General features: G+C 59.4%; 54 protein-coding genes (1 of these 54 cut by a window edge). 31 read left to right on the forward strand and 23 right to left on the reverse strand.

Going from position 1 to position 57,130, the window contains the following annotated elements; all coding sequences use genetic code 11:
* Positions 1-174: 174 nt before the first annotated feature.
* Both MXF20_RS09310 and MXF20_RS09315 read right to left on the reverse strand, forming a co-directional pair.
* Positions 175-1,638, reverse strand: a complete 1,464-nt coding sequence (locus MXF20_RS09310; protein ID WP_325968985.1) for a M48 family metallopeptidase — start codon at positions 1,636-1,638, stop codon at positions 175-177.
* Positions 1,639-1,679: 41 nt separating this feature from the next.
* Entirely contained in the window at positions 1,680-1,970 is a 291-nt protein-coding gene (locus MXF20_RS09315; RefSeq protein WP_325968986.1) for a hypothetical protein, read from the reverse strand.
* 353 nt (positions 1,971-2,323) lie between these two features.
* On the opposite strand from MXF20_RS09315, the gene MXF20_RS09320 reads away from it, so the two are divergent.
* The 9 genes from MXF20_RS09320 to MXF20_RS09360 all read left to right on the forward strand — a co-directional run bounded on the left by MXF20_RS09320 (position 2,324) and on the right by MXF20_RS09360 (position 10,975).
* On the forward strand, positions 2,324-2,929 hold the full coding sequence (locus tag MXF20_RS09320) for a sulfur reduction protein DsrE (RefSeq protein WP_325968987.1): 606 nt from the start codon (positions 2,324-2,326) through the stop codon (positions 2,927-2,929).
* 27 nt (positions 2,930-2,956) lie between these two features.
* Complete coding sequence (locus MXF20_RS09325; protein WP_021506594.1) at positions 2,957-3,565, forward strand: DsrE family protein; 609 nt, start codon at positions 2,957-2,959, stop codon at positions 3,563-3,565.
* A 124-nt stretch (positions 3,566-3,689) separates the two neighbouring features.
* Positions 3,690-4,712 carry a substrate-binding domain-containing protein gene (locus tag MXF20_RS09330; protein WP_325968988.1) on the forward strand — a complete coding sequence of 341 codons (1,023 nt, stop codon included), beginning with the start codon at positions 3,690-3,692 and terminating at the stop codon, positions 4,710-4,712.
* Between the two features lie 10 nt (positions 4,713-4,722).
* Entirely contained in the window at positions 4,723-5,721 is a 999-nt protein-coding gene (locus MXF20_RS09335) for an ABC transporter substrate-binding protein (RefSeq protein ID WP_325969449.1), read from the forward strand.
* A complete protein-coding gene (locus MXF20_RS09340) occupies positions 5,721-6,578 on the forward strand; it encodes an ABC transporter permease (RefSeq protein ID WP_325968989.1) in 858 nt (285 codons plus the stop codon). Before MXF20_RS09335 ends, MXF20_RS09340 begins: the two co-directional genes overlap by 1 nt.
* Positions 6,575-7,387, forward strand: a complete 813-nt coding sequence (locus tag MXF20_RS09345; protein WP_325968991.1) for an ABC transporter permease — start codon at positions 6,575-6,577, stop codon at positions 7,385-7,387. Before MXF20_RS09340 ends, MXF20_RS09345 begins: the two co-directional genes overlap by 4 nt.
* Positions 7,384-8,370 (forward strand): ABC transporter ATP-binding protein, encoded by a 987-nt coding sequence (locus MXF20_RS09350; protein ID WP_262264877.1) that lies wholly within the window; start codon positions 7,384-7,386, stop codon positions 8,368-8,370. Before MXF20_RS09345 ends, MXF20_RS09350 begins: the two co-directional genes overlap by 4 nt.
* Positions 8,371-8,382: 12 nt before the next feature.
* Entirely contained in the window at positions 8,383-9,213 is an 831-nt protein-coding gene (locus MXF20_RS09355; RefSeq protein ID WP_325968992.1) for a phosphodiesterase, read from the forward strand.
* A gap of 166 nt (positions 9,214-9,379) precedes the next feature.
* Positions 9,380-10,975 (forward strand): sensor domain-containing diguanylate cyclase, encoded by a 1,596-nt coding sequence (locus tag MXF20_RS09360; protein ID WP_325968993.1) that lies wholly within the window; start codon positions 9,380-9,382, stop codon positions 10,973-10,975.
* A 57-nt stretch (positions 10,976-11,032) separates the two neighbouring features.
* On the opposite strand, the gene bcp is transcribed toward MXF20_RS09360, so the two are convergent.
* Positions 11,033-11,500 (reverse strand): thioredoxin-dependent thiol peroxidase, encoded by a 468-nt coding sequence (gene bcp / locus MXF20_RS09365; protein WP_325968995.1) that lies wholly within the window; start codon positions 11,498-11,500, stop codon positions 11,033-11,035.
* Between the two features lie 142 nt (positions 11,501-11,642).
* Entirely contained in the window at positions 11,643-12,209 is a 567-nt protein-coding gene (locus MXF20_RS09370; protein ID WP_059011708.1) for a glycine cleavage system transcriptional repressor, read from the reverse strand.
* Positions 12,210-12,352: 143 nt separating this feature from the next.
* Here MXF20_RS09370 and dapA point away from each other — a divergent pair, with 143 nt between their 5' ends.
* From dapA to ypfH, 6 genes are all read left to right on the forward strand, one after another.
* Positions 12,353-13,231: a 4-hydroxy-tetrahydrodipicolinate synthase gene (gene dapA, locus MXF20_RS09375; protein WP_021506604.1), complete on the forward strand. Its 879-nt coding sequence runs from the start codon at positions 12,353-12,355 to the stop codon at positions 13,229-13,231.
* 14 nt (positions 13,232-13,245) lie between these two features.
* The gene (gene bamC / locus MXF20_RS09380) at positions 13,246-14,277 is read left to right on the forward strand and encodes an outer membrane protein assembly factor BamC (RefSeq protein WP_325968996.1); all 1,032 of its coding nucleotides are present in this window, start codon (positions 13,246-13,248) and stop codon (positions 14,275-14,277) included.
* Positions 14,278-14,421: 144 nt separating this feature from the next.
* Positions 14,422-15,135: a phosphoribosylaminoimidazolesuccinocarboxamide synthase gene (gene purC / locus MXF20_RS09385; RefSeq protein ID WP_031279423.1), complete on the forward strand. Its 714-nt coding sequence runs from the start codon at positions 14,422-14,424 to the stop codon at positions 15,133-15,135.
* 186 nt (positions 15,136-15,321) lie between these two features.
* Positions 15,322-16,185, forward strand: coding sequence for a neutral zinc metallopeptidase (locus MXF20_RS09390; protein WP_325968998.1), 864 nt, complete (start codon positions 15,322-15,324; stop codon positions 16,183-16,185).
* Positions 16,185-18,161: a tRNA(Met) cytidine acetyltransferase TmcA gene (locus MXF20_RS09395; RefSeq protein ID WP_325969000.1), complete on the forward strand. Its 1,977-nt coding sequence runs from the start codon at positions 16,185-16,187 to the stop codon at positions 18,159-18,161. Before MXF20_RS09390 ends, MXF20_RS09395 begins: the two co-directional genes overlap by 1 nt.
* 73 nt (positions 18,162-18,234) lie before the next feature.
* Positions 18,235-18,930, forward strand: coding sequence for an esterase (ypfH, locus tag MXF20_RS09400; RefSeq protein ID WP_021508041.1), 696 nt, complete (start codon positions 18,235-18,237; stop codon positions 18,928-18,930).
* Positions 18,931-18,998: 68 nt separating this feature from the next.
* On the opposite strand, the gene MXF20_RS09405 is transcribed toward ypfH, so the two are convergent.
* Genes MXF20_RS09405 through MXF20_RS09415 form a run of 3 tightly spaced genes read right to left on the reverse strand, consistent with a single transcriptional unit; the run spans position 18,999 to position 20,708 of the window.
* The gene (locus MXF20_RS09405) at positions 18,999-19,187 is read right to left on the reverse strand and encodes a YpfN family protein (RefSeq protein WP_021508042.1); all 189 of its coding nucleotides are present in this window, start codon (positions 19,185-19,187) and stop codon (positions 18,999-19,001) included.
* A gap of 23 nt (positions 19,188-19,210) precedes the next feature.
* Positions 19,211-20,338, reverse strand: a complete 1,128-nt coding sequence (dapE, locus tag MXF20_RS09410) for a succinyl-diaminopimelate desuccinylase (protein ID WP_325969001.1) — start codon at positions 20,336-20,338, stop codon at positions 19,211-19,213.
* Between the two features lies 1 nt (position 20,339).
* Positions 20,340-20,708, reverse strand: a complete 369-nt coding sequence (locus tag MXF20_RS09415; protein ID WP_238561668.1) for an ArsC family reductase — start codon at positions 20,706-20,708, stop codon at positions 20,340-20,342.
* Between the two features lie 394 nt (positions 20,709-21,102).
* Between MXF20_RS09415 and ypfM the strand changes: the two genes are divergently transcribed.
* Entirely contained in the window at positions 21,103-21,162 is a 60-nt protein-coding gene (ypfM, locus tag MXF20_RS23425; RefSeq protein WP_104085366.1) for a protein YpfM, read from the forward strand.
* 108 nt (positions 21,163-21,270) lie between these two features.
* Here the strand turns inward: ypfM and acrD are convergent, their stop codons facing one another.
* The 3 genes from acrD to narQ all read right to left on the reverse strand — a co-directional run bounded on the left by acrD (position 21,271) and on the right by narQ (position 26,943).
* A complete protein-coding gene (gene acrD, locus MXF20_RS09420) occupies positions 21,271-24,387 on the reverse strand; it encodes a multidrug efflux RND transporter permease AcrD (RefSeq protein WP_325969003.1) in 3,117 nt (1,038 codons plus the stop codon).
* A gap of 193 nt (positions 24,388-24,580) precedes the next feature.
* A complete protein-coding gene (locus tag MXF20_RS09425; protein ID WP_325969004.1) occupies positions 24,581-25,213 on the reverse strand; it encodes a response regulator in 633 nt (210 codons plus the stop codon).
* A 41-nt stretch (positions 25,214-25,254) separates the two neighbouring features.
* Positions 25,255-26,943 (reverse strand): nitrate/nitrite two-component system sensor histidine kinase NarQ, encoded by a 1,689-nt coding sequence (gene narQ / locus MXF20_RS09430; RefSeq protein ID WP_325969005.1) that lies wholly within the window; start codon positions 26,941-26,943, stop codon positions 25,255-25,257.
* A 239-nt stretch (positions 26,944-27,182) separates the two neighbouring features.
* On the opposite strand from narQ, the gene MXF20_RS09435 reads away from it, so the two are divergent.
* From MXF20_RS09435 to nudK, 8 genes are all read left to right on the forward strand, one after another.
* Positions 27,183-27,455: a DUF1471 domain-containing protein gene (locus MXF20_RS09435; RefSeq protein WP_058770823.1), complete on the forward strand. Its 273-nt coding sequence runs from the start codon at positions 27,183-27,185 to the stop codon at positions 27,453-27,455.
* A 291-nt stretch (positions 27,456-27,746) separates the two neighbouring features.
* Complete coding sequence (gene ansP / locus MXF20_RS09440; RefSeq protein ID WP_325969006.1) at positions 27,747-29,249, forward strand: L-asparagine permease; 1,503 nt, start codon at positions 27,747-27,749, stop codon at positions 29,247-29,249.
* A 163-nt stretch (positions 29,250-29,412) separates the two neighbouring features.
* Positions 29,413-29,883 carry a ferredoxin-type protein NapF gene (gene napF / locus MXF20_RS09445; RefSeq protein ID WP_260640732.1) on the forward strand — a complete coding sequence of 157 codons (471 nt, stop codon included), beginning with the start codon at positions 29,413-29,415 and terminating at the stop codon, positions 29,881-29,883.
* A complete protein-coding gene (locus MXF20_RS09450; RefSeq protein WP_260640731.1) occupies positions 29,873-30,151 on the forward strand; it encodes a chaperone NapD in 279 nt (92 codons plus the stop codon). Before napF ends, MXF20_RS09450 begins: the two co-directional genes overlap by 11 nt.
* Positions 30,148-32,634, forward strand: coding sequence for a nitrate reductase catalytic subunit NapA (gene napA / locus MXF20_RS09455; protein WP_325969009.1), 2,487 nt, complete (start codon positions 30,148-30,150; stop codon positions 32,632-32,634). Before MXF20_RS09450 ends, napA begins: the two co-directional genes overlap by 4 nt.
* An 11-nt stretch (positions 32,635-32,645) precedes the next feature.
* Positions 32,646-33,077: a nitrate reductase cytochrome c-type subunit gene (gene napB, locus MXF20_RS09460; RefSeq protein ID WP_325969010.1), complete on the forward strand. Its 432-nt coding sequence runs from the start codon at positions 32,646-32,648 to the stop codon at positions 33,075-33,077.
* Positions 33,078-33,084: 7 nt separating this feature from the next.
* Complete coding sequence (napC, locus tag MXF20_RS09465; protein WP_058758337.1) at positions 33,085-33,669, forward strand: cytochrome c-type protein NapC; 585 nt, start codon at positions 33,085-33,087, stop codon at positions 33,667-33,669.
* 902 nt (positions 33,670-34,571) lie between these two features.
* Positions 34,572-35,162 (forward strand): GDP-mannose pyrophosphatase NudK, encoded by a 591-nt coding sequence (gene nudK, locus MXF20_RS09470; RefSeq protein ID WP_325969012.1) that lies wholly within the window; start codon positions 34,572-34,574, stop codon positions 35,160-35,162.
* Between the two features lie 59 nt (positions 35,163-35,221).
* Here the strand turns inward: nudK and rbsK are convergent, their stop codons facing one another.
* The 8 genes from rbsK to MXF20_RS09510 are packed head-to-tail and all read right to left on the reverse strand — an operon-like array spanning position 35,222 to position 43,160.
* Positions 35,222-36,196 (reverse strand): ribokinase, encoded by a 975-nt coding sequence (rbsK, locus tag MXF20_RS09475; RefSeq protein WP_325969013.1) that lies wholly within the window; start codon positions 36,194-36,196, stop codon positions 35,222-35,224.
* Positions 36,193-37,089 (reverse strand): allose kinase, encoded by an 897-nt coding sequence (gene alsK / locus MXF20_RS09480; RefSeq protein WP_325969015.1) that lies wholly within the window; start codon positions 37,087-37,089, stop codon positions 36,193-36,195. The genes rbsK and alsK overlap by 4 nt, the downstream gene beginning before the upstream one ends.
* Positions 37,086-37,778, reverse strand: coding sequence for a D-allulose 6-phosphate 3-epimerase (alsE, locus tag MXF20_RS09485; RefSeq protein ID WP_058758340.1), 693 nt, complete (start codon positions 37,776-37,778; stop codon positions 37,086-37,088). The genes alsK and alsE overlap by 4 nt, the downstream gene beginning before the upstream one ends.
* Positions 37,778-38,827: an ABC transporter permease gene (locus MXF20_RS09490; protein WP_325969017.1), complete on the reverse strand. Its 1,050-nt coding sequence runs from the start codon at positions 38,825-38,827 to the stop codon at positions 37,778-37,780. The genes alsE and MXF20_RS09490 overlap by 1 nt, the downstream gene beginning before the upstream one ends.
* A 17-nt stretch (positions 38,828-38,844) precedes the next feature.
* On the reverse strand, positions 38,845-39,834 hold the full coding sequence (locus tag MXF20_RS09495) for an ABC transporter permease (RefSeq protein ID WP_325969018.1): 990 nt from the start codon (positions 39,832-39,834) through the stop codon (positions 38,845-38,847).
* Entirely contained in the window at positions 39,827-41,332 is a 1,506-nt protein-coding gene (locus tag MXF20_RS09500; protein WP_325969019.1) for a sugar ABC transporter ATP-binding protein, read from the reverse strand. Before MXF20_RS09500 ends, MXF20_RS09495 begins: the two co-directional genes overlap by 8 nt.
* A 1-nt stretch (position 41,333) precedes the next feature.
* The gene (locus MXF20_RS09505; protein ID WP_058758342.1) at positions 41,334-42,317 is read right to left on the reverse strand and encodes a substrate-binding domain-containing protein; all 984 of its coding nucleotides are present in this window, start codon (positions 42,315-42,317) and stop codon (positions 41,334-41,336) included.
* Between the two features lie 12 nt (positions 42,318-42,329).
* The gene (locus MXF20_RS09510) at positions 42,330-43,160 is read right to left on the reverse strand and encodes a DeoR/GlpR family DNA-binding transcription regulator (RefSeq protein ID WP_325969020.1); all 831 of its coding nucleotides are present in this window, start codon (positions 43,158-43,160) and stop codon (positions 42,330-42,332) included.
* Positions 43,161-43,396: 236 nt separating this feature from the next.
* Between MXF20_RS09510 and MXF20_RS09515 the strand changes: the two genes are divergently transcribed.
* Both MXF20_RS09515 and MXF20_RS09520 read left to right on the forward strand, forming a co-directional pair.
* Entirely contained in the window at positions 43,397-43,669 is a 273-nt protein-coding gene (locus tag MXF20_RS09515) for a hypothetical protein (RefSeq protein WP_325969021.1), read from the forward strand.
* Positions 43,654-44,703 (forward strand): DUF1176 domain-containing protein, encoded by a 1,050-nt coding sequence (locus tag MXF20_RS09520; RefSeq protein WP_325969022.1) that lies wholly within the window; start codon positions 43,654-43,656, stop codon positions 44,701-44,703. The genes MXF20_RS09515 and MXF20_RS09520 overlap by 16 nt, the downstream gene beginning before the upstream one ends.
* 192 nt (positions 44,704-44,895) lie before the next feature.
* Here MXF20_RS09520 and ampH read toward each other — a convergent pair whose 3' ends face one another.
* The 3 genes from ampH to tal form a co-directional block, all read right to left on the reverse strand.
* Complete coding sequence (ampH, locus tag MXF20_RS09525; protein WP_325969024.1) at positions 44,896-46,065, reverse strand: D-alanyl-D-alanine-carboxypeptidase/endopeptidase AmpH; 1,170 nt, start codon at positions 46,063-46,065, stop codon at positions 44,896-44,898.
* Positions 46,066-46,209: 144 nt separating this feature from the next.
* On the reverse strand, positions 46,210-48,219 hold the full coding sequence (tkt, locus tag MXF20_RS09530) for a transketolase (RefSeq protein WP_150058735.1): 2,010 nt from the start codon (positions 48,217-48,219) through the stop codon (positions 46,210-46,212).
* Positions 48,220-48,288: 69 nt separating this feature from the next.
* Positions 48,289-49,239, reverse strand: a complete 951-nt coding sequence (tal, locus tag MXF20_RS09535) for a transaldolase (protein ID WP_325969026.1) — start codon at positions 49,237-49,239, stop codon at positions 48,289-48,291.
* Between the two features lie 352 nt (positions 49,240-49,591).
* On the opposite strand from tal, the gene maeB reads away from it, so the two are divergent.
* Positions 49,592-51,871, forward strand: a complete 2,280-nt coding sequence (gene maeB / locus MXF20_RS09540) for an NADP-dependent oxaloacetate-decarboxylating malate dehydrogenase (RefSeq protein ID WP_325969028.1) — start codon at positions 49,592-49,594, stop codon at positions 51,869-51,871.
* A 72-nt stretch (positions 51,872-51,943) separates the two neighbouring features.
* Here the strand turns inward: maeB and hemF are convergent, their stop codons facing one another.
* Entirely contained in the window at positions 51,944-52,864 is a 921-nt protein-coding gene (gene hemF, locus MXF20_RS09545) for an oxygen-dependent coproporphyrinogen oxidase (RefSeq protein WP_325969029.1), read from the reverse strand.
* A gap of 47 nt (positions 52,865-52,911) precedes the next feature.
* Complete coding sequence (amiA, locus tag MXF20_RS09550; RefSeq protein ID WP_325969030.1) at positions 52,912-53,769, reverse strand: N-acetylmuramoyl-L-alanine amidase AmiA; 858 nt, start codon at positions 53,767-53,769, stop codon at positions 52,912-52,914.
* Positions 53,770-53,978: 209 nt separating this feature from the next.
* Between amiA and MXF20_RS09555 the strand changes: the two genes are divergently transcribed.
* From MXF20_RS09555 to MXF20_RS09570, 4 genes are all read left to right on the forward strand, one after another.
* Positions 53,979-54,404 carry a GNAT family acetyltransferase gene (locus tag MXF20_RS09555; RefSeq protein WP_021508071.1) on the forward strand — a complete coding sequence of 142 codons (426 nt, stop codon included), beginning with the start codon at positions 53,979-53,981 and terminating at the stop codon, positions 54,402-54,404.
* A gap of 111 nt (positions 54,405-54,515) precedes the next feature.
* Positions 54,516-55,136, forward strand: coding sequence for an RpoE-regulated lipoprotein (locus tag MXF20_RS09560; RefSeq protein ID WP_325969031.1), 621 nt, complete (start codon positions 54,516-54,518; stop codon positions 55,134-55,136).
* Between the two features lie 98 nt (positions 55,137-55,234).
* Positions 55,235-56,137 carry a Dyp-type peroxidase gene (locus MXF20_RS09565; protein WP_325969032.1) on the forward strand — a complete coding sequence of 301 codons (903 nt, stop codon included), beginning with the start codon at positions 55,235-55,237 and terminating at the stop codon, positions 56,135-56,137.
* A 214-nt stretch (positions 56,138-56,351) separates the two neighbouring features.
* Positions 56,352-57,130, forward strand: the 5' portion of a protein-coding gene (locus MXF20_RS09570; protein WP_325969033.1) for a sulfate ABC transporter substrate-binding protein. The gene runs 238 nt beyond the window's last position; only the first 779 of its 1,017 coding nucleotides appear in the window; it begins with the start codon at positions 56,352-56,354; the stop codon falls past the right edge of the window.

The following is a 57,130-nucleotide window of genomic DNA, read 5'->3' on the forward strand; positions in this document are numbered from 1 at the left end:
TCTTCGACAGGCTCATCCTTGCGTATTATGACCGGGCAGAAAAGCGTATTATCCGGATCGACTGACCACAAAAAGTGTTACCTGTGTGCCCGGTCTGATCTGTTACCCATGTGCCCGGTCGTACCTTTATGCGCACCGAAATCCTGCCGGCCATCCACCCGCGTAACCGGCTATTTACCCTTTCTCATACTGCTTAAAACGCCGCTGTAACTCGCGGAACTGGTCGATACGCGCATCGTAACGCGCCTGCTTCAGGCTGCCGAGCGGCACCCGGGCGCTGGCGCTGCTCAGGGTGGTGATGGCCTGATCGAGCTGGCCGTTGAGCGCCAGACTTTCGGCCCGTGCCGAAAGCTCCTCATCGCGCAGCCCCTGTGCGGCGGAAGCCTGCGCCAGTAAATCCCATGCGTTGAGATCGTCAGGGTGCGCAAAGGTGTAGCGGTTGAGGATGCGGCTGGCGTTGGCCGGCTGCTTCGCCTCGACGTAGGCGTTCGCCAGGTTAAGCTGCAGCACCGGACTGGTCTGGCTGCCGCGGGCGGCGTTCAGCATGCTGATGGCCTGCTGCGGCTGGTTCAGACCGATGTCGATATCGGTCATGATATCAAGGAACCACAGGTTATCCGGCTGCTTCGCCAGCAGCGGCGCGATGATCTTTTTCGCGTTGGCAAAATCTTTCGCCTGCAGGAACTGCACCGCTTTGCCGTACTGCGCCGCCTGCTGTTCCCGCGTGTTGCCTTTGGCGTACTCATTCAGCAAATCATCAGTCAGCTGATTGCGGCCGGTGGCGTACATACCCAGCGCGCGCACCTTCGCCATGTAGAAATCCTGGGACGACTGCACCACCACCGGGCGCATCTGGTTGGCGCGGTTGCGCGCGTCGGCCAGGCGGCTATCGGGCAGCGGGTGCGTCAGCAAAATTTCCGGTGGTTTTGACGAGAAGCGGCTTTGATCGGCCAGCTTCTGCAGAAAGGCCGGCATCGCCTGCGGATCGAAACCGGCGCGCTGCAGTACCTGAATGCCGATGCGATCCGCTTCCTGCTCGTTGCCCTGGGTAAAGCTGATAATCCCCTGCTGCGTACCGGCCAGCGTACCGGTCAGCGCCGCCATCCCGGCCTGCGGACTGGCCAGCGCCAGCAGGATCGACCCCAGCGCGCCGACCCAGGTGAGCGGGGCGCTGCGCTTCTGCTCTTCCATAGCGCGCGCCAGATGGCGTTGCGTCACGTGCGAAATTTCGTGCGCCATCACTGACGCCAGCTGGCTTTCGTTATCGGTATAGCGAAACAGCGACGAGTGCAGCACCACGTTGCCGCCAAAGAAGGCGAAGGCGTTGAGCTCGTCATTCTGAATCAGGAAAAAATGAAACGGCGTGCGCACCGAATGGGCGTGCGCCACCAGCCGCTGGCCGAGTTCATTGATGTACTGATTGAGCAGCGGATCGTTGATCAGTGGCGCACTGGCGCGCAGCTGGCGCACGTAAAAGTCGCCAATCTGCAGCTCCTGATTAATGGAGAGCGTGGAACCTGCTGTGGTACCCATGTCGGGCAGATTGTCGCTCAGATCGGCGCGAACACCGACCGCAGGCGTAAGCAGCAGCGCAGGAATAAGGGCCGCCAGCACTGATTTTTTCAACCGGTTAAACATGCCTTGATCCTGTAAAAGTCTCCTGCCATTGGACAGGAAAGTCATGCCAATGTTCTGTGGCGGCGTTTCCTTTCCTGCCGCGGCTCTATCTTAACCACAGTGGCGACACAAGCAAATGCCGCCGTCACATTGACGTGAAGTGAAAAATGGGCTGTCTCGCGCGAAATTTGTAGCAAAAAATTGAATAGCGGAAAGGCAACGCGACAGGCGTAGCGACGGCATGAAATTAAAGTTACGTAAAGTTGCTCAAAATAATTGAATCTGGCATGGAATTTTCCAGGTTTACTCTGAAAAACAGGCGTCAAATCGCGCGCCTGGCCCGCTTTATCCATCAGCAATTTTTATCAAGCTGCTATGGCAGCGCATAAGCAGAACAGCATTGAATGGTCAGGTTTTGTTCACTGGTCAACCGGGCGTGCGTAAAAACCGCATCAGGCAGCATAAGACAGGATGAACGCAAAAGGGCACTTTTCGCGTCAGCGTTTCCGGCCAGTTATTTTTCAACCCGCCCGCACGGCTCAATCAACAGCCTTATTCAATCAGCTGGCGCGATGATTTCTGCTGGCAGCCAAACGCCGGACAGCCCGCCAGTACAGGCGTTTTGCCTGCCGCGCGCTGTGGTATAGATAAAGCACTTTTTCAAACGGACTGTGAATTAACGCGCAGTGCATGCCGGAGAGTTTCTATGCGTTCTGTTGTTTCCTATGCCCTGATTGCCATCGTGGGTGGGATGGTCGGTGCCGCGGTGATCAAAAGCGATGACCTGTATCAGCGTGTGGCGGGCCATTTTTCCGCTGAGCCTGCCGATCCGGACGGGTTCTGGAGCACGCCGGCGGTCGAAGGCTACGGCAAGATCCATTATGAAGCGGACGCCGCCTTCAAACCGGTGGTTGGGCTGAGCAACAAAGTGGTGTTTCAGCTGACCCGCAATGAAGGCGATATCAAACGGCCCAACCTCGGGCTGGAGCGCGTGGCGCGCGTGGTCAATCTGTATATCGCCGCTGGCGTACCGGCCGATCAGCTGCAGTTTGTGGTGTCCATGACCGGTGATGCCACGCCCGCCACGCTGGATAACGCGCATTTTAAGCAGTTTTATGGCGTCGATAACCCCAATCTTGCGCTGATTGGCGCGCTGAACACGCTGGGCGTCAAAGTCTCGGTGTGCGATCAGTCGGTGGCGTTCCATCACTATCCGCGCGACTGGATCGACCGGTCAGTAATTCATGCATTGTCCAGCCCGACCACGGTGTCGACGCTGGAAAATCAGGGCTATGCCTTTTTACAGATGTAATTGCGACTTTGGCTAAGGAGAAGTGTCATGCGTCCAGCATCCTATATTGTTATCGCCGCGCTGGCGGGCTTTGTCGGCGGGAATGTGCTGCAGCTACCGGAACTGGTGGATAAAGTCAGCGGGAAATTCGCTGACCAGAAAACCGAACCGGCGGATTTCTGGAGCACGCCGGCGATTGCCGGTTACGGTAAAATTCACTTTGTTAACACGCCGGATTACAACCCGGCCAACACGCCCGGGCTGAGCAATAAGATTGTGTTTCAGATCAACCGCAGCGAAGGGGATATCCATCAGCCGAACCTCGGCCTTGAGCGCGTGGCGCGCGTCACTAACCTTTATTACGCGGCGGGCGTGCCGCTCAACCAGCTCAACTTTGTGGTGTCGATCAACAGCGATGCGGTGCCAGCCGCACTCAATAACGATCAGTTCCGTAAAGCGTACGGCAGCGATAACCCTAACCTGAAGCTGATTGATGAGCTGAAGAAAGCCGGGGTGAAAGTCACCATTTGCGATCAGTCGGTGGCCTTCCACCAGCTGGAGCGCGACTGGATCGACACCCGCGTCACCCATACACTCTCCAGCGGCACCACCGTCGCCTCGCTGCAAAACGAAGGTTACGCCTTCCTGATGTTGTAATCCTGCCGGCAGCCGCGCAGGCTGCTGTCATCTTTTCGTCATCCCGTCGCGATATGGCTGTCACAGTTCGCCGTTAGTTTAGGCGCCAATGAGATCGTTCTCATTGGTACTTAACGAGGCGAACATGTCCGATTTACTCACGGTGGCAAAGCTGGCAGGCGTTTCGCGCGCCACGGCCGCGCGCGCCTTTTCCGATCCCCATCTGCTGCGGCGCGACACGCTGGAGAGAGTGCTGGCGGCCTCGGAGCAGCTCGGCTTTCGTCCTAACCACATCGCGCGCCAGCTGCGCACGCAGCACTCCACAACGTTTGGCGTGCTGCTGCCCTCGCTGCTTAACCCGATCTTTTCCTGTCAGCTGCAGGCGATGGAGCGCCAGGCGCGTGACGCCGGCTATGGCCTGCTGGTAGCCACCAGCGACTACCAGCCCGAGCGCGAAGCCGCCATCGTGGAACATATGCTGCGCCAGCGCGTGGCGGGTTTAGTCCTGACGGTGGCCGACGCGGATAACAGCGCGGTGCTCAGCACGCTGCAGGCGGCTGGCCTGCCGTTCGTGCTCGCGCATAACGTGCCGCAACACAGCAGCTGGCCGGCGGTGTGCGTGGATAATCGCCAGGCGATGCGCGAAGCCACGGAACAGCTGCTGGCGCTTGGCCATCGCCACATTGGCATGGTCGCCGGGCCGATGCTGCAGTCAGACCGGGCGCGCCTGCGCTATCACGGCTATTGCGACGCCATGCAGCGCGCGGGCCTGACGGCGCGGCCGGTGATAGAGATGGACAGCCATACCCAGTCAGATTTCACCCTGCTGGCACCCATGCTGGACGGTGCCAGCCCGCTCAGTGCCGTGATCTGTACCAACGACCTGCTGGCCATCAGCCTGATTGGCGCGGCGGCGCGCGCGGGCGTGCGCGTGCCACAGCAGCTGGCGGTGATGGGCTTTGACGGGATTGCGATGGGGGCACAAATGGCCCCGTCGCTGGCCAGCGTAGCGCAGCCCGCCGAACGGCTCGGCGCCTGCGCCATCGATATGTTGTTGCATAACGTCAGCCGCGGCACCCGCGTGCTGCCACATCAGTTGCGGAGCGGTGAAAGTGTTGCTGCCCCCGCGTTTATTGCCACCACCAGGGAACCTCATGATGTTGCATAAAAAAGTAAAAATGTATGCCGGAGCCATCGCACTGAGTGCCGGCGCGTTGTTCACCGGCCTGACGCAGGCGGCGGAAACCGCCATCTGCTACAACTGTCCGCCCGAGTGGGCCGACTGGGGCACGCAGCTCAAAGCGATTGCCAGAGACACCGGCATTCAGGTGCCGCAGGACAACAAAAACTCCGGTCAGGCGCTGGCGCAGCTGGTGGCCGAGCAGGGCAATCCGGTGGCCGACGTGGTCTATTACGGCGTCAGTTTCGGCATTCAGGCGGACAGCGCCGGCGTGGTCGCCAGTTACAAACCGGCGCACTGGGATGACATTCCAGCCGGCATGAAAGACAGCAACGGCAAATGGGTAGCGCTGCACTCGGGCACCATGGGCTTTATGGTCAACGTCGATGCGCTCGGAGGCGCGCCGGTGCCGCAATCGTGGGACGACCTGCTGAAGCCAGAATACAAAGGCATGATTGGCTATCTCGACCCGGCCAGCGCCTTTGTCGGTTACGTGGCGGCGGTGGCGGTGAACCAGGCGAAGGGCGGCAACATGCAGGACTTCACGCCGGCACTGAACTGGTTCAAAAAGCTGCAGGCGAATCAGCCCATCGTGCCTAAGCAAACCGCCTATGCGCGCCTGATTTCCGGCGAGATCCCGATTTTGCTCGACTATGACTTCAATGCTTACCGCGCCCGCTATAAAGATCACGCCAACGTGGCCTTTGTTATCCCGCAAGAGGGCACGGTAACGGTGCCGTACGTGATTAGCCTGGTGAAAAATGCACCGCACGCGGCGAACGGCAAAAAAGTGATCGACTATGTGCTGTCGGACAAAGGGCAGGCTATCTGGGCCAACGCATTCCTGCGTCCGGTGCGCACGGCGGCCATGAGCGCAGACGCGAAAAAGTACTTCCTGCCGGACAGCGACTATGCGCGTGCGCAAACCGTCGATTATCAGCAGATGGCGGCAGCGCAGAAAGCCTTCTCGGCGCGCTATCTGAGTGAGATTCGCTGATGGCGATGACCGACACCCTGGCGGCCTCGTGCCGCCGGACACCGCGTCGGACAGACAGTCGCTGGCTGTGGCTGACGCTGCCGGCGCTGCTGTTTTTCTGCGCCTTCTGGCTGCTGCCGTTTGCCCGGCTGTTGCAGATGGCGATGCAGAACGATCGCAGCACGCAGCACAGCGGCTACTGGACGGTGCTGACGCAGCCGCACTATCTGCTCAGCCTGCTGAATACCGTGCTGCTGTCGCTCGCCGTGACGCTGGTGACGCTGGTGATTGCCGCCATCGTCGGCTGCTTCCTGGCGCGTCAGCGCTTCGCCGGACGCAGCACGCTGCTGGCGCTGCTGACATTTCCGCTGGCCTTCCCCGGCGTGGTGGTGGGATTTCTGGTGGTGATGCTGGCAGGCCGTCAGGGACTGCTGGCGCAAATCAGCCTGGCGCTGTTCCACGAGCGCTGGATGCTGGCTTATTCGTTTACCGGCCTGTTTATTGGCTATCTCTATTTTTCACTGCCGCGCGCCATCATCACGCTGGTGGCGGCGAGTGAGAAGCTCGATCGTTCTCTTGAAGAGGCGGCGCGTTCGCTGGGTGCCAGTCAGTGGCGCATTACCTGGGATGTGATTGTGCCGGGGCTGCAGCCGGCGCTGCTCTCCAGCGGCGCGCTGTGCTTTGCCACCAGCATGGGCGCGTTTGGCACCGCGTTTACGCTGGGCACCGATCTGGCAGTGCTGCCGCTGACCATTTACGGCGAATTCACTAACTACGCCAATTTCGCTACCGCCGCCGCGCTGTCGGTGGTGATGGGCAGCGTTGCCTGGCTGGCGCTGATGCTGGCGCGCCGTCTGGCTCATCGGGAGGCCGCATGAGACGTCGCGGATTATTCAGCCTGCAGCTGCTGGTGACGGCGATCACCGCACTGTTCATGATTGTGCCGGTGCTGCTGTCGATGCTGGCCGGCGTGACTAACAACTATTTTATCGGCCTGCGCAGCGGCCTGACGCTGAAGTGGGTGACGCAGGTATGGCAGCTTTACGCCGACACCTTCTGGCTGTCGCTGCTGATTGCGCTAGCCTGCCTGCTGATCACGCTGCTGATCGGCGTGCCGGCGGCGTGGGGATTGTTAAAAGCGCCGGGACGCTGGGCGGCGCGCATCGAAGAGTGCCTGATGCTACCGGTCGCGCTGCCCGGCCTTGCCACCGCGCTGGGCATCATCCTGCTGTACGGTCAGTTCTCCGGCCTGCGCGATAGCTGGCTGTTCATTCTGATCGGTCACGTGTTGTTTACCTTGCCGTTTATGCTGCGCCCGGTGCTGGCGGTGATGCAGGCGGTGGAGATGCCGCGGCTGGAAGAGGCGGCGGCCAGTCTGGGTGCCAGCCTGTGGCAGCGCTTTTTTACCGTGGTGGTGCCCAACTGTCGCAACGGCATTCTCGCCGGGGCGTTTATGGTGATCACGCTGTCGGTGGGCGAGTTCAACATCACCTGGATGCTGCATACGCCGCTGACAAAAACGCTGCCGGTGGGGCTGGCAGACAGCTATGCCTCAATGCGGCTGGAAGTGGGATCGGCCTACACGCTGATCTTTATTTTGCTGATTCTGCCGCTGCTGCTGATGCTCAACGCGGTCAATCACTGGCTCAACCGTGCGCTCACGCGTGCTAATAAGGAGGCGGCATGAACCCTGCGGCCGTAACCGTGACGCTGCGCCACTGCGCGCGGCACTTCAATCATCAGCTGGCTCTGCATCCGCTCGACCTGACGGTACAGCCCGGCGAAACGCTGGTGCTGCTCGGTCCGTCCGGCTGCGGCAAAACCACCACGCTGCGCATCATCAGCGGCCTTGAACGCTGCGATGAGGGCGGCGAAGTGTGGTTTGACGATCGCAACGTGACAGCGCTGCCGATTGAGAAACGCAATGTGGGCATGGTGTTCCAGAACTACGCGCTGTTTCCCCATCTTAACGTGGCGCAGAACGTCGCCTACGGCCTGAAAGTGCAGGGCGTGGCGCGCGCTGAACGTGAGGCGCGCGTGCAGGAGATGCTGGCGCTGGTGGATCTCAGCGCGCTGGCGCAGCGCAGCATCGACAAGCTCTCCGGCGGCCAGAAGCAACGCGTGGCGCTGGCGCGAGCGCTGGCGGCACGACCGAAGGTGCTGCTATTTGATGAGCCACTGGCGGCGCTGGATGCGCGCCTGCGCGATCGGCTGCGGCTGGAGATTGGCGCACTGCTGAAACAGCTGGCGATCACCGCTGTGTACGTCACGCACGATCAGCAGGAAGCGATGGCGCTGGGCGACCGCATTGCGGTGATGGAGCAGGGACGTCTGGTGCAGATCGATACGCCGCAAAATATTTACCAGCGCCCGGCGTCACAGTTTGTCGCGGATTTTGTCGGCGCGATTAACTGCGTTGGAGTCGATGCGCGTGGCAATCCGCAGCATTTCTGCCGTCCGGAGGATGTGCTGCTGGCGGCGGACCAGCGCTACGCGCGCCCCGGTTTCATCCTCGGCACCACCTTTCTCGGCGCAGCGCAGCGGCTGAGCATTGATATCGGCCTGGCGGCACCGATCCAGGTTGATCGCCACGCGCGCGAAGCCTGGCACGCCGGCCAGTCGGTGAGCTGGACGCTGGCGCAGGATGCTGCGCTGCATTTTTCTGCCTGATAAGGAGCTGTTGTGTCTGACGCTATCACGCTGATTGCGCAAATCAGCGATTTACACATCAAGGCCCATGGCCGTTTGTCCTATAAAAAAGTCGATACGCACGCCGCGCTGCTGCGGGTGATCGACACGCTGAATCAGCTGGTGCCGCGACCGGATACGGTGGTGATTACCGGCGACCTGGTGGATTTTGGCACCGCAGAAGAGTATCAGACGCTGCGCGCAGCACTGCGCCATCTGCAACTGCCGTTCCTGCTAATGCCGGGCAACCATGACGATCGCCAGCAGCTGCGCGCGGCGTTTCCGGAACATCTCTACCTGCAGCACGGCGAGACGCTCAACTGGCAGATGCGGGTTAACCATCTGCAGCTGCTGGCGCTCGACTCCAGCGTGCCGCATCAGCCGTGGGGCGACATTGATGACGCACAGCTGCAATGGCTGGCGCAGCAGCTGGCGCGTGAACCTGATTTGCCGACGCTGGTGCTGCTGCATCATCCGCCGTTTCTGTGCGGCATTGGCCATATGGATCGGCAGCCGCTGCGCAATCCGGCGGCGCTGGCCGCTGTTGTGCGTCAGCATCCGCAGGTTGAACGGGTGCTGAGCGGGCACCTGCACCGCGCGGTACAGACGCGTTTTGCCGGCACGCTGGCGTGTGTCGCGCCCGGCGTGTCGCATCAGGTGGCGCTGGACCTGCGTGACAACGGTCCGGCGAACTTTGTGCTGGAGCCGCCTGGCTTTCTGCTGCACCGCTGGCATCCGCAGCAGGGCATGAGCACGCATCTGTGCGCGATCGGCGATTATCCCGGGCCATGGCCGTTTTATGATGCGCAGGGATTAATTGATTAGCACCAGTAATAGCACAATAAAAAAGCGTTCCTGAGGGTCTGCGTCGTAGTCAATTTGGCTCAGAGGTGTACAATTGTCTGTTACCTCACCAGGGTAAACACCTCCAATTATAACAAGATAGTCAGGCACGCTAACTTATGAAGCTACTCACCAGGGCGGTTGCGCCATGTTAACGCGCATCCGGCCAAAAACTGATCTGCGCACGCTGATTGCGCTGCTGGCGATCACCAGTATCGTCATTACACTGGCTAATACGCTGTACGCCACCTGGCGCGTACAGCGCATGGTGCTGATCGAAAGCACCCTTGAGGCCAATCGCGCGTATGCCACCAAACTGGCGGCCACCACCGAAGTGTTTTTTCAGCTGGCGCAGTCGCAGCTGCACTACAGCGCCAACCAGCTGGGCAAAGATTTTGATAACACTGAACTGCTGCAGCAGGAAGTAAACCGGCTGCGCGAGCAGACCAGCAGCTTTAACTCGGTAGCGATTGTTGACAGCAGCGGCGTGATTAAAGCTGTCTCGCCGGAATCGCTGATGCTGAAAGGCATGCAGCTCACCAGCCAGTCTTCACGCGAGGCGCTGGCGCAGCGCCAGCCGATGGTCAGCCGGCCCACCATTTCTGCGACGAACAACCTGCTGGTGTTTGTTTCCTGGCCGGTGTGGAGCCGCGATGGCCGCTATCTGGGCTACGTCGGCGGCACCATTTATTTAAAGAAAAAGAGCATCCTCAACGTGTTGCTCGGTGAGCAGTATTACCGCGATGGCACCCACGTTTACGTGCTGGATCGCGAAAACCGCGTGCTGTATCACCAGAATAACCAGCTGATTGGCAAAAGCGTGCCGGGCATCGTCAGTGAGCGTCAGCGTCAGGAGCACACCAACGGCGAAGTCCAGCTGACGGAAGAGGACACGGCGAAACTGGCGGGCTACGCTGTGGTGCCTACCACCGGCTGGATGGTGGTGGCGCTCAAGCCGACGGACGTGACGCTGGCACCGCTCTCCGGGCTGCTGCTGCAGGTGCTGAAAAATTCGGTGCCGTTTGCGCTGCTGACGCTGCTGGTGGCGGTGATTCTCGCACGGCTGATTGCGCTGCCGCTGTGGCAGCTGGCGCGCAAAGCCAGCCAGATGGATACCCAGAGCGTGTCCGGAGAGATTGGCGTGATTCGCGCCTGGTATTTTGAAGCGGCGCAGGTAAAGCGCGCGCTGCTTACCGGTATCGGTCTGGTGCAGGATAAAATCGGCCGGCTCAAGTCAGAGGTACAGAGCGATCCCATGACCGGCCTGCTCAACCGCCGCGGCCTGAGCGCGGTGCTCGACTATCTCGATACCATGCAACAGCCGTTTGCCGTGCTGGCGCTGGATATTGATCACTTCAAGCGAGTGAATGATAACTTCGGCCATGATGTCGGCGACGAGGTGATTAAACAGGTAGCGCGCACGCTGCGCCAGAGCGGGCGTCAGACCGACGTGGTGTGCCGCAACGGCGGCGAAGAGTTTCTGATGCTGCTGCCCGCCACCGCGCCGGATGAAGCGCGGGTGATTGCCGAACGCGTGCGTACCAGCATCGCCAGCAGCTGGATTGATCCGGTCGGGCAGATCACCATTTCGATTGGTATCGCCAGCTGGCAGCCGACGCATGGCAGTCAGGAACAGAGCCTGAAGCAGGCTGATGACGCGCTGTATCAGGCGAAAAACGCCGGACGTAACTGCGTGGTAATCGCCGGACAGGAGGCGCTGGCCAGCACGGTTTCGCGCTATTAGCTGGCATGCGTCAGAGCAGGATAAAACAGCGGGTGCCTGGCTGGCACCCGCGGGCAATCAGGCTGACTTCACGTAATCGAGTACGATATCGTGGTGGTTCGAGGTTTTAAAATCGTCGAACACTTTCTCCACTTTGCCATCGCCACCAATCAGGAAGCTGATGCGGTGAATGCCGTCGTAGGTTTTGCCCATAAAGGTTTTCTCACCCCAGACGCCAAACTGCTCGCATACCTGATGGTCTTCATCCGACAGCAGGGTGAAGTTGAGCAACTCTTTCTCGACAAAGCGAGACAGTTTTTCCGGCTTGTCGGTGCTGATGCCCAGCACTTCCACGCCCGCCTTCTTCAAATCATCCATGTTATCGCGCAGACCGCAGGCCTGCGTGGTGCAGCCCGGCGTCATGGCTTTCGGGTAGAAATAGACCAGAACGCGCTGTCCCTGGAAGTCGGCCAAATTTACTTGTTCGCCATCCTGATCGGGCAAGCTAAATTTCGGTGCGGTGTCACCGGCTTTCAGTGGATTCATCACAACTCTCCATTTTTTTCTTCATGCTGTGGGTAATACACCATCAGCGGCAAAAGCGCCAGGTGGAGTTTACCTCAGGGTTATTTCACTACACGGTATGCCAGCGCGGCAGAGTGTGTGGCGGAATAACCCGGAGCCTGATTCAAACGGCGCTGTGCGCGTCGTCGGTGACACTATAGAGGCGAATTGAACCTTGTGCATGCAGTTCTTCGCACAGCCGATGGAAAGCCTGCTCAAACGGCGCGCTGGCATGATTCGCCGGGCTGTGTGCGGTCATCTGAATATAGAGCACCGGCGGCGCGTCGTCCTGGGCGGGCGTAATGCGCGACACCAGCTCGGCGATGTTCATCTGATGTTTATCGAACAGATCGGTGAAGCGTTCGATGATGTGCGGCGAGTCCGGCACTTCTACCTGTACCCAGACGGTAGCAGGCATCGGCGGCGTGACGCGCGCGTTGGTGCGCTTCATTACGATTAGCAGTTCCAGCTCGGCCCCTTTCATCGGCAGGGTCGATTCAATCAGGGTAATGGCGTTCCAGCTGCCGGAGAGCAGCATAATAAAGGTGAACTCGTCGCCCAGCATCGCCAGGCGGCTGTCTTCAATATTGCAACCGCAGCTGCTGACGTGGCGGGTAATGGTATTGACGATACCCGGACGATCAACGCCCAGAGCGGTGATCACCAGATGGTGCGGCTGTGACTGCGGCAAAATGACGTTTCCTGTACGTTCGCTAATAACCATAAGGTAAACATAAAAAAAACTGCTGACAAGCGCGGTAATGGCGTGGCTCGCTTGCTTTTCTTTCGGCGGAAAACGTAACATGAGGCACTTGTTTGTCGAGGGGATAGCCCATGTTCACCGGAAGTATTGTTGCGCTCATTACGCCTTTGAATGAAAAAGGCGATGTCTGCCGCGCAAGTCTGAAAAAACTGATTGATTATCATGTCGCCAGCGGTACGGCGGCGATTGTTTCTGTTGGCACCACCGGCGAATCCGCGACCCTCAGCCATGAAGAGCATGGCGATGTGGTGATGCAAACCCTGGAGCTGGCCGATGGCCGCATTCCGGTTATTGCCGGAACCGGCGCGAATGCCACCGCCGAAGGGATCTCTCTGACAAAACGCTTCACCGGCACCGGCGTGGTCGGCTGCCTCACCGTGACCCCTTATTACAACCGTCCCACGCAGGAAGGTCTGTATCAGCACTTCAAAGCGATCGCCGAAAGCACCGATCTGCCACAGATGCTGTATAACGTCCCGTCACGCACCGGTTGCGACATGCTGCCGGAAACCGTTGCCCGCCTGGCTGAAATCAAAAATATTATCGGAATCAAAGAGGCCACCGGGAACTTATCGCGCATTTCGCAGATCCAACAGCTGGTTGGAGATGAGTTCATTATTGTCAGCGGTGATGACGCGACAGCGCTGGACTCCATGCAACTGGGCGGCAAGGGCGTTATTTCGGTCACGGCTAATATTGCAGCACGTGAAATGGTTGAACTCTGTGCGCTGGCACAAGAGGGCAAATTTGCCGAAGCGCGTCGCCTGAATCAGCGTCTGATGCACCTGCACCAGACGCTTTTCTGTGAACCGAATCCTATCCCGGTAAAATGGGCCGCGAAACAGCTAGGATTGATCGCCGATGACACGCTGCGCTTGCCGATGACGCCGCTGACCGAAGCCGGTCAGGCGAAAACCGCACAAGCGCTGATCCAGGCGGGTCTGCGATAATTTAGGGAGAATCAATGAGTTATTCAGTTAAGCGCTCGACGCTGGCAACCGTGGTGGGCCTCTCCACCCTGATGCTGCTAACAGCTTGTTCCAGCGATCAGCGTTATAAGCGCCAGGTCAGCGGTGATGAATCTTACCTGCAGGCGCCTGAACTGCATGATTTAAAAGCCCCGGCGGGCATGATTCTGCCGCTGCAGAACGGTGATTACGATGTGCCGCACAGCGTGGCGAAAGGCGCGCTGGGCAAAGAGCTCGACATCCGTCCACCGGCGCAGCCGCTGGCGCTGATGAACGGCACCCGCGCACAGTTCACCGGCAACACCGGCGTGCTGGCAGTGGAGAGCAGCCGTGGCTCCATCTGGTCGCAGGTGGTGAACGTGGTGCAGTCCTACAAATTCCCGATTGCCCAGCGTGATGATGCCGCACAGCAGCTCAGCACCGACTGGGTGCAGTGGAACCGTGCTGATGAAGATAACCAGTATCGCGGCCGTTACCAGATCAGCGTGCAGAACCAGGGCTATCAGCAGGTGTTGACCGTGCGTCTACTGGAACTGCAGCAGCAGGGCCAGACGGTGACCACGCCGGCGCAGGTTCAGCGCTACACCGGTCAGATGCTGAACGACATCAGCACCGGACTGGATAAGATGGATACCGCCAGCCAGGATGCGGCTGCCGGACGTGCCAGCGGACAGATTGACGTCCAGAGCGGCGCGGACGACACCGGTCTGCCACTGCTGGTGCTGCGCTCACCGTTTAACGTCACCTGGCAGCGTCTGCCGGCGGCGCTGAAGCGCATGGGCATGGAAGTCACCGATGACAACCGTTCGCAGGGCAGTCTGAAAGTGACCTACAAGCAGCCGGGCAGCAGCGCGTTTGACGCTATCGGCGCGAAAGATCCGGAGTTGCCAAATGGCGACTACAAGTTGCAGGTCGGCGATCTCGATAACCGCAGCAGCCTGCAGTTCATCGATCCGAAAGGACACGTGCTCACCCAGGCGCAGAATGATGCGCTGGTGGCGGTCCTGCAGGGCGCGCTGAACAAATAAATGCAATAAAGGCCGGAGATTCTCCGGCCTTTTTGTTTTGGTTTTGGCATAATAGCGCCCGGCGAGGTAAACGATTGCGTCAGGCAGTCATCGCGCGGTGAAACACCGCTGAACACGGGTTCTTTCATGTTTGGAGTTAACAAGATGCAAAAGCGAGCTGAGTTGTATCGCGGTAAAGCGAAAACCGTATACAGCACCGACAATCCGGATCTGCTGGTACTTGAATTCCGCAACGATACGTCAGCAGGAGACGGTGCACGAATCGAGCAGTTTGATCGCAAAGGGATGGTGAACAACAAGTTCAACCATTTCATCATGACCAAACTGCAGGAAGCGGGCATTCCGACCCAGATGGAAGCGCTGCTGTCCGATAACGAAGCGCTGGTGAAAAAGCTGGAGATGGTGCCGGTAGAGTGCGTGGTGCGCAACCGGGCGGCCGGATCGCTGGTGAAACGTCTGGGCGTGGAAGAGGGCATGTTGCTCAATCCACCGCTGTTTGATCTCTTCCTGAAAGATGACGCCAAACACGACCCGATGGTCAACGAATCGTACTGCGAAACTTTTGGCTGGGTGAGCAAAGCCAACCTGGCGCGTATGCAGGAGCTGACCTTCAAAGCCAACGAAGTGCTGAGCAAACTGTTTGATGATGCCGGCCTGATTCTGGTGGACTTCAAACTGGAGTTCGGTCTGTTCAAGGGTGAAGTGACGCTGGGCGATGAGTTCTCGCCAGACGGCGCGCGTCTGTGGGACAAAGAGACCATGGACAAGATGGACAAAGACCGTTTCCGTCAGAGCCTCGGCGGCCTGATCGAAGCCTACGAAGAAGTCGCACACCGTCTCGGTGTGAAGCTGGACTAAGTTTCAGTCTGCGCCGCGGTCGGTAACCGCAGAGTTCCCGCTCTGCTTCCGGCATCGCGGCGCAATCCATTTCCGCCCGTCACCTCATCTTCCTCTCAATATCGCGCCCGCTGCATCGGCAACGCTGGTGATTAACCGTGCCGCCAACTAAAATCAGGCAAAAGTCATTGATAACAGGAGCAGGCCATGCGCTGGCAAGGGCGTCGTGAAAGCGACAATGTGGAAGATCGTCGCGGCGAATCGCCGGGTTTTGGTTCTGGCGGACGCCAGATTCGTCTGCCGCGCGGCAAGGGCGGCATTATTCTGCTGATTGTGGTGGCGGTGGCTGGCTATTACGGCTACGACCTCACGGCGCTGCTGGAAGGCGGCGCGCCGGTGTCGCAACAGCAGCAGCGCCAGGTCAATTCGTCACAGGATAACGAGGCGGCCAAATTCACCTCGGTGATCCTCGCCACCACCGAAGATACCTGGGGCAAACTGTTCCAGCAGATGGGCAAACAGTATGCGCCGCCGAAGCTGGTGATGTATCGCGGCGCGACGCGCACCAACTGCGGCACCGGCCAGTCAGCAATGGGGCCGTTCTACTGCCCGGCTGACCAGACGGTGTATATCGATCTCTCTTTCTATGACGACATGAAAACCAAACTCGGTGCCGGAGGGGATTTTGCCCAGGGCTACGTCATCGCCCACGAAGTAGGGCATCACGTACAGAAACTGCTGGGTATCGAACCGAAAGTGCGCCAGATGCAGCAGGGCGCCACGCAGGCGCAGGTTAATCAGCTGTCGGTGAAGATGGAGCTGCAGGCAGACTGCTTTGCTGGCGTCTGGGGCCACTACATGCAGCAGGAAAACATTCTTGAGGTGGGCGATCTGCAGGAAGCGCTGAACGCCGCTGAGGCGATTGGCGACGATCGTCTGCAGCAGCAAAGTCAGGGGCGCGTGGTGCCGGACAGCTTTACTCACGGCACCTCACAGCAGCGCTATACCTGGTTCAAACGCGGTTTCGACAGCGGCAATCCGGGCCAGTGCAACACCTTTGCCAGTAACTGATGTCGCGTGCTGAACTGACGGCGGCGATGCAGCAGGCGGGCATTCGCCGTCTGTGCGTGATTGCCGGTGAAGCCGACTGGACGCAGCGTGAGGCCGGCGGCTGGCAGGTTTCACTGCCCGGTGACTGGCTGACGGTCAGCGACAGCGATGACTTTCCGCAGCGTATCGCGCCCGCAGCGCTGCGTACCCTGCTGGGCAGGGAATTTCAGCATGCCATTTTCGATGCGCGCCGCGGCTTTCACGCTGAAGCATTCGCCGCGCTGGCCGGCACGTTGCGGGCCGGCAGCTGGCTGCTGTTGCTGACGCCAGACTGGCACGCCTGGCCGGCGCAGCCCGACCGTGACAGCCTGCGCTGGGCCGATGTCGACCAGCCCATCGCCACGCCACATTTCATCCACCATCTGCAACAGCATATCCTGCAGAATGCGCAGGTGATGCTGCTGCGTCAGCACCAGCCGCCGCGCCTGCCGGCGCCGCAGCCCTTCGCGCCGTGGCAGTGTCGCGCTCCCGAGCAGCAGGCGCAGATTGTCCGCCAGCTGTGCGCGATGCCGCCCGGTGTCGCGGTGATCATCGCCGCGCGCGGCAGGGGGAAATCGGCACTGGCGGGCATGCTGGCACGCCAGACGCAAAGCGCGCTGGTGACGGCACCGGCTAAAGCCTCGACGGAGGTGCTGGCGCAGTTCGCCGCTGAGCAGTTTAACTTTATGGCCCCGGATGCGATTCTCGCTCAGCCGCAGGAGGCTCAGCCGCTGGCAGAATGGCTGATTGTGGATGAGGCTGCGGCGATCCCCGCGCCGCTGTTACAGCAGCTGGTACAGCGTTTTCCGCGCGTTCTGCTGACCACCACGGTGCAGGGCTACGAAGGTACCGGGCGCGGTTTCATGCTGCGCTTTTGCGCCACGCTGCCGCAGGTGCGCTACTTCCAGCTGGATGAGCCGTTACGCTGGTCGGCGCAGGATCCGCTGGAGCAGTGGCTGAGCGCGGCGCTGCTGTTTGCTGATGCCGAAGCCTGCGCCTCACCGCCACAGACCGCGATTTTTGCCGCCACGCCCGGGCAGCACGGCGACGCCTTACAGGCCGGCTATCGTTTGCTGGCGAGCGCCCACTATCGCACCTCGCCACTTGACCTGCGGCGTATGCTGGATGCGCCCGGCATGCGTTTCTGGCTGGCCGGCCAGCCGCAGCAGGTCACCGGCGCGCTGTGGCTGGTGGAAGAGGGCGGGCTGGATGCCGAACTGGCGCAGGCAGTTTGGGCGGGCTGGCGACGTCCGCGTGGCAATCTGGTGGCGCAGTCATTAGCGGCGCATGCCGGGTTTGCTGAAGCGGCCACCTTACGTTCGCTGCGCATCAGCCGCATCGCCGTGCAGGCCGCACAGCGCCAGCGCGGTATTGGTCGCGCGCTGGTGGCGACGGCACGGCAGCAGGCGCAGGGCGCGGATTATCTCTCAGTGAGCTTTGGTTACACCACAGCGCTGTGGCAGTTCTGGCGCGCCTGCGGCTTTACCCTGGTGCGTATCGGCTCACAGCGCGAAGCCAGCAGCGGTTGCTACGCGGCGATGGCGATCTGTGCGCTGACGCCAGCCGGTGAAGCCCTGCAGCAGCGCGCCGCGCAGCGGCTGGCGCGCGACTGGCCGTGGCTGCAAAAGGTGATCGCGGTCCCGCTGACCCTGTCGTCCGCCGACCATCAATCCCTCAGCGCCGACGACTGGCCGCTGCTGGCCGCGTTTGCCTGGGCGCAGCGGCCGTTTGAAGCCAGCTATCCGGTGCTGCAGCGGCTGGCTGGCGTCGCATCGCCACCGTTGCTGTGTGCCATACTGCGACAAAAACAAACGCTGAGTGAAGCGGCACGGCTGGCGGGCGTGAGCGGACGTAAAGCGCTGATGCTCAGGCTGCGTGCAGAGGCGGCTGACGCACTTATCACGCTGGATGCCGTTGCCGCGCTGCACTGGCAGCAGCGCCTCGACACATTGCAATAAATCCATTATCTCGTTCAAATTTTCCCAATATCACTTTGCCGTCAGCGGCGTATAGTGATTTGAGGAGGACGTTATGGCACTACGATATGTGATTGTTCAGCAACCGGATAACGCCGCGCAGCTGTTTCTGCTGTATCACGGCGTGAACGACAACCCCGATTCGATGGCGCAGATTGGCAGCTGGTTCGCGCAGGCGTTTCCGCAGGCGCAGGTGGTGTCGGTGGGCGCACCTTATCCGGCCAGCGCGCCGCAGGGCCGCCAGTGGTATGCCGAGATACCGGAACACGACCGCTCGCAGCAGCAGGGCGTGGATGCGGTGATGCCGTCGTTTGTTGAGTCGGTGCGGCACTGGCAGCAGCAGAGCGGCGTGCGGCCGGAAGCCACCGCGCTGGTCGGTTTTTCGCAGGGCGGCACCATGGTGCTGGAAGGCGTAAAAGCCCAGCCGGATCTGGCGGGACGCGTGGTGGCCTTCAGCGGGCGCTACGTCACGCTGCCGGAGCAGGCCAGTACACGTAACACTATCCACCTGATTCACGGCGATTATGACGAGCAGGTGCCGATGCAGCATGCGGAAGCGGCGATGCAGCGTTTAACCGCGCTGGGCGGCGATGTGACGCTGGATATCGTTGACGACCTGCCGCACGCGATTGATGAACGCAGCATGCAGCTGGCGTTGAATCACCTGCGCTACACCGTGCCGCGCCGCTATTTCGATGAGGCGCTGAGTGGCGCGAAGCCCGGCGACGACGATGTGGTGATGATGGTGTGAGGCACCGCGAGTGATAAAACAAAGGTCGCCGTAACCGGCGACCTTATCATTGAAACGCTTAGCGGCGATTACTTCTTCTTCGGCCAGTCGTCGTCATCGTCCCATTTATCGTTAAAATCGCGATGCGGCGGCAGATCCGGTTTGTTATCCATATATTTTTTATGATCGATGCGCTTCAGGTCTTTGTAGACGTTCATCAGTACGCCCACCATCAGCAAAATCACAATCACCCACCAGTACTCTTTTAACCATTCCATGAGGTTTCTCCTTCAAGGTGCCATCAGGCGATCAGCTGTTCCATAATGCGCTGATACATCCGGCTCAGCAGCTGCAAATCCGAGGCTTTCACGCACTCATTGATCTTATGAATAGTGGCATTCACCGGGCCAAGCTCCACCACCTGCGCGCCCATGCGGGCAATAAAGCGCCCGTCGGAGGTGCCGCCGGTGGTTAACAGCTGCGGCTTGATCTCATTATAGTGCGCCACGGCGTTGGCGACGGCATCGACCAGCTTGCCGCGTGAAGTCAGGAACGGCTGACCGGACACATTCCACTCCAGCGTATAGCGCAGCTGGTGGCGATCGAGCAGCGCTGCCACGCGATCTTTGATCATCTGATCGGTCAGTTCGGTGCTGAAGCGGAAGTTAAACTGCACGAAAAACTCGCCGGGAATCACATTATTACTGCCGGTACCGGCCTGCACGTTGGCGATCTGCATGCTGGTCGGTGGGAAAAACTCATTGCCCTGATCCCATTCGGTCGCCACCAGCTCGTTGAGCGCCGGCATCGCGCGATGCACCGGGTTATCAGCCAGATGCGGATAAGCCACGTGGCCCTGCACGCCGTGAAGGGTCAGATTGGCGGTCATGGAGCCACGACGGCCATTCTTCACCACATCGCCGACCACTTCGGTGCTCGACGGTTCGCCGACGAGGCAATAATCCATACGTTCATTGCGCGCCATCAGGCGCTCAACCACTTTCACCGTGCCGTTGACGGCGCTGGCTTCTTCATCGGAAGTGATGAGAAACGCCAGCCGGCCTGCGTGGTTGGGATGAGCAGCAACGAAGCGTTCAGCCGCCACCACCATCGCCGCCAGCGAGCCTTTCATGTCCGCTGCGCCACGGCCAAACAGCATGCCGTCGCGAATCGAAGGTTCAAACGGTGGACTGATCCAGCGGTTGGCATCGCCCGGCGGTACCACATCAGTGTGCCCGGCAAAGGCCAGCGTTTCGCCCTGGCCGCGCGTGGCCCAGAAGTTAAGCGTATCGCCAATGTGCATCGGCTCGACGTGGAAACCAATCGCCTCCAGGCGCGCAATTAACATGGCCTGGCAACCGGCGTCATCCGGACTAAGCGAGGGGCGACGAATAAGCTGCTGAGCCAGCTCAATGACCGGACAGAACATGTTATGACTTCTCCTGGATAAAGGCGTGATAAACGGGTTCTTTGAAACCCACCAGCAATGTACCGTCGGGCGCCGCCAGCACCGGACGTTTGATCAGCGCCGGGTGCGCCAGCATCAGCGCTTTGGCGCTGGCCGCATCGCGGATGGCATCGCGTTCCGCTTCCGGCAGCTGACGCCAGGTGGTGCCGCGCGTGTTCAGCAGCACCTCATACCCCAGCTGGTCGATAAAGGATTGCAGCAGCGCCGCATCCAGCCCGTCAGCGCGATAATCATGAAAATGAAAGTCGATGCCGGAAGTGGTCAAATAGTTGCGTGCTTTTTTTATGGTGTCGCAATTCTTAATTCCGTACATCACCCACTGCGCTGTCATCGCGTATTCCCGTCCTGTGTTAAAGAAAGCGCGAGTTTACCATAGCGCGCCGTGGGCTGTGAGGTCAGACGCGCGGCAGCGCTGTTTTTCATCTCTTCGCGATGCCAATAAACGACGCTAATCAGGACCAGTAAACGCTTTCACTTGCCTGCGAAATTGTCGCCTGTGGCACCATTAGCGACCTAAGAATTATCTTAGGCGACCAAAACGGGCCTGACGGGTTAAGTCCGCGCTTTTGTGAGTCGCATTAACAGGTTGCTGAAATGTGCGTCAGTCCGCAGTTTCGGCAAATTCAAGCTTTCTGCGGTGGTTGCCGATAGTGATGAGAGGTGGAAACGTATTCACCTGTAGAAAAAAACGGCGTAAAATCGCCACTACAAGAAGAGAGGGTATTATGGTTGAACACGAACTGGGGAACTGGAAAGAATTTATCGAAGCGATGTTACGTAAGTAATTCGTGAAGAGAAAAGCAGGGCACTTCCCAACTTGCTGTTATTCTTACCGCACACATCAATAAAGCCGCCATTCATCATGGCGGCTTTTTATTTGTCCGAAGTTAGCCTCAGTCGTGCGGCTTTGCCCGCAGCGGGAAGCGACGGCGCACCAGCACGAAGAACAGCGGCACGAAGAAGATTGCCAGCACCGTGGCGGAGATCATGCCGCCCATCACGCCAGTACCGACCGCATGCTGGCTGCCGGAACCGGCACCGCTGCTGATCGCCATCGGCAGCACGCCGAAAATAAAGGCCAGCGACGTCATCAGAATCGGCCGCAGGCGCTGCCGCGATGCCTCCAGCGTCGACTCCAGCAGCTCGCGCCCTTTACTGTTGATCTCATTGGCGAACTCGACGATCAGGATCGCGTTCTTGGCCGACAGGCCAATCACCGTCAGCAGCCCGACCTGGAAATAGACGTCATTCTCCAGTCCGCGCAGCCAGGTTGCCACCAGCGCGCCCACCACGCCCAGCGGCACCACCAACATCACCGAGAACGGAATCGACCAGCTCTCGTACAGCGCCGCGAGGCACAGGAACACCACCAGCAGCGAAATCGCATACAGCGCCGGTGCCTGCGAGCCGGAGAGACGCTCCTGATAGGAGGCACCGGTCCACTGGAAGCCAACGCCGAGCGGCAGCTGCGCCACCAGTTTCTCCATCTCATCCATCGCCGTGCCGCTGCTGACGCCGTTGGCCGCCTCGCCGACAATCTCCAGCGACGAATAGCCGTTATAGCGTTCAAGACGCGGTGAACCGGTCTCCCAGTGGCTGGTGGCGAAGGCGGAGAACGGCACCATGCCGCCGCTGTTATTGCGCACATACCATTTGTTGATGTCGCCCGGCAGCATGCGGAACTCCGGTGCCGCCTGCACGTAGACTTTTTTCACGCGGCCGCGATCGAGGAAATCATTCACATAGGTTGAGCCCCAGGCGGTGGTCAGGGTGTCATTAATGGTGTCCAGTGATACGCCGAGCGCCTGCGCTTTGCGCTGGTCGACATCAATCTGCAGCTGCGGGCTGTCGTCAAGTCCGTTGTGGCGCACGCGCGACAACGCCGGATTATTGTCGGCCAGTGCCAGCAGCCGATCGCGCATCGCCATCAGCTGGGTGTGCCCGATGCCGCCGTGATCCTGCAACTCCATGTCAAAGCCGGAGGAGCTGCCCATGCCGGTGATCGCCGGTGGACTGCTGGCAATCACGCGTGCCTCTTTGATCTTTTTGAAGGCTGCGGTGGCGCGATCGATAATGGCAAACGAGGTACGATCGCGGCCCGGCCGCTGCTCCCAGTCCTTCAGGCGCACAAACAGGCGCGCCACGTTTTGTCCGTTACCGCCCGGACCGGCACCGATGGTGGAGAACACCGACAGCACATTGTCTTTTTCGGCGGTCAGATAGTAATCCTCAACCTTAGCGACGACCTGCGAGGTCTGCTGCAGCGTTGAGCCCGGCGGCAACTGCGCCTGGGTAAGGAATACGCCGCGATCTTCCAGCGGCAGGAAGGAGGTGGGCAGACGGATAAACAGGAACGCCATCACGCCGATAATCGCCAGGTAGAGCAGCAGCCAGCGGCCGCTCTTCAATAGAATGCGCGCCACGCCGCGCTCGTAGCGTTCGGCGCTGGCATTGAAGTGACGGTTAAACCAGCCGAAAAAGCCGCGCCGGCCGTGATGCTCGCCCTGCGCCAGCGGTTTGAGCAGCGTGGAGCACAGCGCGGGCGTCAGAATCATCGCCACCAGCACCGACAGCACCATCGCTGAGACAATGGTGATGGAGAACTGGCGATAGATAGCGCCCACGGTGCCGCCAAAGAACGCCATCGGCACAAACACCGCGGACAGCACCAGCGCGATGCCCACCAGTGCGCCCTGAATCTGCCCCATCGATTTACGTGTGGCGGCGCGCGGCGACAATCCCTCCTCGCTCATGATGCGCTCGACGTTCTCCACCACCACGATGGCATCATCCACCAGCAGCCCGATGGCCAGCACCATCGCGAACATGGTGAGGGTGTTAATACTGAAGCCGCAGGCGTAGAGCACCGCAAAGGTGCCGAGCAGCACCACCGGCACGGCAATGGTGGGGATCAGCGTGGCGCGGAAGTTTTGCAGGAACAGGTACATCACCAGAAACACCAGCAGGATCGCTTCCAGCAGGGTTTTCACCACGTCCTTAATCGACGCTTTAACGAACGGCGTGGTTTCAAACGCGACTTTGGCTTCCAGTCCGTGCGGGAAATATTGCGCCAGTTCGGCGACGCGGGCGCGCACCAGCTTATCGGTATTCATCTCGTTGGCGCCGGAAGCCAGCTTGATGCCGAGACCGGAGGCGGGCTGGCCGTTATAGCGGCTCAGGTAATCATATTTCTCGGCACCCATGGCAACGGTGGCCACATCGCCCAGCGTCACCACCGAACCGTTGGTGTTGGTTTTCAGCGTGATGGCGCGAAACTGCGCCGGCGTCTGCAGCATCGACTGGGCGTTAACCGTGGCGTTCAGCGCCTGTTTGTCCACCGACGGCAAACCGCCGACCTGACCGACCGCCACCTGCGTATTCTGCGATTCAATGGCGCTAACCACATCGTCGGTGGTCAGCGCATAGTTAATCAGCTTGTTGGGATCGAGCCAGATGCGCATGGCATATTGCGAGCCGTAGGCATCAACCTGGCCAACACCGTCGATGCGGCTGAGCGGATCCTGAATGTTACTGGCGACGTAATCGGCAATATCCTGTTTGTCCATGCTGCCGTCGGTGGAGACGAAAGCGATCATCAGAATGTTGCTGTCGCCGGTTTTATTCACCGTCACGCCCTGCGACTGCACCGCGGCGGGCAGCTTGCGCAGCGCGCTCTGCAGCTGGTTTTGCACCTGCTGCCGCGCCTCATCCGGATTGGTGCCGGCGGTGAAAGTGAGGGTGATTTGCGCCTGGCCGGTATTGCTGCTGTTAGAGGACATGTACATCAGGTTATCGATGCCGGTCATGTTCTGTTCGATAACCTGGGTCACGGTGTTTTCCAGCGTCTGCGCGGACGCACCGGGATAGTTGGCGGTAATGCGCACGTTAGGCGGCGCGAGGTCCGGATACTGTTCCACCGGCAGCGAAATGATGGCCAGCGTGCCGCACAGACACAGCAAAATAGCCAGCACCCAGGCAAAAATGGGGCGGTCGATAAAAAAATTCGACATGAAACCGACACTCCTCAGCTGCGTATTTTTACTTGTTATAGGAAAAGGCGTGCAGCACGCTGCGCTTCACGCGGGCGGAGTGCAGGGACGGTGCTGAAACTCCGGCTGCTGCTTACTGTACGCGGGGCAAATTAGGGAATCGTGGATAAATTATGGAGAAAGTGTAAAAGTCCCGGCGGCTTTATGTGCGCAATTACACATTGCGGCTCTCCAGCCACAGCACCGTTGCCGCAACGCGTGAACGCACGTCGAGTTTGCGCAGCAGATTACGAATATGCACTTTCACCGTTTCTTCGGAAATGTGCAGGGTGGCAGCAATCTCTTTGTTGGATAAGCCGCGCGCCACTTCCTGCAACACATCCAGCTCGCGTTCGGTCAGCTGTTTGAACGGACTGACGCTGGGCTGACGCGTCGCCAGATACTCCGCTACTACGTCGCTGAACACATTCTCGCCCTGCGCGCCGCGCATCACCTGGGCCAGCAGCAGTTCAGGTTCGCTGTCTTTCAGCAGATAACCGTCGGCACCGGCATCCACCATAGCGTAAATATCGCTGCGCGCGTCGGAGACCGTCAGCACCAGAATACGCGCTGCCACGCCCTCGTGGCGCAGCGCTTTCAGCGTATCCAGACCGGACATGCCTTTCATATTCAGGTCGAGCAGGATCACGTCCGGCGCCAGGCGGCGCGCTTCGGCCAGCGCTTCGGTGCCGTTATTCGCCTCGGCCACCACTTCCAGACGCGGCTCCAGCGCCAGCAGCTGGCGGATGCCACGACGCATCAGCGGATGATCGTCCACGATCATGATTGACAGGGAAGGGTGAGCCATGGGTTCTCCAGAGTTTCAGTCCAATTGCTAAGTGTAACGCGTTAAGCCAGCCGGTGCGCGGGGCGGGCGGGAAAACGCAGCGTGACGCAGGTGCCCTGCGCCTGCGGGGTAATCAATAAGCTGCCGGAAAGACGCGCCGCGCGCTCGGCCATAATGGTCAGACCGTAGTGGCCCGGCGGCTCTTCCACGCTGCTGATACCACAGCCGTCATCTTCGATGGTCAGCAGGTGCTCATCATCAGCGACACGCTGATAGCGAATCTGAATCTGCTGCGCCTGCGCGTGACGAATCGCGTTGAGCAGCGCCTCACGCGCTATCTGCAGCACGTGCACCTGCTGCTGGGCATCCAGCGTTTGCAGGCCTGGCTGATAGTCAAAGCTGATGGCCGCCTGCGACTGCTCCTGCAGCGGCGCGATCATCGCCTGCATCGCCTGCACTAAATCGGCCTGTTCAATGCTCAGGCGGAAGGTGGTGAGCAGCTCGCGCAGCTGCTGATACGCCTCGGCCAGCGCGCGATCGAAATCGGCGATGATTGCCTGTGCCTGCGGCTGGCTGCTATCGACAGTGCGCCGCAGCAGCGTCAGCTGGATGCGCAGAAAAGAGAGCGACTGCGCCAGCGAATCGTGTAGCTCGCGCGCAATGGTGGCGCGCTCTTCAATCAGCAGCATCTGCTGATATTGCTTCTGTGTCTGCCAGATCCACAGCGCGCGCGCCAGCATGTTGGCCAGACTGTGCATCAGCTCATCGGCCGGCGGCGCGCGCCGGGTTTGCCAGCACAGTTCGCCGAGGCGTTGCTCCTCCTGCTGTAGCGGCAGCCGCTGCCAGCTGAGATCGTCGGCAGGGACGCCGGCCTGGAAGGCGATATCCTCGCTGGCGATTTGCAGCACCTCCAGCGCTTCACGGCGCTGCACCAGCCGCAGCAGGCCCTGAAACAGCTCCGGATTGAGTGGGCTGCCGGTGAGAATCTGCGAGCTTTCATACAGCAGCGACAGCGTGCGGTTGGCCTGGGTTAAATCTTCGGTTTTGTTACGCACCGCGCACTCCAGCAGGCGATAGTGCGAATGCAGCCGTTCCGCCATGGTGGTAAACGCCTGCGCCAGTACGCCCAGCTCGTTGGGCTGATGCACGGAAAGCGGCGGAAAACTGAAGTTGGCCTGTTCGACGTACTGACTGGCGGTCACCAGCGAATCAAGCGGGCGCACCACGTTGCGGCGGATAAAACCAATGCTCCACAGCGCCAGCGCGACAATCGCCAGAAAGCCAAACAGGCTGCTGGCCGCCACCAGATGCATTTTCAGCTCGGCATAATGCTGCACCGCCAGCACGAAGCGGTCGATCTCGCTGACGTAGCCCGCCACGCGCTGCTGATATACCTGCGCCCGCGCTGGCTGCAGCGTCTCCTGCAGTATTGGCCAGCTGTCGCGCAGATAGCGGTAGCGGGTGGTGACTTCAATCGGCACCCACGGACGCTCCAGATGCTGCAGCGCCGGTGACTCCAGCGTCTGCTGATACAGCTGCATATGGTGCGCCAGCTGTTGCGGATCGCGCGTGCTGTCCCACGCCAGCCGGTAAATTTGCATGCGCAGCGAGCCGGCGACATTCACCGCTTCGGCATCGCGTAAACTGCTGGAGAGCGTCATCAGCGCCAGTCCGGTGGTCAACAGCGACAGCAGCACAATCGTGCTCAGCGCCCGGGCAATGGTGCGGGTAACAGGACGTTTCACTATCACAATAATAACCCTTACAAGAGCGGGGGATTATAAGTCAGTCGCCAGCGTGGCGCGAGCCTCAAATTGACACATCTGGTTACTTTTACCAGAGAAACTCACTGCACTTTACCTTTCCCTGGATTAGCCGCGTTTGGCTGGCGAAATATTGAACGCTTTTACTGCCCGCGCAGCCTGGTTTGCACTGGCCCGACGATACTTTGACGCGTAACCCTTTCCCCGCACGACAACAGGAGCACCTCATGAAGACACGTTATGCCGTAATGACTGCTGCACTGCTTGCCAGCGCATCGTTTACCACCTTTGCCGCCTCGCCGTTAAGCGAGGCACAAACCCAGGATCTGCAAAGCAGCGGCACCGTTTCGGTGAGCGGCGTGCGCGGTTCGCTGGATGACGCCACCCGTCAGCTGTCGCAGAAAGCGGAAGAGATGGGCGCCAGCCACTATCGCGTCATTGGCATGCAGAATCCAGGCGATTCCAGCATGTGGAGCGGCAGCGCCGAGATTTACCGTTAATGCCCGTCTTTATTCCCCTCTGGTAGTTTTTTCCTGTAGCCACCGATTACCGGCCACCCTGTTGGCCGGTTTTTTTGTGCGTCGCGACGGATTATTACAAATCAACTCGTGCAGTCAGCCAGTATATTTTGCTTCGTTCATGCAGAACGGGTAGGATTCATCGCCGTAATTTCCCGGCTCGCCGTGCGGCATCGTTCCGCCGCTCAGAGAGCGGGTTTTACCCCATTTCGCACTGCCGGGCGCAATCGATTGGTTACGCGGTGATTGATGGTCAGGACAAACAGGAAAGCTATGAAATCTACTAAAAAAACGCCAGCCGAACAGCGTGCTGCGAGAAGGCGCTGGCTTAACTCTCACGACACGGGTTACCACAAAGCAATGGGTAACCGTCAGGTACAAATGATCGCCATCGGCGGCGCTATCGGGACCGGTCTGTTCCTCGGTGCTGGTGCTCGTCTGCAGATGGCCGGTCCGGCACTGGCACTGGTGTATCTGGTGTGCGGTATCTTCTCTTTCTTTATTCTCCGCGCGTTGGGCGAACTGGTGTTACATCGTCCTTCCAGCGGCAGCTTTGTTTCGTACGCGCGTGAATTCCTCGGGGAAAAAGCGTCCTACGTCGCGGGCTGGATGTATTTCGTTAACTGGGCGATGACCGGTATCGTCGATATCACCGCGGTCGCGCTCTACATGCATTACTGGGGCGCGTTTGGCGATGTGCCGCAGTGGGTGTTTGCGCTGGGCGCGCTGGCGATTGTCGGCACCATGAACATGATCGGCGTCAAATGGTTCGCCGAGATGGAGTTCTGGTTCGCGCTGGTGAAAGTGCTGGCTATCGTGGTGTTCCTGATTGTCGGCGTGGTGTTCCTCGGCAGCGGTAAACCGCTGGACGGCAACACCACCGGCTTCCACCTGATTACCGACAACGGCGGGCTGTTCCCGCACGGTCTGCTGCCGGCGCTGGTGCTGGTGCAGGGCGTGGTGTTTGCCTTTGCCTCGATTGAGCTGGTGGGCACGGCGGCGGGTGAGTGTAAAGACCCGAAAACCATGCTGCCGAAAGCCATCAACAGCGTGATCTGGCGTATTGGCCTGTTCTATGTGGGTTCAGTGGTGCTGCTGGTCCTGCTGCTGCCGTGGAACGCCTATCAGGCCGGTCAAAGCCCGTTTGTGACCTTTTTCTCCAAACTGGGCGTGCCGTATGTCGGCAGCATCATGAACATCGTGGTGCTGAGCGCGGCGCTGTCGAGCCTGAACTCGGGCCTTTACTCCACCGGACGTATTCTGCGTTCGATGTCGATGGGCGGCTCGGCGCCGCAGTTTATGTCGAAGATGAGTAAGCAGCAGGTGCCGTACGCTGGTATCCTGGTGACCATCGGCGTGTACGTGATCGGCGTGGTGCTCAACTACTACGTACCGTCGCAGGTGTTTGAGATCGTCCTGAACGTGGCGTCGCTGGGGATTATCTCCTCGTGGGCGTTCATCGTGGTGTGCCAGATGCGTCTGCGCAAAGCCATTAAAGAGGGCAAAGCGGAAGATGTCAGCTTTAAGCTGCCATGGGCGCCGTTCACCTCGTGGCTGACGCTGCTGTTCCTGGTAAGCGTGCTGGTGCTGATGGCGTTTGATTACCCGAACGGGACTTACACCATCGCCTCCATTCCGCTGATTGCCGTGCTGCTGGTGCTCGGCTGGTTTGGCGTGCGTAAGCGCGTGCAGGCGGAAGCGATGAAAGAGCACGAGCATCATCATGACGATCAGGATGATGCGGCGCCAAAGCTGGCGGAAGATAACGCGCGTTAATCGCAGCGATGTTCACCTGCGGGGGCCAGTCGGCCCCCGTTTTTATTTCAATTCTCCTTCTCTTGATCCCGCATCGGGAATTACACCTTTCGGGTGATATAGCCCTTCATAACGTCAGGTTATTTTACGCACCATCTCTACATCCCCGCATGAAGGTGAGCCGATGGCGCTGTCGCGACGTGAACTCTTTACCGGGCAGCGCGTCATGCCTGCCGGCGGCATCGCGCTGCCGTGGTGGCGGGGAGAGAGCGGCTGTGACGGCTGTGGACGCTGCGTACAGGCCTGCGAAAGCGGCATTATCCGCATCGCCGCTGGCGAAACGCCACAGCTCGACTTTCTGCAGGGCGAATGCACCTTTTGCGCGGCCTGTGCCGACGTCTGCCCGCAGCCGCTGTTTCAGCCGCGCGACGCTGAACCTTTTAGCCAGCGCATCCGCATCGATAGCCGCTGCATCGCTTTTCTCGGCGTTAACTGTCGCAGCTGCCAGGAGAGTTGTGAGCAGCAGGCGATTCGTTTTCGCCTGATGCCCAACGGTATCGGTCAGCCGGAAACCCTTCCGCAACACTGCACCGGCTGTGGCGCCTGTATCGCGCCGTGTCCGGTCTCAGCCACAGGATTGCATCATGACGAATAACGACAGCTGGCACGTGTGTGGCCTGGTGATTCAGGCGCGTCCGACCGCGATCGCGGCGGTGCGGCAGGCGCTTCTGCATCTGGCCGATAGCGATATCGCGGCGGAAGATGCCGCACGCGGCACGCTGGCGCTAACGCTGGGCGCGGCCGACAGCGCTACGCTGCTGAGCAACATTGAAGCCACCCGCAACATCCCGGATGTGCTGGCGGTATCGCTGGTTTATCACCAGCAAGACGAAATTGAAGAACCCTGTAAGGAAGCATCATGAACCTGAGTCGTCGTGATTTTATGAAGGCCAATGCGGCGGCTGCTGCTGCAACGGCTGCCGGTCTCACCATACCGACCGTGACCAAAGCGGCCACCAGCCTGGTTGAGCCGATTCGCTGGGAAAAAGCGCCGTGCCGTTTCTGCGGCACCGGCTGCGGCGTGCTGGTTGGCACGCAGAATGGTCGCGTGGTCGCCTCGCAGGGCGATCCGCAGGCGGAGGTTAACCGCGGTCTGAACTGCATCAAAGGCTACTTCCTGCCGAAGATCATGTACGGCAAAGATCGCCTGACCCAGCCGCTGCTGCGCATGACCGACGGCAAATTTGATAAGAACGGCGAGTTCACCCCGGTAAGCTGGGATCAGGCGTTCGACATCATGGAAGCGAAGTTTAAGGCAGCGCTGAAAGCCAACGGTCCGGAATCGGTCGGCATGTTTGGCTCCGGCCAGTGGACCGTATGGGAAGGTTACGCCGCGTCAAAGCTGATGAAAGCCGGCTTCCGCACCAACAATCTCGATCCGAACGCGCGCCACTGCATGGCGTCGGCGGTGGTGGGCTTTATGCGCACCTTCGGCATGGACGAACCGATGGGCTGCTACGATGACATCGAGCAGGCCGATGCGTTTGTGCTGTGGGGCTCGAACATGGCTGAGATGCACCCAATTCTCTGGTCACGCCTGACCGCGCGGCGTCTCAGCAATGACAACGTCAAAGTGGCGGTGCTGTCGACCTATCGCCATCGCAGCTTCGAGCTGGCCGATAACGCCATTGTCTTCACACCGCAGAGCGATCTGGCGATCCTCAACTTCATCGCCAACTACATTATTCAGAACAACAAAGTCGATAAAACCTTCCTGCAGAATCATGTCACGCTGCGTAAAGGCGTGACCGATATTGGCTACGGTTTGCGCCCGACCAATCCGCTGCAGGCCGCCGCAAAAAATCCGGACAACGGCGAATCGACGCCGATCAGCTTCGACGAGTATGCGCAGTTTGTCGCGGAATACACGGTGGAAAAAGCCAGCGCCATGAGCGGCGTAGAGCAGGATCAGCTGATCGCACTGGCTGAGCTGTACGCCGATCCTAACGTGAAGGTGGTTTCTTACTGGACCATGGGCTTCAACCAGCACACGCGCGGCGTGTGGGCGAACAACCTGTGCTACAACATCCACCTGCTGACCGGCAAAATTTCCCGTCCGGGCACCGGACCGTTTTCGCTCACCGGCCAGCCATCGGCCTGTGGCACCGCACGTGAAGTGGGCACGTTTGCGCACCGTCTGCCGGCCGACATGGTGGTGAATAACGACAAACACCGCGCTTTAGCTGAAAAACTATGGAAGCTGCCGCAGGGCACGGTGCCAGCCAAAGTCGGTCTGCACGCGGTGGCGCAGGATCGCGCGCTGAAAGACGGCAAGCTGAATGCCTACTGGGTGATGTGTAATAACAATATGCAGGCCGGGCCGAACCTGACGCAGGAGCGTATGCCGGGCTGGCGCGACGCGCGCAACTTTGTGGTGGTCTCCGACCCGTATCCCACCGTCAGCGCCCTGTCTGCCGATCTGATTCTGCCGACGGCGATGTGGGTAGAGAAAGAGGGCGCCTACGGCAACGCCGAGCGCCGTACCCAGTTCTGGCATCAGCAGGTAAAAGCGCCGGGCGAGGCGAAATCGGATCTGTGGCAGCTGGTGACCTTTGCGAAACGCTTCAGCGTTGAGGACGTGTGGCCGGAGGCGCTGATTGCTCAGCAGCCTGAGCTGAAAGGGAAAACCCTGTATGACGTGCTGTATGCCAACGGCCAGGTGAATCAGTTCCCGCTGAGCGAAGTGGCCGACGATCGCCTCAACGATGAAGCGCGTGAGTTTGGCTTCTATATTCAGAAAGGCCTGTTCGAGGAGTATGCCAGCTTTGGTCGCGGCCACGGTCACGATCTCGCGCCGTTCGATACCTATCACGAAGCGCGCGGTCTGCGCTGGCCGGTGGTGGACGGTAAAGAGACGCGCTGGCGCTACCGTGAAGGCTTCGACAGCTACGTGAAAGCCGGTGAAGGCGTGCGTTTCTATGGTAAGCCGGACGGCAAAGCCACCATTTTTGCCCTGCCGTACGAGCCGCCAGCGGAAGCGCCGGATGGCGAGTACGATCTGTGGTTCTGCACCGGTCGCGTTCTGGAGCACTGGCACACCGGCACCATGACGCGCCGCGTGCCGGAATTGCACCGCGCGGTGCCGCAGGCGCTGCTGTATATCCATCCGCTGGACGCCAAAGATCGCGGCTTCCGTCGTGGGGAGAAGGTGCGCGTGGTGTCACGTCGTGGCGAAACCCTCGCCACCGTGGAAACGCGCGGGCGTAATCAGCCGCCGCAGGGGCTGGTGTTTATGCCGTTCTTCGATGCCGGCGTGCTGGCCAACAACATCACGCTGGACGCTACCGATCCGCTGTCGAAGCAGACCGATTACAAAAAATGCGCCGTTAAGCTGGTGAAAATCTGAGGCAGGATGCAATGAAACCTTTTATCACTGTTTTAACCGTTGCCGCCCTGATGCTGGGCGGCGTGGTGTACGCTAATAACGGCGTCGATCTCAATCAGTCACCGGAAGTGACGGCAACGCAGCAGGGCACCATTCATCAGCCCAAAGAGCAGAGCCGCAAGCCGCTGAACTACGTTAATCAGCCGCCGGTGATCCCGCACAGCGTGGAGGGCTACCAGGTGACGAAGAACGTGAACCGCTGCCTGCAGTGTCACGGTACGCAGAGCTATCTGACCACCGGCGCGCCGCGCGTCAGTCCGACACACTTTACCGACCGCGATGGTGTGGTGAGCAGCACGGTTTCACCGCGTCGCTACTTCTGCCTGCAGTGTCACGTGCCACAAACCGATGCTAAGCCTGTGGTGGAAAACACCTTCAAACCGGCTGACGGCTTCGGGCAGTGAGGTGGTTATGAAACAGAAACTTTTACGCATCTGGCGCTGGTGGCGACGCCCCAGCCGTCTGGCACTCGGCACGCTGCTGATTCTCGGCTTCGCTGGCGGCATTATCTTCTGGGGTGGTTTCAACACCGCGATGGAGATGACCAACCGCGAGCAGTTCTGTATTGGCTGTCACGAAATGCGCAACAACGTCTATCAGGAATATATGCAGACGGTGCACTACAACAACCGCAGCGGCGTGCGCGCCACCTGCCCGGATTGTCACGTGCCGCACGAGTGGGGACCGAAGATGATTCGTAAGATCCAGGCGAGTAAAGAGGTGTACGCCAAGATCTTTGGCCTGATTGATACGCCGCAGAAGTTTGAGGAAACGCGTATCGAACTGGCACAGAACGAGTGGCGCCGGATGAAGAACAACAATTCGCAGGAGTGTCGTAACTGTCACAACTTCGATTACATGGACTTCACCGCGCAGAAAACGGTCGCCGCCAAAATGCACAGCAAAGCGGTGCAGGACGGACAGACCTGTATCGACTGCCACAAAGGCATTGCTCACCATCTGCCGGATATGAAAGACCAGCCGAACGGTTTTTGATCGTAGCCCGGCAGCGCGGATAGCTGCGCCTGCCGGTGCGGTCTCAGGGTTTCGGTGCCGACCGGTTGATACAGCCGCAAACCACACAACACCGTAACGGCGCGATTTATCGGGCTAAGTTAATCACTACGCAGCTGCCCGGATGCGCAATAAATTGCGCCGCTACGATTCGTGTGGCATTTTATTTCTGCACCATCATCCTGCACATAGTGTAGCGGCGCGATTTATCGCGCTAAGTTAATCACTACGCAGCTGCCCGGATGCGCAATAAATTGCGCCGCTACGATTCGTGCGGCATTTTATTTCTACACCATCATCCTGCACATAGTGTAGCGGCGCGATTTATCGCGCTAAGTTAATCACTACACAGCTGCCCGGATGCGCAATGAATGGCGCCGCTACGATTTGTACGGCATTTTATTTCTGCACCATCATCCTGCACATAGTGTAGCGGCGCGATTTATCGCGCTAAGTTAATCACTACGCAGCTACCCGGATGCGCAATGAATGGCGCCGCTACGATTCGTGCGGCATTTTATTTCTGCACCCTCATCCTGCACATAGTGTAGCGGCGCGATTTATCGCGCTAAGTTAATCACTACGCAGCTACCCGGATGCGCAATAGATTGCGCCGTTATGATTCCTGCGGCATTTTATTTCTGCACCCTCATCCTGCACACAGTGTAGCGGCGCGATTTATCGCGCTGAGTTAATCACTGCACAGCTGCCCGGATGCGCTATGAATGGCGCCGTTACGACACGTGCCATGAGCGTTGAAAAGGCGTAATGCTCAACTGACAACCATTACGCCATCGCAGGCAACCTGCTCCACAATTCAGATAGTTTTCCCCACGGCTTCAGCCTATCATCTCAGGCTCCCTCAGCTACGCAGTGGAGCGGCTATGTCGTTAAAGATCAACATCATCAAAGATAAGTTGCTGTCTGATAATTATTTCATTCTGCGCAACTACACCTACGAACTCACCCGCAGCAACGGCGACGTGGTCCGTCACAAACGTGAGGTCTATGATCGCGGCAACGGCGCCACGATCCTGCTCTATAACCGCGAAAAAAACAGCGTGGTGCTGATTCGTCAGTTCCGCATAGCCACTTATGCCAACGGCAACGCCAGCGGTGAGCTGATTGAAACCTGCGCCGGGCTGCTGGATAACGACACGCCGGAAGATTGCATCCGTAAAGAAGCGGTGGAAGAGACCGGCTACCAGGTTGGCAAGGTCGAGAAGCTGTTTGAGGCCTATATGTCGCCAGGCGGCGTGACCGAACTGCTGCACTTTTTCGCCGCCGAATACAGCGATGCGCAGCGCACTAACGACGGCGGCGGCGTAGAAGATGAAGAGATCACCGTACTTGAACTGCCGTTTCCCCGGGCGCTGGCGATGGTGAAAGAGGGCCGCATTCGCGACGGCAAAACCATCATGCTGCTGCACTATGCGCAGCTGATGGGCTGGTTGCAGGCATCACCGCTGCGGTAATTCGCAGGGTCGGCATGCTTGCCGACCGGGCAGATGTGGGGGCGTAAGACATTACGCCATTACGCCATGTGCGTCATTACCGGGGCATTTAACGGCGTTACTTCACACTCCGGATGGGCCTGCATGCGCGCCAGCGCTTCGGCGTAGGAGGGCATGGAGTTGGCCGCGCCGGAACGCTCGACGCACAGCGAGGCAAACGCGGCGGCAAACAGCGCCGCCTGCGGTAACGCATCGCCGGACGCCAGGCGCGCCGCCAGTGCGCCGTTGAAGGCATCGCCGGCGCCGGTGGTGTCGAGCGGCTGGGCGGGAAACAGCGGAATACGCAGCTGTTGTTCCGCGCTGGAAAGCAGCGCACCCGCGGTGCCAAGCGTAATGATCACCTGACGCGCGCCCTTGCGGTGCAGCACTTCGGCGGCGCGCTGCGCGCTGGCAAAATCGGTCACTTTTATCCCGCTCAGCTGCATCGCTTCGGTGCTGTTGGGCGTCAGCAGGTCCACCTTCGCCAGCAGCGCATCGCTGATTTTCTGCCACGGTGCCGGGTTTAAAATGACAAACGTGCCGCCGGCGCGGGCGTTATCAATCATGCGCTGAATGGCGCTGAGGTTATTCTCCAGCTGCACCAGCAGAATATCGGCGGCGGCCACGGTGGGCTGACAGCGCGCCACTTCGGCGGCGGTTACGGTGGTATTCGCGCCGGGATAAACCGAAATCATGTTCTCGGCATCATCGCCCGCCACGTAAATCAGCGCGTTGCCGGTGGGTTTCTCTTTACAGGTGAACAGCGTAATGGCGTCGAATCCGGTCTTCTCCAGATGGCGGCGGGCAAACGTGCCAAAATCATCATTACCCACTTTACCGATATAGTGCACGCGCGCCCCGGCGCGCAGCGCGGCGGTGGCCTGGTTGGCCCCTTTGCCGCCGGGCCCCATCATGCTGTTGTGCGCCGTGAGCGATTCGCCCGGCAGGGGAAAACGGTTCATCACCGCCACCACGTCGAGGTTGAACGAGCCAAACACACACACTTTTCCTTTCATTGCATGCTCCTGAACAGCCGTTCTGCGGCCAGGCAGGCGCCGCGACAGCCGGTGTGATCGGTGGATTGACTGAAGATGATTTTCAAACCATCCCGCGTGGCCGGCGGCCGTAAATGCTGCTGAATCTGACTGCGCAGCTGCGCCAGCGGGAAATCTGCCATCGCCAGCACGCCGCCGCCCAGAATCAGGTACTCCGGATCGAGAATGTTCATCTCGGTGGCGATCAGCTGCGCCAGCCGGTACACAAACGCCTGCAGCGCCGGGTCAGAGCCGTGATGGGTAAACAGCGCCGACATCGGCGTTTGCGCCGCATTGGCCTGTGCCCAGTGGCTCAACCAGTGGCCGGAGGTCACGGTTTCTGCGCAGCCGTGGTTGCCGCACGGGCAGGGCAGCGCGTTACCGGCCACCGGCACATGGCCAAGCTCACCGGCTCCGCCATGCTGACCATGGTAGAAGCGGCCGTTGAGCCACAGGCTGTTGCCCATGCCGGTGCCAGGATACAAACCTACCGCATTTTCCGGCAGCTGCTCCAGCTGCATTAAATCCCACAGCATCAGATGGTTAACGTCTTTATCCATCGCCACCGGCACGCCCAGACGTTCACTGAGCAGCGCCGCTACCGGCTGATGATCAAGCGCCTGAATGAACGGCAGTGAAATCACCTGCTGGCGATCGCGGCTGAGAATGCCCGGCAGGCCGAGCATCACGCCGCTGACCGGCTGCTGCTCCAGCGTTTCAGCAATCAGCTGTCCGAGCGCGGCGAGCGCATCGGGCTGCTGCGCCCAGCTGGCGGTGGGCACTTTACGAAAGCCGCTCCAGACGCGGCCCGCCTCCATCAACTGCAGACGGGTGCCGGTGCCGCCAATGTCGATACCGAGCCAGCGTGTTGTCATGCCGACACCTGCGCCAGGCCCTGCGCTTCATCAATGCTCTCACGCATCATGTTCCACGCGGTGGCGAGGTCTTCGTGAATGTTAAACAGGCCGGAAGTACCGACAATCAGCACTTCGGCACCGGCACCGACCAGCGTGTTGTAGGTGCGCGTATTACAGGAACCGTCGATCTCAATCAGGTAGCGGTGGCCGTGCGCCTGTTTCAGCGCCTTCAGCTCCTGCACCTTCTGCACCATCTCCGGAATAAACGGCTGACCGGCATAGCCAGGATCCACCGTCATCACGGTGATTTTATCCAGCAGATGAATGTAATGATGGATAAAGGAGACCGGCGTGGCCGGGTTGAGCACCACGCCCACTTTTTTGCCGTAGCTGCGAATCAGGTTAATCACGCGGAACGCATCACGGTTGATGGTTTCAGCGTGCGGGCAAATGTAATCGGCGCCAGCGTTGGCCACCGCTTCAATAAAATCGGTCGGCTCTTCCACCATCAGATGCACATCGATCGCCACTTTGGTATGCGGGCGGATCTGCTCAATAAAGAACGGCGACAGGGTGATGTTTTTAACGTAGTGACCGTCCATGATGTCGATGTGCAGGAAGTCAGCGCGGGAGTCCAGCACGGCCAGCTGGTGCTTGATCTCCATCAGATTCATACACATCAACGACGGGGAGACTTGAATACGCATCATACTTCCTTTTTTTCGGTCAGAGGATTAAGCGCCGCGGCCAGTTTGCTAAGCCTGACGGCACGGTGATCGTTAAAGCGCGCTTTGAGTTGTTTGAAGGCCAGCACCACCACCAGCACCGCGCCCCACATCGCCAGGCTGACGTGCTGGCTGATGTTCATCAGGTTGAAGCCGGTGGAGAGCACCTGCAGGGCAATCAGCGCCAGCACCACGCCGGTCACGCGGCCAAAACCGCCGTTGGGATCGGTGCCGCCGAGAATGATGGCCAGTACGGTCAGCAGCAGGTAGGCATCGCCGTAGCCCATGCGCGCCGAGTTAAAGCGCGCCATCATGATCAGGCCGGCCAGCACGCACAGCAGGCTGGAGATGACGTACACCAGAATCACCATACGGTGGGTATTGATGCCGCTGAACCAGGTGGCGTTGATGTTACTGCCGCCCATGTAGATGCATTTACCGGCGCGGGTTTTGCCGAGGAACAGCGCCAGCAGCGCGGCGGCAACCAGAAATACCCACAGCGGCAGCGGCATGCCCAGCAGCGTGTCTGAGCCGAGCGACTGCACCACCGGCGGCATACCGCTCACCGCCGCACCTTTGGTCAGCCAGATACCGATGCCGTTGAGCGTCATCATGGTGGCCAGCGTTACCAGAATCGGGTGTGCGCCGATGCGCGTCACCATCACGCCGGTGATCACGCCAATTACCGCGGCAATCACCATCGCGCCGACGATGGCAATGAACAGCCACAGCAGCTGCTGACCGGTACCGGCATCAGCGGGCAGGGCGCTCATCAGGGTCCAGGCAATGAACAGCGCCGTCAGGTTAGCGGTGGCGATGATGGCGAGGTTCAGGCCGCCACTGAGGATGGCGATAAACATCGCCAGCGTTAACAGGCCAAGCTCCGGCAGCTGAAACGCCATGCTCATGAAGGTCGAGTCGGTGAGAAAGCGGCCCGGCAGCATGACGGTGAACGTGGCCAGCGCCAGTGCAATCAACAGCATCAGGCCGATGTTGGTGCCGTCCGGCCGCAGCGCAGAGAGTGATTTCATGGTGATTGCTCCTTCCGTCAGACAAAACTGACGTCGGTTTCTTTACGTTTTTTGTAATGGGTGACGGCAATCGCCACCATAATCGTGCCGCCGACCACAATGTTCATGAAGTAGTTGGAGACGCCGATCAGATTGAGGCCGTTTTTCAGGATGGCGATCAGGAATACGCCCATCAGCGTGCCGCTGACCGTGCCTTTGCCGCCCATCAGGCTGGCACCGCCCAGCACCGTTGCAGCCAGCACATCCAGCTCACCGCCCACCAGTGCGTTCGGCACCACTTCGCCCATGCGGTATACCTGCACCAGTCCGCCAATCGCCGCCATCGCCCCGAGCCAGCCGTAGGCAAAGACGTGAATCAATCCCACGCGGATGCCAATGCGCCGCGCCGATTCCGCATCGCCGCCCACCGCATACAGCTGGCGGCCCAGGTTAGTTTTGTTGAGCAGCAGCGCGGTGAGCCCTGCAATCACCAGCATGATCGTCAGCGGTAAGCCAATCTGGAAACTGTTGCCCTGCACGCTGAACGGCAGCACGCTGCGCAGGGTGATCCACCAGTCCGGCAGCGAGTAGAGGCTTTTGCCGCCGGTAACCCACATCAGCAGACCAAACAGCAGCGACTGCATGCTGATGGTGATGATGATCGACACCACGCGCAGCGAGGTGATCAGCAGGGCGTTGATCACGCCGAACAGCGTGCCGCAGACGATAGCCAGCAGAATGCTGAGCAGCGCGTTATCAAACTGGAACTGCACAAACAGCGAGGCGATCAGGTATTGCACCACTGATGCCACGGCGGCGAAGGAGATATCGATACCGCCGGTCACCAGCACCACAAACAGACCGAGGGCGAAAATACCGGTGACGGCATAGCTCTCCGCCAGATCCAGCAGGTTCTGCACCGTCAGGAACTGATCGCTGGCCAGCGAGAAGAACACCATGAAGGCCAGCAGCACCCAGGCGAGCCAGCCCTGGCTGGAGCGCGGACGTAAACGAGAGAAATCAGGCATTAATCACCTCCGCCAGCTGTTCCTGCGCCACGGTATCGGGTTGGTATTCGGCATGAACGGTGCCGTCGCGGAAGTGCAGGATGCGGTCGCAGTTGTACCAGACCTCCGGCACTTCGTCGGAAATCAGGATGATCGACAGTCCCTCTTTCGCCAGCTCGTGGATCAGCTGATAGATGCTGGCCTTGGCGCCGACATCCACGCCGACGGTTGGCGAGTCGAGGATCAGAATGCGCGGCTGGGTCAGCACCCATTTTGCCAGCACGATTTTTTGCTGGTTGCCGCCGGACAGGGTGGAGATCGCCAGGTTGGGATCGGCCACGCGCACGCCGAGCTGCTGGATCCACTGCAGGATCAGCTTGTTCTTGCGGTATTCGTCAATCAGGTGAAAACGGTTTTGCAGCTTATCGAGGATCGGCAGCACCATGTTGTCGGCCACCGACTGCTGCTGCACCAGGCCGAGCGTCAGGCGATCTTCCGAAACGTAGCCGATACCGGCTTTGATGGCGTCTTCGTGCCCGCGAAAACGCACCGGCTTGCTGTCGAGCCAGATTTTGCCGCTGTCCGGTTTGGTCATGCCAAATAGCGACAGCGCCAGTTCGGTGCGGCCGGAGCCGAGCAGGCCGCACAGGCCCAGCACTTCACCGGCATAAAGTTTGAAATTGACGTCGTGATACTGGCCGGCGCGCGTCAGCTTCTCCACTTCGAGAATCGCCCGATCGGCGTTGCGCGTGGGCGCTTTTAGCTGGTAGTCGAGCTTCAGGCCGGTCATCAGTTCGGTCAGGTGATGCGGCGTCATCTCTCTGGCTGGCCAGCAGCCCATCTTGCGGCCGTCGCGGATTACCGTCACGCGATCCGAAATCTCCAGCACTTCATCCAGCCGGTGACTGACAAACACCACGCAGATGTTTTTGTCTTTCAGATAGCGCACGGTGCGCAGCAGCTGATTGACCTCGGTACGCGTCAGCGACGCGGTGGGTTCGTCCATGATCACCAGTCGCGCATCGGCCACCAGCGCGCGGCAAATTGCCACCTGCTGGCGCTGGGCGATCGACAGCGCGGCGACTTTCTCATCCAGATCGAGATCGAACTTCAGCTCATCAATAATGCCGCGCGCGGTGTCGCGCAGCCGCGACTGACGGTGCCAGCCGAGCAGCCCGCTGAGGTTGTGCTCGAAGGCGATGTTTTCCGCCACGCTTAAATTAGGGAACAGCGACAAATCCTGGTAAATCACCTGGATCCCGAAGTCGCGCGCCTGACGGGTGGTCAGACGCGGGAAATGCTGGCCGTCGCCGAGGGTGATGCGGCTGCCACTGTCCGGGGCGTGCACCCCTGAAATGACTTTGATTAAGGTGCTCTTGCCACAGCCGTTGGTGCCAGCGAGACAGTGCACTTCGCCGGCCAGCAGGGTCAGCGAGATATCGCTCAGTGCGCGGTTGCCACCAAATGTTTTCGACAGGTTGTCGAGCGCAATCAGCGTCTGTGGAGTGACCTCATGCATGTTACAGCCCCATTTTCACCAGTTTTGGCAGGTTCTCTTTATCGAGACTTTCGGTGTTGTTACCGAGAATGGTGTGCGTCGCTTCATCCACCTTCACTTTGCCCAGCCCTTCGATGGTCATGCCGTCGGTGATTGGCTCTTTCTTCTCCATCATGTCGGCGATACGCACAAACACTTCACCGGCAGTCTGCGGATTCCAGATATAGCCGCCCTTGATGGCACCGCGTTGCACCAGCGACGCACCCTGGCCCGGGCTGAAGGCACCGATGACGCACACCTGATCGATCTTGTTGCGGTTCATCACCGCACGGCCCGCGCCAATCGGCCCTTGTGAACCGAACGCCATGATGCCTTTCAGATCCGGGTATTTAGACATCAGCTCGTTGGTGGTGCGGATGGAGTCATCCAGCGATTCGCCGACGCCGAACTTGTCGGTCACCAGCTGCATCTTCGGATAGTGCTGTTTCTGGTAATTGAGCGCGGCATCGGTCCACTCCTGATGCAGTGGCACCGTCAGGCTGCCGACATACATGGCGTATTTGCCTTCTTCATGCATGCATTTCGCCAGCGCTTTCATATGGTTGATGCCGTGGGTTGGCGCATCGACCAGCTCGAAATCCCAGTTGGCGTCTTTCTGGCCGGGCGATTCGTGAGTAATCACCATGATCCCGGCTTCACGTGCGCGCTTCAGCACTGGCTCAAGCACTTTCGGGTCGTTTGGCACCACGCCGATGATATCGACCTTCTGCGCAATCAAATCTTCAATCGCGCGCACCTGCAGCGCCGGGTCAGCGGCGGTTGGCCCGACCATCCACGCGTCGATGCCGCGTTTTGCCGCTTCACTTTTGATGCCCGCTTCCATGGCGTTGAACCACGGAATACCGCCAATTTTTACCACGATGCCCATGCGAATTTTGTCAGCGGCCTGCGCGCCAGCGGCGGCAAACAGGGCAAGCAGAGAACAGGCGATAAGATGTTTTTTCATAAAGACTCCGGATTAATTTTTTATTAGCTGCATCGAATGGCTGCGCTGCGAGCAATCAATAATATTGACGCCGTTCCACGCCAGTTCTTGTTCCAGCTCTTTGTCTTTTAATTGGTCAGTAATGAGAAAATCCACATCGCGGTAATGACAAATACGCGCGAATGAGGGGCGCAGGAATTTACTGCCGTCCAGCAGCAGATGTTTTCTTTCGGCTGCCAGCAGCATTTGCTGTTTTAAATGGGCGTTGTTTTCGTTACCTTCACGTAAATAACCGTCATTTCCCAGACTGCTGCAGGAAAAAAAGATCTTATTGATCTGAAATTCCCGTAGCGGCTGCTCCGCGACGACGCCGTGGAAATCTTCATAACGGTCAGAATATTCTCCGCCGAGGCAGATAGTGCGGATGCTGCCGCGCGCCGCAAGGGTCTGGACAATTCTGATAGAATTGGTTAATACCGTTAATTCAATATCCGGTAGCTGTCGTGCTAAATACCAGCAGGTGGTGCTACTGTCGAGTAATATACAATCACCGGGGCTGATAAAATCGAGTGCCCGTTTGGCTATCGCCATCTTGGCCTCGACGTTTTCATTCATGCGCTGGCGAAAAGATAATTCATACTCGTTAATACCGCGTGTATTTCCCTGAATGTTGGCGGCCTGTCGTTTGGCTGGTACTGCACCACCGTGGCTGCGCTGTAATACGCCACGCTTCTCCAGCTGCGTTAAGTCACGGCGAATGGTTTCCTGCGAAACCTGACATAACGTGACTAATTCAGCGACAATGACCCGACCATTTAAATTAAGCTCGTCAATAATTCGCTGCTGTCTTTCAATCGGCAACATGACTTCCCTCCGATGGCTATAAATTACTGGATGCCGGAACAGGAAAATGTGGGCTGGGCACGAGTCCGCAGCGGTCAAAAGGTCCGGCAACGTTAGGGTGATTTGTATTAAGGTTTTTATGTAAATGAGATCTCTTTATTTCATATTTGAGTGATCGCATTCACATAAATGCGCGTTATTACGCACGGGAATGGAAGAGACCGCGCACCGCGGTGACGCTGTGCCCGCACCTTAGCATGACCGCTTATGACCGTTTGTGTGTATTTGACCGTTTTGTGAAGGGGGTAAAAATTGTCCGACGAATCCGATTGAGCAGAAATCAGCCGCACCGGATGATGGGCCTGTTGCGCTATCCCATGCAGATCGCCCGTAAGGCGACGGCTTTTTCAGCAGTTAACTTCGCTTTTCAGGCCACTTCACAGTTTCGGCCTGATGACCGCGCATGCATTGCGCTATCATTTTCTTTCCAGGAAATCGGGGATCGTTTTTTTTCATGTCGTATTGGATGAAGTCGCTGCTTTTATTGCCCTTTCTGCTGATTGCCAGCGTACAGGCCGAGCCCCTGCAAAAGTCGTTTTCCGACTGGCAGATCACCTGCAACAACGCGGCATTCTGCGTGGCACGCAGTTTTCCTGGCGATAATGGCCTGGTGATGACGATTTCGCGTCACGCCGGGGTCAACGATCGGCCGCTACTGCGCATTGATTACGGCAGCGCCTACAGCGGTGCGTTACCGGGCGCGGCGTTAAAAGACAACCTGCTGCTCGATCAGCGCCGCCTGAATCCAGACCTCAAACACTGGACGGTCGAGCCGCATCACCTGGCCACCAGCAACCCCATCGCCATCGACGAATTTCTCGCCCAGACGCTGGATGCCGGCAATTTACAGCTCACCTATAAAGCCAGCGCCAGTATTCCGCTGCGCGGTATGAAAGCGGCGCTGTTACTGATGGATGACGTACAGGGGCGGGTGAATGGTGCCAGCGCCTGGGTAAAGCGCGGCGACCGCGTGCAGTGGGATGTGCCACCGCCGCCCGCCATCCCGCAGCTGCCGGCACCACTGCCCGCACCCGCGCCGCTGACGCAGCAGGAGACCACCGGCTTAATCGATTACGGAACCTGGCGCATCAACACCGACAACTGCTCGCTCGATCCGCTGCGGCGGGAAGTCAGCGTCGCGCCACTCACCGACAGCAAAGCGCTGCTGCTGGTAAGCTGTGAAACCGGTGCCTATAACGTCATCGATCTGGCGTTTGAAGTCACGCGCAGCCAGCCGTATGTGTCGCGCGGCATCACGCTCAACCTGCCGTTTACGCCACCGTCGCGCGCAGACAATCAGCTGGAACTGGTCAACGCCGAATTCGATGCCAGCAACGGCCTGCTGTATACCTACAGTAAAGGACGTGGTTTAGGCGATTGCGGTGTAGCCACGCGCTGGCAGTTTGATGGTAATGCTTTCGTGCTGGCGGAGTATGCGGAGGAGAAGACCTGTGATGCCTGGCATAGTAGTGATGACTGGCCCACCCTCTGGGTCACTCAGTAATCCCCGTCATCCTTCGCACTGCAGGGGCGTTGGCTGCGGCTGTTCACCCCGGTCACTTACCTGAGTAAGCTCCCGGGGATGCCCATCCTTGCCGCCTTCCTGCAGCACGAATGATTTAGGGGAGGGTTCGCAGTAACTGCTCGTCATAACTCACGCTTTGGCTACGGTGACATGACATCAGCTGTCAAAGACTTAGCGGATATTGCCGATCATCATCGGTGAGCCCGTCTGGTTGCCCACCAGCTCAGCCAGCATGTTGTTGACGCCATCGCTCATCGGCGTGAAGCGGGTCAGCGGCGAGCGCGTCACGACCACAAATACCCCGACGTTGTGCTGCGGCACCATCGCCATGTAAGTGATGAAGCCGCCGCCGCCGCCGGTTTTCTGAATGATGCCCGGATGGCCGGCCTTCGGAGCCATATAGACCCAGCCCATACCCAGCGCGTCGGCGCGTCCTGGCACGTCCATGCCTTCCACTTTGGCCAGCTGGTCGCGGCGGTAAATCAGTGTTTGCAGCCGATCAATCTGCGGCGTGCGGTGAGAGACTGCCGAGTTAAGGAACTGCTGCATCCAGCGTCCCATATCGTCCGGCGTGGAATACACGCCGCCGCTGCCGATGGCCGCCAGCGTGTTATTGCACGGGCTGGCGCCTTTTTCGGCAATCATCAGGCGCTGACACTGATCCGGTGATGGCGTGAAGGTAGTGTCTTTCATGCCGAGCGGACGCGTCACCAGCTGCTGCAGCAGCGCCGGATAAGGCATGCCGCCGGCTTTGGCCAGCGCGTCGCCCAGCAGATCGAAGGCGAGGTTGGAGTAAGCCGCCTGCGTGCCCGGCGCGGCTTTGAGCTGTGCGCCGCGCAGCCACTGCCAGCGGTCGGCTTTGGTTGGCCAGACAAACACCGGACGATGCGGTTTGCCGCCCGGCTGTTCACGCGGCAGGCTGCTGGTGTGGGTGGCGAGATTGATCAGCCGAATCGGCTGGCCGTTGTACGTCGGTACGCGGGCGCCCGGCGGCGCGTATTTGCTCAGCGGATCGTCAAGACGAATCTGGCCGCGCTCGGCCATCTTCACCATCACTTCGCTGGTCATCAGTTTACTCAGCGAGGCGATACGGATCAGTGAGTCCTGCTGTGGGCGCACGTTATTGCCGGGACGGGTTTCGCCGAAGCTGGCGAACACGCGCTGGTTACCATCAATCGCCACCAGCGCCATGCCGGTCGCACCGCTGCCATAAAAGATGTGTTCTGCATAGCGATCGACAATCTGCGAGGCCAGCAGCGGATCGGGCGATACCTGCGCCGCGCTGGTAAAGGGCAGCACGGCAACCATTAAGGCCAGTAAAAAAGGAGTACGTTTTTTCAACGGGAAAGCGTCCGCTATAGGAATCGGAGGAAAACCTATAGTAATCAGTTTGCGCAAAGCGGGAAGGGGGCGGGGCGGATTTTTTTCTGTATCAGGCTGTGAAATAAAACGGCCCTCTCCCGGCGACGGGAAAGGGCCAGACACTCAGGCAGGCTTAAGCAGCGATTCGGCGTGGCTCACCACGTTCTCGACGGTAAAGCCAAAGGCCGGGAACAGCTTGCCGGCCGGCGCGGATTCGCCGAAGGTGGTCATGCCGACAATTTTGCCGTCGATGCCGACGTATTTGTACCAGTAGTCGGCAATACCGGCTTCAACCGCCACGCGCGCACGTACGGTGGAAGGCAGCACCGATTCACGGTAGGCCACGTCCTGTTTATCGAACACGTCGGTGCTCGGCAGCGATACCACGCGCACCTTGTGGCCGTCGGCGCTGAGTTTCGCTTCGGCGCCCAGCGTGATCTCCACTTCGGAACCGGTGGCAATCAGGATCACGTCCGGCGTGCCATCACAATCCTTGAGGATGTAACCGCCGCGCGCGATGTTCTCTACCTGTTGCGCGCTGCGCTCCGGCTGCAGCAGGTTCTGACGCGACAGAATCAGCGCGGTCGGACCGTGATGGCGCTCAATCGCCGCTTTCCACGCCACGGCGGTCTCGACCTGATCGCACGGTCGCCAGGTGCTGAAGTTTGGCGTCACGCGCAGGCTGGCCAGCTGTTCAACCGGCTGGTGCGTCGGGCCATCTTCGCCCAGACCAATTGAGTCGTGGGTGTAGACCATGATCTGACGCGCTTTCATCAGGGCGGCCATGCGCGCTGCGTTACGCGCGTATTCAACGAACATCAGGAAGGTGGCGGTATACGGCACAAAACCACCGTGATGCGCGATACCGTTGGCAATCGCCGTCATGCCAAATTCGCGTACGCCGTAATGAATGTAGTTACCGGCGTGATCCTCTTTGATCGGCTTCGAACCGGACCAGATGGTGAGGTTGCTGGGCGCAAGGTCGGCGGAACCGCCGAGGAACTCCGGCAGCAGTTTACCGAAGGCTTCCAGCGTGTTCTGTGAAGCTTTGCGGCTGGCGATTTTCTGCGGGTTAGCCTGCAGATCGCGAATGAACTGGCTGGTTTTGTTTTCCCATTCCGCCGGCATTTCGCCCTTCAGGCGGCGGCTGAATTCGTCCGCCAGCTGCGGATGCGCCTGCTGATAAGCCGTGAATTTCTCTTCCCATGATTTCTCCTGCGCGGCTCCGGCTTCTCTGGCATCCCACTGCTGATAAATATCCTGCGGGATCTCGAACGGACCGTAGTTCCAGCCGAGCTGTTTACGCGTCAGCGCCACTTCCTCTTCGCCCAGCGCGGCCCCGTGCGACTCCTCTTTACCGGCTTTGTTTGGCGAGCCAAAGCCGATCACCGTGCGACAGATGATCAGCGAAGGCTTGTCGGTGACGCTCTGCGCTTCTTTGATGGCTGCCGCGATGGCGTCCGGATCGTGGCCGTCGATGCCTTCGGCGCTGCCCACCACGTGCCAGTTATAGGCTTCAAAACGCTTGTGGGTGTCATCGGTGAACCAGCCTTCGGTTTCGCCATCGATAGAAATACCGTTGTGATCGTAGAAGCCAATCAGTTTGCCAAGCCCCAGCGTACCGGCCAGCGAACAAACTTCGTGCGAGATGCCTTCCATCAGGCAGCCGTCGCCCATAAACACATAGGTAAAGTGATCGACGATATCGTGGCCAGGCTGATTGAACTGTGCCGCCAGCGTGCGCTCGGCAATCGCCAGACCTACGGCGTTGGCCAGCCCCTGGCCGAGCGGGCCGGTGGTGGTTTCCACGCCCGGCGTGTAGCCAATTTCCGGATGGCCCGGCGTTTTCGAGTGCAGCTGGCGGAAGTTTTTCAGCTCTTCCAGCGGCAGATCGTAGCCGGTGAGATGCAGCAGGCTATACAGCAGCATTGAGCCGTGCCCGTTAGACAGAATGAAGCGATCGCGATCCGCCCAGGCCGGGTTGGTCGGGTTGTGCTTCAGGAAGTCGCGCCACAGCACCTCGGCGATGTCAGCCATGCCCATCGGCATACCTGGGTGGCCGGAATTTGCTTTCTGTACCGCATCCATGCTCAGGGCGCGGATCGCGTTAGCCAACTCTCTGCGTGAAGACATAGGGTTCTCCCTTGTGATTGGGCAAAAGCGGACGGGCCGCGACCCGTCCGGCAGAAGGTGAGGTCAGGATTACAGGCGGGCGGCCAGCACGTCTTCCAGCTTCTGCTGGTCAACGGCAAACTGGCGGATACCGTCGGACAGTTTCTCTACTGCCATTGCATCCTGGTTGTGCTCCCAGCGGAACTCCGCTTCAGACAGCGGCGCCGGCTGGTGGAAGCCCTCGGTTGATGGCTCCAGCTTGCGCTCCACCGGCGCTTCGCTGTTGGCCAGCTCTTCCAGCAGGTTCGGGGAAATAGTCAGGCGATCGCAGCCGGCCAGCGCCACAATCTGCTCCACTTTACGGAAGCTGGCACCCATAATGACGGTGCTGTAACGGTGCTTTTTGTAGTAGTCGTAGATACGACGCACCGATTTAACGCCCGGATCTTCATCAACCACATACGGGTCGAGCGGTTTGCGCGTGTTGTACCAGTCATAGATACGGCCGACGAACGGCGAAATCAGGAACACGCCGGCTTCGGCACAGGCACGCGCCTGGGCGAAGGAGAACAGCAGCGTCAGGTTGCAGTTGATGCCGTTCTTCTCCAGCTCTTCCGCCGCTTTAATGCCTTCCCAGGTGGAGGCCAGTTTGATCAGAATACGTGAGCGGTCGATGCCGTTCTCTTCATACAGGCGGACCAGTTTCTCCGCTTTGGTCACACACATGCCACGATCGAAAGAGAGGCGCGCATCCACTTCGGTCGAAACACGGCCCGGTACGCTTTTCAGGATTTCCATACCGAGGTTGATCGCCACTTTATCGCTGGCGTTGATGATTTGCGTCTCTTTGCTGCCGCCCTGTTTTTTCGCGTACTCAATGGCGTCATCAATCAGGTGTTTGTAAGCGTCGAGACCGGCAGCTTTCAGGATCAGAGAGGGGTTGGTGGTGGCGTCTTCCGGATGGTAATGGCGGATGGATTCGATATCGCCGCTGTCCGCCACCACGGTGGTGAACTGTTTTAATGCATCTAGCTGGTTCATCGCTTAACTCCTTGATTAGCAATAATGTGGGCAAAACAGGCACCCGGGCAGCCATCGTCCTGGGTGCGCCCTTATCGGGGAAGGTAGGTTCCACACAGTGCAACAGACGTCGGATGAAGAAAATGCGTTTTCTCTGATTGTGACGTCGGGGCGCTTTTCTGTCAGTCAGGCCTGCCTGATCGGTTCAGCTCCGCGTTTTGCCACCCTTAAGCATAGCAGGCTGTCCCAAAGCCGCAGGCGAAGCCGTGGCAATCCGTGCCGTGGCGACTGTGCGTTCTTTGAGCGCCTTCACCCTCTTTTGCGCCGTGCGTTCATATACTGAGGGCTTTTCAGCCGTGTAAAAGGATGTCTGATGGACGATCAACTGAAGCAAAGCGCGCTCGATTTTCACCAATATCCCACCCCCGGAAAAATTCAGGTGTCACCCACCAAGCCGCTGGCGACGCAGCGCGATCTGGCGCTGGCCTATTCGCCCGGTGTGGCGGCACCCTGCCTGGAAATTGCCGCCGATCCGCTGGCAGCGCACAAATACACCGCGCGCGGCAACCTGGTGGCGGTGATCTCCAACGGCACGGCGGTGCTGGGGCTCGGCAATATCGGTGCGCTGGCCGGCAAGCCGGTGATGGAAGGCAAGGGCGTGCTGTTTAAAAAGTTTGCCGGCATTGATGTGTTCGACATCGAAATCGACGAGCACGATCCGGATAAGCTGATTGAGGTCATCGCCGCGCTGGAGCCGACGTTCGGCGGCATCAACCTGGAGGATATCAAAGCGCCGGAGTGTTTTTACATTGAGCAGCAGCTGCGGCAGCGAATGCAGATTCCGGTGTTTCATGACGACCAGCACGGTACGGCGATCATCTGCACCGCGGCGGTGCTCAACGGCCTGCAGATCGTGAACAAGGCCATTGCCGACGTGCGGCTGGTGGTGTCGGGCGCTGGCGCGTCGGCGATTGCCTGTCTCAACCTGCTGGTGGCGCTGGGCATGCAGCAGAAAAATATCGTGGTGTGTGATTCCAAAGGGGTGATCTACCGCGATCGCGAAGCGGACATGACGCCGACCAAAGCCGCCTATGCCGTGGAAGACCGCGGCGCGCGCACGCTGGATGAGGTAATTGGCGGCGCGGATATTTTCCTCGGCTGCTCCGGTCCGAAAGCGCTGACGCCAGAGATGGTGCAGAAGATGGCACCGAATCCGCTGATTCTGGCGCTGGCCAATCCGGAGCCGGAGATCATGCCGCCGCTGGCGAAGCAGGTGCGGCCGGATGCGATTATCTGTACCGGGCGCTCGGACTTCCCCAATCAGGTGAATAATGTGCTGTGCTTCCCGTTCATCTTCCGCGGCGCGCTGGACGTCGGTGCCACCGCCATCAACGAAGAGATGAAGCTGGCGGCGGTGCATGCGATTGCCGCTCTGGCGCAGGCGGAACAGAGCGACGTGGTGGCCTCCGCTTACGACGATCAGGATCTGAGCTTTGGCGCGGAATACCTGATTCCCAAACCGTTCGATCCGCGTTTGATTGTGCAGATAGCCCCGGCCGTCGCCAGAGCGGCGATGGAGTCCGGCGTGGCGACGCGACCAATCACTGACTTTGACGCTTACCGCGAGCAGCTCACCGAGTTCGTGTATAAAACCAATCTGTTCATGAAGCCGATCTTCTCGCAGGCGCGCAAAGCGCCGCAGCGCGTGGTGCTGGCCGAAGGCGAAGAGGTGCGGGTGCTGCACGCCACTCAGGAGCTGGTGTCGCTCGGGCTGGCGAAGCCGATCCTGATTGGTCGCCCGAACGTGATTGCCATGCGTTTGCAGAAACAGGGGCTGAAAATCGAGGCCGGGCGCGATTTTGAGATCGTGAATAACGAATCCGACCCGCGTTTTAAGGCGTACTGGAATGAATATTATCAGCTGATGAAGCGGCGCGGCGTCACGCCGGAAACCGCCCAGCGCGCGGTGATTGGCAACCCTACGTTGATCGGTGCCATCATGGTGCATCGCGGCGAAGCGGACGCGATGATTTGCGGCACCATCGGCGACTACCGCGAACATTACGACGTGGTGGAGAAGGTGTTCGGCTTCCGCGATGACGTCAAGGTCGCCGGGGCGATGAACGCGCTGCTGCTGCCGAGCGGCAATACCTTTATCGCCGATACCTATGTGAATGAGGATCCCAGCGCTGAGCAACTGGCGGATATCACGTTGCTGGCGGCAGAAACCGTGCGGCGTTTTGGCATCGAGCCGCGCGTGGCGCTGCTGTCGCACTCCAGTTTTGGCACCTCGAACGCACCCGGCGCACGGAAGATGCGCGAGGCGCTGGCGCTGATTCAGCTGCGTGCGCCGGAGCTGGAGATTGACGGCGAGATGCACGGCGATGCGGCGCTGGTGGAGAGTATTCGTCGTGAGCTGATGCCGGACAGCCCGCTGAAAGGCACCGCGAACCTATTAATCATGCCGAACGTTGAGGCTGCGCGCATTAGCTACAATCTGCTGCGCGTGTCCTGTTCGGAAGGGGTAACGGTCGGGCCGGTGCTGATGGGCATCCGCAAGCCGGTGCACGTGCTGACGCGCATCGCCTCGGTGCGGCGCATTGTTAACATGGTGGCGCTGGCGGTGGTGGAAGCGCAGACCGAGCCGTTATGAGCGGCAGGGCGGCCCCACGGGGGCGCGTTTTACCGGGTTATTCCGCGGGGTGCGCATGAATGCGCACCTGGCTTATTTTTCCAGCCCCAGCCAATCCTGCACCGGCAGGAAATCGCGGGTCAGCGCGGCTTCCGGGGAGCCGTCGGCGGGTTGATAATCATATTCCCAGCGCACCAGCGGCGGCATCGACATCAGAATCGATTCGGTACGGCCGCCGGTCTGCAGACCAAATAGCGTGCCGCGATCCCACACCAGATTGAACTCAACGTAGCGGCCACGGCGGTAAAGCTGGAACTGACGCTCGCGCTCGCCCCACGACAGTTCTTTGCGCTTCGCCACAATCGGCTGATAGGCCTGCATGAAACCGTTGCCGACCGCCTGCATGAAATCGAAACAGCGATCAAAATCGGGTGTGTTCAAATCATCAAAAAACAGCCCGCCAATGCCGCGCTGCTCGTTGCGATGTTTCAGGAAGAAGTAGTCATCGCACCACTTTTTGTAGCGCGCATAGACGTCGTCGCCAAACGGCTGGCACAGATCGAACGCGGTCTGATGCCAGTGCCGGGCATCTTCGGCGAAACCGTAGTAAGGGGTGAGATCGAAACCGCCGCCAAACCACCAGACGGGATCGGCATCCGGCTTTTCGGCAATAAAGAAACGCACGTTGGCGTGGCTGGTGGGCACGTACGGATTTTCCGGGTGCACCACCAGCGACACGCCCATGGCTTCAAAACTGCGGCCTGCCAGCTCCGGACGGTGCGCGGTGGCTGACGCGGGCATCTGCTCGCCATAAACGTGGGAGAAGTTGACGCCGGCCTGCTCGAACACCGCGCCATTGCGCAGCACGCGGCTGCGTCCGCCGCCGCCGCCGGGGCGTTGCCAGGTGTCTTCAGCAAAGCTGGCGCGGCCGTCTTCCGCCGCCAGACCGGCGCATATGTCATCCTGCAGCGCCAGCAAATAGGCTTTGACGCGCGAAATATCGGGATTGCTCATGGCTCACTCATTGCAAAAATTTGCCGCGATTCTAGCACAAAACGCTGTCAGGCCTGGCGACGATCGTACTCATCAAAGTAATTGACGATACCGTCAGCGATCGCCCGCGCGATGGTTTGCCGAAACGCCGTGGTGCCCAGCAACTGCTCTTCACGCGGGTTGGTAATAAACGAGGTTTCCACCAGCACCGAGGGAATCGACGGTGATTTTAACACCGCAAATGCCGCCTGCTCGGTGTGCTGGCTGTGCAGATGGTGCACCGGACGGATCTGGTCCAGCACGTGCTTACCCAGCGTCAGGCTGTTGCGAATGGTATCGGTCTGCACCAGGTCGAACAAAATCTGGTTAAGGTAATTGTCTTTTTCCTGCACCGCCGCGCCGCCCACTTTATCGGCGTCGTTTTCGCGCTGCGACATGTAGCGCGCCATGGCGCTGCTGGCGCCGCGATTAGACAGGGCGAACACCGACGCACCATTGGCATCCGGGCTGGTGTAACCGTCGGCGTGAATCGACATAAACAGGTTGGCGCCGTGCTGATGCGCAATCTCCACCCGCTGGTAGAGCGGAATAAAGTGGTCGCTGTCGCGCGTCAGGCGCACTTCCACCTTTGGATGGTTCTGCAGCAGCGTGCGCACGGTGTTGGCGATCTCTAAAACAATGTGCTTCTCTTCTGAGCCTTCCTGACCTACCGCGCCGGAGTCAATGCCGCCGTGGCCGGGATCAATCATCACAATGCGTTTGCCGCTGGTAGCCGGTTTCGGTGGCGTATGGCGCGCGCTGACGGGCACTTCAGCGCGCGTTTCTTTTGCCTGGATGGCCCGCGGCGACAGCACCGCCAGCGCCAGCCCGGAGAGGATCAGCTGGCGGCGATTGGTCAGACGCCGCAGCAGTGAAATCTTGTTCATTTACATATCCCTGAGAGTAAACCTGCTCCGTGTTATAGCCTAACCGGCGTCCGGCGGCGACTGGCGAACCATTTCAGGACATTACTTTGTATTTCAGGCCGCGACTCGTCATTTAGCCGTTTTTTTCAGCCGTTGCGCCGTGTGAGGGTTGCGCCAGGCAAAGAATGCGTGATAATCAGCGAATTGTGCCTAACTGCAGGGTAACACCGATGGAAATCCGCTCCTTCCGCCAGGAAGATTTTGAAGAAGTCATCACGCTCTGGGAGCGTTGCGATCTGTTACGGCCGTGGAACGATCCGGAACTCGATATCGAACGCAAAATGAACCATGACCCGGAGCTGTTTCTGGTGGCAGAGGTGGGCGGTGAAGTCGTGGGCACGCTGATGGGCGGCTACGATGGCCATCGCGGCTCCGCCTACTATCTGGCGGTGCATCCTGATTATCAGGGCCGGGGATTTGCCAATGCGCTGATGAACCGGCTGGAGAAAAAGCTGATTGCGCGCGGCTGTCCGAAAATCCATCTGATGGTGCGCGAAGAGAACGATCAGGTGGTGGCTTTCTACGAGAAGCTGGATTACGAGCCGGTCGACTCGCTGCTGCTGGGCAAACGCCTGATTGAAGACCGCGAATACTGATGCCACGCGACGCGCGCTGGTTTCTGCCCATATCGCGGCACAGCAAATAAACTTTTTGCCGGTTTGCGACTCCAACAGGCAAGCCAGTCGGCACAAAAGAAAGGAGTTTGCATGAAAGTTGTACGTCCCGCCCTGCTGGTCAGCGCGCTGCTGCTGGCCGGCTGCGCCAGTTCCGGTTCCTCTTCTCCCTCCAGCGCCAGCGAAAGCCACTGGTACAATCCGCTCAGCTATCACTGGTCGGCACTCAATCCGTTCAGCTGGTTTGGCAGTTCGCTCACCGTCACTGAACAGGGCGTGGCCGGGCTGAACAGCAATACGGCGATGTCAGAATCTGCCATCAGCGCCGCGCTGAACAACGATTATCAGCTGCGTAAGGGCATGCGCACGCAGAGCGGGCAGGTGGTGGATTTCTGGCAGGCGCTGGATGACGGTAAGGTTAAGCTGGTGATCAATGGCCAGCGCAGCGTTGAACGTATTGAAGTGCTGGACAGCGACGCACGCAGCGCCGACGGCAGTAAAATCGGTGATGCGTTCAGCGACAAATTCAGCAAAGCGTTCGATAACTGCAAAATGGTTGCCGGGCTGGATGTGCGCGATGTTGAGTGCCGCGCACCGGGCAGCCAGCACATCGCCTATATCTACAGCGGCGAGTGGCACGGTCCAACCGGGCTGATGCCGTCGGATGATACGTTAAAAAGCTGGAAAATCAGTAAGATCGTCTGGCAGCGTTAAGCGGTGAAAAAGTTGCGCTAACGCATCTTCTGCGCAGGGCTTTCCGGTATGATACCGGCGAAAAAACGCCGTTAACTTTTATGCCGGAGAGCATTGTCATGTCTCAGTTTCAGAGCGGGATCCTGCTGGAGCACCGCCGTTTCGCCATCTGGCTGGAAGCCCGCGCCACGGGCGACCTCGCTGCGCTGCGTCAGGGCAGCCACGCTTTCCTGCAGCAGCTGGCTGCGCTGCAACAGCAGTTTCCTGATGCCGGTCTTGGCGCGGTCATCGCCTTTGGCGATGCGCTGTGGCGCGATCTGCAGGGCAATGATTCAGCTCCCGAACTCAAAGCTTTCACGCCGCTCGGCAAGGGCGCAGCGCCGGCCACCCAGCGCGACCTGTTGATCCACATTCAGTCGCTGCGTCACGACGTGAACTTTTCGCTGGCGCAGGCGGCGCTGACGGCGTTTGCCGGCGCGGTCGCCGTCGAAGAAGAGACGCACGGTTTCCGCTGGGTCGAGGATCGCGATCTTTCCGGCTTTGTTGATGGCACCGAAAACCCGCAGGGCGAAGCGCGCCAGCAGGTGGCGATCATCGCTGACGGCCCGGATGCCGGCGGCAGCTACGTGTTTACCCAGCGCTGGGAGCACAACCTGCCGCAGTTCAACCGGCTGGCGATTGACAAGCAGGAAGCGATTATTGGCCGCACCAAACAGGACAATCAAGAGCTGCCGGGCGATCAGCGGCCAGCGACGTCGCACCTGAGCCGCGTGGATTTAAAAGAAGAGGGCAAAGGCCTGAAGATTCTGCGCCAGAGCCTGCCGTACGGCACCGCCAGCGGCCGTAACGGCCTCTATTTCATCTCCTACTGTCACCGCCTGTATAACATCGAGCAGCAGCTGCTGAGCATGTTTGGCGAGCGCGACGGCAAGATGGACGCCATGCTGCGTTTCACCAGACCGGTGAGCGGCAGCTACTTCTTTGCCCCTTCGCTGACGGCGCTGCAGGCGCTGTCACGTTAAGCACCGTGATGCCGGTGCGCGCCATGCGCACCGCATCCCTCTCTTTGCGCCTTAACATTCCCGCCCTGCGCATAAACTCTGCCGCTGGCTTATGCCTTTTTAGACTTTGAAATCCCTAAACGATATATAAAACCGTTACAGCTTTCGCCAGAGTTATAAATACACTGACAGCATCTAATGGCATAGCCTCGAACTCCATTTCTCAGGGTGCAGCATGACACGTTCGGTTTCGAAAAAATGGCTTGGCGGTATAGCGCTGTCGCTGAGTTTAGCGGGCGCGGCACAGGCAACAGAGCTGCTTAACAGCTCTTACGATGTGTCACGTGAACTGTTTGTTGCCCTGAATGCGCCGTTTGAACAGCAGTGGGACGCGGCGCACCCTGACGATAAGCTGACCATCAAACAGTCCCATGCCGGCTCCTCAAAACAGGCGCTGGCGATTTTGCAGGGGCTGCGTGCTGATGTTGTCACTTACAACCAGGTGACCGATGTGCAGGTGCTGCACGACAAAGGCAACCTGATCCCGGCCGACTGGCAGAGCCGCCTGCCCAACAGCAGCTCACCGTTCTATTCCACCATGGCGTTCCTGGTGCGCAAGGGCAATCCCAAGCAGATTCACGACTGGGCCGATCTGGCACGCGATAACGTGAAACTGATTTTCCCGAACCCGAAAACCTCCGGTAACGGCCGTTACACCTATCTGGCCGCGTGGGGCGCCGCCGATCAGGCGGACGGCAAAGATAAAGCCAAAACCGAAGCGTTCATGAAGAAGTTCCTGAAAAACGTCGAAGTGTTTGATACCGGCGGCCGTGGTGCGACCACCACCTTTGCCGAGCGCGGTCTGGGCGATGTGCTGATCAGTTTTGAGTCGGAAGTGAACAATATCCGCAATCAGTACGGCAAAGATGAGTACGAAGTGATTGTGCCGAAAACCAACATTCTCGCTGAGTTTCCGGTTGCGTGGGTCGATAAGAACGTCGACCACAACGGCAC

The sequence above is a fragment of the Pantoea dispersa genome, from assembly GCF_035783935.1.
Lineage (GTDB): Bacteria > Pseudomonadota > Gammaproteobacteria > Enterobacterales > Enterobacteriaceae > Pantoea > Pantoea dispersa_C.

Bases quoted from the DNA above. Each gene is read 5' to 3' on its own strand.
- MXF20_RS09310 (WP_325968985.1), bottom strand. From the start codon at position 1,638: ATGTTTAACCGGTTGAAAAAATCAGTGCTGGCGGCCCTTATTCCTGCG.
- MXF20_RS09515 (WP_325969021.1), top strand. From the start codon at position 43,397: ATGACCGCTTATGACCGTTTGTGTGTATTTGACCGTTTTGTGAAGGGG.
- amiA (WP_325969030.1), bottom strand. From the start codon at position 53,769: ATGAACAAGATTTCACTGCTGCGGCGTCTGACCAATCGCCGCCAGCTG.
- bcp (WP_325968995.1), bottom strand. From the start codon at position 11,500: ATGAATCCACTGAAAGCCGGTGACACCGCACCGAAATTTAGCTTGCCC.
- MXF20_RS09335 (WP_325969449.1), top strand. From the start codon at position 4,723: ATGTATGCCGGAGCCATCGCACTGAGTGCCGGCGCGTTGTTCACCGGC.
- alsE (WP_058758340.1), bottom strand. From the start codon at position 37,778: ATGCGTATTCAAGTCTCCCCGTCGTTGATGTGTATGAATCTGATGGAG.
- alsK (WP_325969015.1), bottom strand. From the start codon at position 37,089: ATGACAACACGCTGGCTCGGTATCGACATTGGCGGCACCGGCACCCGT.
- napB (WP_325969010.1), top strand. From the start codon at position 32,646: ATGAAACCTTTTATCACTGTTTTAACCGTTGCCGCCCTGATGCTGGGC.
- MXF20_RS09555 (WP_021508071.1), top strand. From the start codon at position 53,979: ATGGAAATCCGCTCCTTCCGCCAGGAAGATTTTGAAGAAGTCATCACG.
- MXF20_RS09435 (WP_058770823.1), top strand. From the start codon at position 27,183: ATGAAGACACGTTATGCCGTAATGACTGCTGCACTGCTTGCCAGCGCA.
- tkt (WP_150058735.1), bottom strand. From the start codon at position 48,219: ATGTCTTCACGCAGAGAGTTGGCTAACGCGATCCGCGCCCTGAGCATG.
- maeB (WP_325969028.1), top strand. From the start codon at position 49,592: ATGGACGATCAACTGAAGCAAAGCGCGCTCGATTTTCACCAATATCCC.
- nudK (WP_325969012.1), top strand. From the start codon at position 34,572: ATGTCGTTAAAGATCAACATCATCAAAGATAAGTTGCTGTCTGATAAT.
- MXF20_RS09520 (WP_325969022.1), top strand. From the start codon at position 43,654: ATGTCGTATTGGATGAAGTCGCTGCTTTTATTGCCCTTTCTGCTGATT.
- MXF20_RS09505 (WP_058758342.1), bottom strand. From the start codon at position 42,317: ATGAAAAAACATCTTATCGCCTGTTCTCTGCTTGCCCTGTTTGCCGCC.
- MXF20_RS09405 (WP_021508042.1), bottom strand. From the start codon at position 19,187: ATGGAATGGTTAAAAGAGTACTGGTGGGTGATTGTGATTTTGCTGATG.
- MXF20_RS09340 (WP_325968989.1), top strand. From the start codon at position 5,721: ATGGCGATGACCGACACCCTGGCGGCCTCGTGCCGCCGGACACCGCGT.
- purC (WP_031279423.1), top strand. From the start codon at position 14,422: ATGCAAAAGCGAGCTGAGTTGTATCGCGGTAAAGCGAAAACCGTATAC.
- MXF20_RS09415 (WP_238561668.1), bottom strand. From the start codon at position 20,708: ATGACAGCGCAGTGGGTGATGTACGGAATTAAGAATTGCGACACCATA.
- MXF20_RS09330 (WP_325968988.1), top strand. From the start codon at position 3,690: ATGTCCGATTTACTCACGGTGGCAAAGCTGGCAGGCGTTTCGCGCGCC.
- napF (WP_260640732.1), top strand. From the start codon at position 29,413: ATGGCGCTGTCGCGACGTGAACTCTTTACCGGGCAGCGCGTCATGCCT.
- rbsK (WP_325969013.1), bottom strand. From the start codon at position 36,196: ATGAAAGGAAAAGTGTGTGTGTTTGGCTCGTTCAACCTCGACGTGGTG.
- bamC (WP_325968996.1), top strand. From the start codon at position 13,246: ATGAGTTATTCAGTTAAGCGCTCGACGCTGGCAACCGTGGTGGGCCTC.
- MXF20_RS09510 (WP_325969020.1), bottom strand. From the start codon at position 43,160: ATGTTGCCGATTGAAAGACAGCAGCGAATTATTGACGAGCTTAATTTA.
- MXF20_RS09390 (WP_325968998.1), top strand. From the start codon at position 15,322: ATGCGCTGGCAAGGGCGTCGTGAAAGCGACAATGTGGAAGATCGTCGC.
- MXF20_RS09315 (WP_325968986.1), bottom strand. From the start codon at position 1,970: ATGGATAAAGCGGGCCAGGCGCGCGATTTGACGCCTGTTTTTCAGAGT.
- MXF20_RS09350 (WP_262264877.1), top strand. From the start codon at position 7,384: ATGAACCCTGCGGCCGTAACCGTGACGCTGCGCCACTGCGCGCGGCAC.
- ypfH (WP_021508041.1), top strand. From the start codon at position 18,235: ATGGCACTACGATATGTGATTGTTCAGCAACCGGATAACGCCGCGCAG.
- MXF20_RS09345 (WP_325968991.1), top strand. From the start codon at position 6,575: ATGAGACGTCGCGGATTATTCAGCCTGCAGCTGCTGGTGACGGCGATC.
- MXF20_RS09325 (WP_021506594.1), top strand. From the start codon at position 2,957: ATGCGTCCAGCATCCTATATTGTTATCGCCGCGCTGGCGGGCTTTGTC.
- ansP (WP_325969006.1), top strand. From the start codon at position 27,747: ATGAAATCTACTAAAAAAACGCCAGCCGAACAGCGTGCTGCGAGAAGG.
- MXF20_RS09490 (WP_325969017.1), bottom strand. From the start codon at position 38,827: ATGAAATCACTCTCTGCGCTGCGGCCGGACGGCACCAACATCGGCCTG.
- MXF20_RS09360 (WP_325968993.1), top strand. From the start codon at position 9,380: ATGTTAACGCGCATCCGGCCAAAAACTGATCTGCGCACGCTGATTGCG.
- napC (WP_058758337.1), top strand. From the start codon at position 33,085: ATGAAACAGAAACTTTTACGCATCTGGCGCTGGTGGCGACGCCCCAGC.
- MXF20_RS09565 (WP_325969032.1), top strand. From the start codon at position 55,235: ATGTCTCAGTTTCAGAGCGGGATCCTGCTGGAGCACCGCCGTTTCGCC.
- hemF (WP_325969029.1), bottom strand. From the start codon at position 52,864: ATGAGCAATCCCGATATTTCGCGCGTCAAAGCCTATTTGCTGGCGCTG.
- MXF20_RS09425 (WP_325969004.1), bottom strand. From the start codon at position 25,213: ATGGCTCACCCTTCCCTGTCAATCATGATCGTGGACGATCATCCGCTG.
- MXF20_RS09320 (WP_325968987.1), top strand. From the start codon at position 2,324: ATGCGTTCTGTTGTTTCCTATGCCCTGATTGCCATCGTGGGTGGGATG.
- napA (WP_325969009.1), top strand. From the start codon at position 30,148: ATGAACCTGAGTCGTCGTGATTTTATGAAGGCCAATGCGGCGGCTGCT.
- acrD (WP_325969003.1), bottom strand. From the start codon at position 24,387: ATGTCGAATTTTTTTATCGACCGCCCCATTTTTGCCTGGGTGCTGGCT.
- MXF20_RS09500 (WP_325969019.1), bottom strand. From the start codon at position 41,332: ATGCATGAGGTCACTCCACAGACGCTGATTGCGCTCGACAACCTGTCG.
- dapA (WP_021506604.1), top strand. From the start codon at position 12,353: ATGTTCACCGGAAGTATTGTTGCGCTCATTACGCCTTTGAATGAAAAA.
- dapE (WP_325969001.1), bottom strand. From the start codon at position 20,338: ATGTTCTGTCCGGTCATTGAGCTGGCTCAGCAGCTTATTCGTCGCCCC.
- MXF20_RS09395 (WP_325969000.1), top strand. From the start codon at position 16,185: ATGTCGCGTGCTGAACTGACGGCGGCGATGCAGCAGGCGGGCATTCGC.
- tal (WP_325969026.1), bottom strand. From the start codon at position 49,239: ATGAACCAGCTAGATGCATTAAAACAGTTCACCACCGTGGTGGCGGAC.
- MXF20_RS09495 (WP_325969018.1), bottom strand. From the start codon at position 39,834: ATGCCTGATTTCTCTCGTTTACGTCCGCGCTCCAGCCAGGGCTGGCTC.
- MXF20_RS09450 (WP_260640731.1), top strand. From the start codon at position 29,873: ATGACGAATAACGACAGCTGGCACGTGTGTGGCCTGGTGATTCAGGCG.
- MXF20_RS09560 (WP_325969031.1), top strand. From the start codon at position 54,516: ATGAAAGTTGTACGTCCCGCCCTGCTGGTCAGCGCGCTGCTGCTGGCC.